The organism is Bacteroides sp. AR20, assembly GCF_964250605.1.
GTDB classification, from domain to species: domain Bacteria; phylum Bacteroidota; class Bacteroidia; order Bacteroidales; family Bacteroidaceae; genus Bacteroides; species Bacteroides uniformis.
Window position 1 is genome coordinate 1 of sequence record NZ_CAXUGK010000022.1, and the last position, 56,577, is coordinate 56,577.

A 56,577-nucleotide genomic window follows, 5' to 3' on the forward strand; every position below is an offset into this window, starting at 1 on the left:
GAAGCTTACCGCTCCGTTTTACTGTCAGAATGTCAAAACATCGCCGCCTTCGTTCCCGAAAGCGGATGCAAAAGTAGCGCTTTTACGGACATCTGCAAAATATATACAAGCTTTTTTTGAGGGTTTACGTGAACTTTTTCATAACTAGCTGATTGATAGATATGTTTTAAAGCATGTTTTTTAAAGGGAAAGAAAGGAAGGAAGGAAGGGGACACATTATATATATACGCGCGCGCATCGGAATATAATAAGTTCACCCCTTGACATAGACCACAGAACGGCCGGCACCACGCTTGCGAATCACGCCAGAATCGATAAATGTCTGCAAATCCCTCGAAGCCCGGCGGGCGGTGACATGGACAAGGCGGGAATATTCTGCACGAGTAATACAGACATTAGCCTCCAGAAAGTCCATCATGCTTTTTTCACGGGCAACCATGTCGCCCATTGCTTTCGGTTTATCCGGGAAAAAGCGTTTATCCGCACGTTCCAACTCCATCTTACCTGCCACATAACGTTTGAATTCGATGCCGGGACGGAATTTCACCGTGGACATCTTGACCGACTCCGCACGTACTTCTTTCTTATTCATCACCGGATGGGTACACTTCAGCGTGGTGCTGAAGAAGCCAAGTCCCTCTATCTCCACCGTATAGCCCTTTGCCAGCCAGTCTCCAAGCGTAGTGGTGATGGCTTGCACAATACCCACAACCATGGCGTGGGGCATATGTTCTTCACGAAAAACCCGTTCCATGAACTCTTTACCAGAAATGGTTCCCTTGGAACAGACACGGGCATGCAGCGACTTCGGTTCCTCGCCTTCGGGGACGGGCGTTTCATAAAGGTCATAATAAGCACTCATAAAATAATTTAAATTAATGGTTTATAGAGAATTGAGGGAAACTTGCAGCAAACTTGGGGAAGAAATGTTCTCGAAATCGGCAGAAGCTGGCAGTAAAGGTACTAATTATTTTTCTTGCCACAAGGATTTTACTTTCTTTCCACTGCCGTATTCTTTTCTTTCCACAGCTGTGGAAAGAAAAGAATACGGCAGTGGAAAGATTAGCATTTAGGATAGAAAAGGATAACTCCCAATGAGTCTGTCCTTAGTTCTTGGCAGGCAAAGAAACAGAAGCCTCCAATATCGGGGAGACAGACTCCCAAACCTGAGCATCGATACTCTGCATTCCTTGCACAGAAGGATGCCCCCATTGTTTATCAATGTCGTGCAAACGAATATTCTCGATGCCATAGTGCCGGCAAATTTCATCCATGGAATCAGTTACCTCTTCGGATAGTTCTGAATTGGTAATATTATAAATCCTGGCCGCAGGATAGAGCTGCTTGAGAGATGCAAGCAGATAGCAAAAGGCAGGACGGAAGCTATACAAATCGGCTTTCGTCCAGCCATCATATTGGTATACGCCAATGGGAGCACCTGCCCAACTGTCATTGGTACCGCCAAAAACAAGGATTATGTCGGGGGTGCCGAGGTTGTGAATACGGGTGATAAAAGAACGGTCGGAGTAATCGGCTTTCTCGTAACCGGTATGACAGACGGTGGAGCCGGAATAGGAATTGTTGCGTTCCAACTGAAAGCCGTGCTCATGGATGAAACGGTACCACCAGGTTTCCTCCACCTTTGTCACATCATTCTCTTTCTTTTCGCCGGGAACTCCATACCAGCAGAGATTGGCGGCAGGAGAGACATGACCGTAAAAAGTGGAATAGGAATCGCCAAGAATAGAAACTTTCTTTTGAGCAAACACCCCTGATATAAGGGTCAGGGAAAAAACAACCAGAAAAAACAAGGATTTGCAGTTCATAATAGATAGATTTTTATGTCGTATACCGCAAAGTTATAAAGTTTGTCCCGGTTTGACGGCAAGAAACCGTAGTTTTTTTGCCATAGCCCGCTTATATGAAAGCCCCTCTACCATCGGATTCCCACAAAAAAAGGAAATGCCGGATTGATAGAGGGGCGAGAGAATGAAGATGAGAAAGAGTATATTTTACTCCCGCCCTCCACCGAGGGCTTGATAGAGGTTGATGATACCTTGTATTTCATCAAAGCGGTCGGCTACCTGTGTCAGTTGGGCAGAGAGTAGCCCCTGCTGGGCAGTGAGCACTTCCAAATAGGTGGAGGTGCCGTGTTGCATCAGTAACCGGGTGCTGCGGACGGTAGTTTCCAGTGAAGTTATCTGCCTTGCGCGGAGCTCCGTCTTTCCACGGGCTACCTGCACTTGGGTCAGAGCATTGTTCACTTCGCTACCGGCATTGAGCAAAGCTTGCTGAAAAGCGAGCCTGGCTTCTTCCTGCTGTGCTTTGGCTATCTTGAGCTGTGCCACGTTCAGCCCTTTGTTGAACAAGGGTTGTGTCAGCGAGCCGATGGCGGAGAAGAGTAGTTTTCCTGGATTGACAATCATGCTTCCTGCCGAGTTGGTCCAGCCAGCTGTACCGCTCAGGGTGATGGAGGGGTAGAAAGCAGAACGGGCGGCATTGATGCTGTAGAAAGCGGATGCCAGCGAGAGTTCGGCACTTTTCACATCGGGACGGCGGGAAAGCAATTGCAGAGGTACGCCCACCGCAAGTTCCTGCGGGAACTCCTGCCCCGCCAACCGGCCACGCTCAATGGTGCCCGGAACATCGCCCAACAGAATGGAGAGACTGTTCTCCACTTCCTTTACCTGCTGCCGGAGGTCGAGCAGCGAAGCTTCCACCTGACGACAGTTGGCTTCGGATTGCGAGACACTCGCCTCGTTCGTCATACCTGCAGCCATCATGGCTCGCATGGTGCGTACACTTTCGCGCCAACTGGCGGCTGTTTCTTCGGAAATGCGGTATTGCTCGTCGAGCATCAGCAAGGTGTAGTACAGATTGGCCACATTAGCTATCAGCGAAGTGCTGACGGCTTGTTCGTACTCCAAGCTTTGAAGGTAGAGCGCTTTGGAACGGCGTTTGGCATTGGTCAACTTACCAAAAATATCGACTTCCCAACTTGCCGAGGCAATGCCGGAATAGGTCCACGAGCCTTTGGAATTGTCGAAACTGCTGACGCCACCCTGCGGAGTGAGCATAAACGAAGGCAGGTACGAAAGTTTGGCCGACATCAGCGTGGCTTCCGCCTCCTTGATACGTTGCCGGGCGGAAAGCAGGTCGGTGTTGCCTTGCAAGGCTTGCTCGATGAGCGACTGTAATTGTGGGTCCGTAAAAAGCTCGCGCCAGGAAAGGGAAGCGATGGAGGCAGTGTCTGATGCCACAAACAGACTCAGGCTATCCAGACTTTGCCCGTCCAAATCGTGTCCATAAAGTCCATCGGTCGTGATGTCCTCCGGGCGCTGGTATTTGGTATAGATGCCGCAACTGGTCAGTACCAAGCCGGCGACAGCTAATAATATGAATTGTTTCTTCATTATTTTTTTATGTTAGTTACGCGATAATGTACTAATGTGATTCTTCTATCTCCTTCCGGCTTACTTTCATCTCTTCCTCAATCTGCCAGTCGCTCGTCGGGACGGATTGGGCAGGACGAAGCCGCTCCTGCAACCACTGGAAACTGATGAACAAGACAGGAACAATGAACAGCAGCGCCAATGTGCCGATGAACATACCACCGACAACACCCGTACCCAATGAACGGTTACCGTTGGCTCCGACACCCGTGGCAACCACCAAGGGGAAAAGGCCGAAAATCATCGTCAGTACCGTCATCAGGATGGGACGGAAACGCGCCTTTGCCGCACTGACGGCAGAAGCAATCAGCCCCATTCCCGCTTTACGGCGCTCGGCGGCATACTCCGTCAACAGAATAGCGGTCTTTGCCAACAGACCTATCAGCATGATAAGTCCCGTCTGCAAATAGATATTATTCTCCAACCCGGCTATCCTGGCAAAAAGGAACGACCCCATCAGGCCCGCAGGAACGGCCAGGATAACGGCAAACGGAATCAGAAAACTCTCGTAAAGCGCACTCAGAATCAAGTAAATCATCAAGATACAGATACCGAAGATGATGACTGTAGTACCACTCTGCTGGCTTTCCTCGCGGGTGATGCCACCAAAGTCATAGCCATATCCCTTCGGCAAGGCTATCTCCGCCGTTTCTTGTACGGCACGGATGGCGTCACCGGTACTGTATCCCTCGGCAGGCATAGCATTCACGGCAATGGAGTTGAACATGTTGAAGCGGCTCAAGGACTCGGCACCGTAGGAACGGGTCAGCGTAACGAACTGGCTCAACGGAGCCATCTCACCGTTGGACATGCGTACAAAGGCATTGTTCAGTGAAGCCTCATCCAAACGGAACTTCGGGTCGGCCTGAATCATTACCTTGTAAACTTTGGAGAAACGGTTGAAATTGGAGACATATTGCCCGCCATAATAGCCCGACAGTGTGGACAACACCTGGTCGGGAGCAATCCCGGCACGTTTGCACTTGGAAGCATCCACCTCGACGGTCCACTGCGGATAGCGTACATCGAACGTGGAGTATGCCATCGAAATTTCCGGACGCTGGTTCAGTGCCGCCAGATACTGCTGGGTGGTCTGGAAGAAGGTGTTCATATCCCCTCCCTGCTTGTCCTGCACATTCAAGTCCAGCGCATTACCCATACCATAGCCCGGAATCATACCCGGAGCAATGGCAAAGACTGTAGCATCCTTAATATCCGCCGTGCGAGCGTATATCTGGTTGACGACTGCCTGCACCTGGTCTTCCTTTGCCGTACGCTCGTCCCAAGGTTTCAGCTTCACGATAATCATACCGAAAGAATTTCCCTGCCCGGACAGCAGACCATAACCGGCAACTTTCTGCAAGTGCAATTTCTGAGGAAGGTCTTCCAGACGCTTCTCCACGCGGTCTATAATGTCATTTGTCGTCTTGAGCGAGCTACCCGGAGCGGTGCTAACGTTGACAAACAACGTTCCTTGGTCCTCGTCGGGCACCAGTCCGGTCTTGGTGGTATTCATCAGGAATACCAGCAGCACCACCGAAAGTGCCAGCAACGACCATCCCAGCCAGCGGCGCTTGATGAACAGCAACACTATCTTCTTATACTTCTCGACCACCGCCTCGAAAGCCGTGTTGAATGCCTTGCGGAAGCGCGAAGCAAAATTATTCTTCTCCGTTCCGTCCTCATTGATATAAGGCTTCAGCAGCAAGGCACAAAGTGCGGGACTGAGTGTCAGCGCATTAATCGCCGAAATACCAACGGCCACCGCCATCGTCAACCCAAACTGGGTATAGAACGTACCGGAAGTCCCTCCCATGAACGATACCGGAATAAACACCGCCATAAACACCAGTGAAGAAGTGATAACCGCGTTGCTGATGCCCTTCATCGCATCGATACTTGCCATATAGGAGGACTTATAGCCCACATCAAACCGTGCCTGCACCGCCTCCACCACGACAATGGCGTCATCCACCACCGTACCAATCACCAATACCAGCGCAAACAGCGTAATCAGGTTGATACTGAATCCGGCAACGGACATGAAAGCAAACGTACCAATCAGTGAAACAACGATACCTACCAGCGGAATCAGCGTAGAGCGGATGTCTTGCAAAAAGACATAAACCACCAGGATAACCAGGATAATAGCCTCAATCAGCGTTTTCACCACTTCGTGGATAGAGGCGAAGAGGAAATCGTTGCTGGACATCATCTGGGTAAGCTCCACGCCTTTCGGCAAGTCCTTGCGTGCTTCTTCAAGGAGCCGGTCAATCTGCCGGTTCACTTCCGTGGCATTGGAGCCCGCGGTCTGGAACACCATGCAGGAGATACCGGGATGTCCATCCATGGTACCTTTGTAGGCATAACTGTCCTTACCCAGCTCTATATCGGCGATGTCCTTCAGTTTCAGCACCTCGCCGTCTTCGGTAGAACGGATGACGATGTCGCCGAACTCCTCAGGAGTAATGAGGCGTCCCGTATATTTCATGGTATATTGATACGTCTCATCCGAGTTCTCACCAAACGACCCGGTGGCCGATTCGATATTCTGCTCTGCCAGCACAGCCGTCACATCCGAAGGTATCAGCTTGTACTGCGCCATGACATCCGGTTTCATCCAGATACACATGCTGTAGTCACCACCCATAATCATCATATCGCCCACACCGGAGATACGGAGAATCTGCGGCTTCAGGTTGATACTGATATAGTTGGCAAGAAAGTTCTCGTCATAGCTGTCATCAGGGCTATATAAAGAGAACATTTGTAAGATACTGGTCTGCCGCTTGCTGGTGGTGACACCCACCTGGGTTACTTCGGCAGGAAGCTGCCCCGTAGCTTTGGACACACGGTTCTGCACATTGACCGCCGCCATGTCCGGGTCTGTACCCTGCTTGAAGTAAACAGTAATGGAAACCGACCCTGCATTGCTGGCGGTAGAAGTCATGTAAGTCATGTCCTCCACACCGTTGATGGCCTCTTCCAACGGAGCGATAACACTTTTCTGAAGGGTTTCCGCACTGGCTCCATAGTAAGTGGTGCTCACCATGATGGTGGGCGGCGCAATGTCGGGATATTGCTCAACGGGCAAGGTGAACAATCCGATGATGCCCAGAATGACAATCGTAATGGAGATGACTGCCGAAAAAACGGGGCGTTCTATAAAAGTTCTGAGGTTCATATTCTATCGGTTAAAAATTATCATTCATTCGTTTTGGGTTGGACGGAGGTACCTTCACGCAGCAAACCCACGCCTTCGGCCACAATTGTGTCCCCCACTTTCAAGCCACTCTCTACGATATATTCCTGACCTCCATTCACACGGGTCACTTGCACGGGAACTGATTGCGCCTTGCCGTCAACTACCTTATATACATAGACCTTGTCCTGCACTTCGTAAGTGGCACTCTGGGGAACAACGATGCAGTTCTCTTTCCGTACCGGGATGATGACGTTTCCCGAACCGCCACTGGTCAGCAACCCCTCTTTGTTGGGGAACACGGCACGCAGACTGACTGTACCCGTAGAGGTATCAATTACACCACTGATAGTTTCTATCTTACCTTCTTGCGGATAGACAGAACGGTCATTGAGCTGTAATTCGATAGAGTCCATCTCTGCCAGCGCCTTATCCTTGGAGCCGTAGCGGCGGGTGAGGTCAAGCAACTGATTCTCTGTCATGGAGAAATAGACATACATATTAGAATTATCGGATACGGTCGTCAGTGGTTTGGGCAAACTGGCGCTGACCAACGTCCCCACCCTATAAGGGAGCGTACCTACCATTCCATCTGCCGGACTCTTCACTTCTGTATAAGAGAGGTTATTGGCGGCATTCACCTGCTGCGCCTCGGCTTGGGCCAACTGGGCTTTCGCTGTCAGCAGGCTGTTGTAGGAAGTCTTTAAGTCAAACTCGGAAATCACCTTCTGGGCATAAAGCTCCTTCTTGCTGTCATATGTCAGTTGCGAAGTGGCCACGCCGGCACGGGCAGCTTCCACATTGGCTTCTGCTGTGCGCAAGGCTGCCAGATAGGGCACCTGGTCGATAATAAACAAGACTTGCCCCCGACGCACGGTCTGTCCTTCCTCCACACAAAGTTTGGTGAGTGTACCGGACACCTGCGGATAGATGTCGATGTCCTGCCGTCCGCGGATGGCTGCGGAATAGATTGTCTGCAGTTCTCTGTCGGTAGTCGAAATAGTCATCACCTGATATTCCGACTGGGGTTGCACGGCAGGCGCGCTGCCGCAGGCTGCCAGTGTTGCACTACAGATGACGGTCATCATCTGTTTCATCATACTCTTTTTTGTTTTCATACTCTTTATCTTAAAAAAAATAATACGCCGGCTTTATCTTTTATTTTTTAAGCCGGCAGCAAAGGTATGCCGTTTTTGAACAACCTTTTGTTTCATTGGAGGTACACGACTGTTCATTTTCGGAACATGCCATTTAACAATCCAAAAAGAACTCGTACCTTTGTGACCGCAAATCATAAACAATCTAAAATATGAACCCATTACTGACTACCAAACAAGAAACGTTCAGAGCCGGAACAGACAACCTGGAATTCTTCCGGGAACGTCTTCTGAAAATGAACAATGGAGCACTGATGTTCTGCACCCGTGGAGAAGCAATTATCACAATAGATTTAAGAAAATATCATATTGTACCCAATACGCACATTACGCTGCTTCCAAGTTCCATTATTTCACTGACAAGTGCGAGTAAAGATTTCCTGGTGGACTTCTTTGCCTATTCCGAGACAATGTTCAAGACGGCATGCTTCCGTTTAGAGCCGCCCTTCATACATTTTATAAAGGAGAATGCATGCTATACGCATACCGAAGACGAACCGGTTCGTGCTATCACGGGACTCATCACGGCAAGCAATGCCATCTACCGCGATTCTGAAAATCTGTATCGCGAAGCCATTGCACAAAACCTGCTGCAAATTTTCTTTCTCGACACCTACGACAAGGTTCAACGTTACTTTACGGAGGAACAAATCAATGGCAGTAACCGGAAAGAAGAATTGTTCAAAAAGTTTATAAATCTGGTACATACGTACTGTACTACCCAGCGGGATGTCGTTTTTTATGCTGACCAACTCTGCATTTCGACCCGCTACCTATCTGCCATCACCAAACAAGTGGCGGAAAATTCTGCCAAAGAAATCATTGACGAAAACCTGATATTGGAACTGAAAATGGCGTTGCAATCCACCGGCATGTCACTGAAAGAGATTGCCGACAAATATCGTTTTCCCGACCAGTCTTTCTTCGGACGATATTTCAAGAAACACACGGGAATGTCACCCAAGGAGTATAGAGCAAAAAAGAACTGAGGTATGAGCATGCATTTATCCCCTTCTCCTCTGCCTCTTTAGTATTTTTTCTGTATATTTGTCAGACACTAATTTAATCAGTTCAATGCCATGAGAAAACTTACACACATGCTCCTTGCAGGCACTCTCATCCTGGCCTGCTCTTCATGCGGAGTAGAAACAACAGCCAACTATCAAGTCATTCCCTTGCCCCAGGAGGTTGCCTTGAGTCAGGAATCCCCCTTCAACTTGAATGACGGTACCATCATCGCCTACCCCGAAAACAATGAACTTTTGAAACGCAATGCCGAGTTTCTGGCCGAATACATCAGCCAGTCCACCGGCCGCACCCTCCAGACAGAAGCCCTTGCCCCGGGAAGCGAAGCGCCCAAAGGCGCCATCACATTGGGACTGGATCCGGCTATCGGCAACCAGGAAGGCTATGTGCTGACCGTCAAAGCCGACCGGGTGACCCTAAACGGACAGACCGAGAACGGAGTGTTCTACGGTATACAAACCCTGCGTAAATCAATCCCTGCCGAAACCAAAGCCACCTCTATCCTATTGCCTGCCGGCAGCATCCAGGATGAGCCCCGCTTCAGCTACCGAGGCATGCACCTCGATGTGGGCCGCCACTTCTTTCCCATTGAGTTCGTAAAGAAATACATAGACTTGCTGGCACTTCACAATATGAATACCTTCCACTAGCACCTCACCGAAGACCAAGGCTGGAGAATAGAAATAAAGAAGTATCCCAAGCTGACGGAAATCGGCGCCTGGCGCGACCGTACCGTTATCGGCCGGAACACCGAAGAGTATGACAACACCCGGTATGGCGGTTTCTATACGCAGGAGCAAGCCAAAGAAATCGTAAAATATGCCGGGGAGCGCTATATCACGGTCATCCCCGAAGTAGACCTGCCCGGACACATGCTTGCCGCACTGGCCGCCTATCCCGAAATGGGATGTACCGGTGGACCGTATGAAGTGTGCCCACGTTGGGGCGTATTCGAAGATGTGCTGTGCATCGGCAACGAAAAGTCCATGCAGTTCCTCGAAGATGTCATGGCCGAAATCATTGACATATTCCCTTCCAAATACATCCACATCGGCGGTGACGAAGCTCCCCGCACCCGTTGGGAAAAGTGTCCCAAATGCCAGGCACGTATCAGAACCGAAAAATTGAAAGCCGACAAGAACCATACTGCCGAAGACCGTCTGCAGAGCTATTGTATGACACGTATCGAAAAGCTCCTCAATAGTAAAGGACGCCAGATTATCGGCTGGGATGAGATTCTGGAAGGCGACGTCGCCCCCAACGCAACTGTTATGTCATGGCGTGGCTCGGCAGGAGGAATCAAGGCGGCCCAACTGGGACACGACGTGATAATGACACCCAATGACTATTGCTACTTTGATTATTACCAAAGTGAGGATACCCGGCACGAACCATTTGCCATCGGAGGCTTTGTCCCATTGGAGAAAGTATACAGTCTGAATCCTACCGCCTCACTGACCGAAGAACAAGCCAAGCACATACTCGGCACACAAGCCAACCTTTGGACAGAATACATCCCGACCAGCGAACAGGTAGAGTATATGGTTCTCCCCCGTATGGCCGCCCTTGCCGAAGTACAATGGACACAACTGGAAAAGAAAGATTATACAAACTTCACTACCCGACTGGCCGGACTCATCGGCCTCTACCGGAGAGACGGGCTCAACTACCGGGAACCCTTCCGACAGCAGGCAGACTCCACAGCGACCGAGAAGAAGTAATCAGAACTGGAAATAGATAAACGGCTGTATCTCCGAACTTTTCATCTGAATGACCAGATAGATTACAGCAAGCATCAGTACCGCCTTTCCCAACAAGGGGAGGCGGATTACTGTTTTTGTGCAAGCACGTTCCCAACTGTCGGGCACAAAATGCAGCAGATAGCCCAATGCCATCAGTGCAAACACTTCCCAATAACCCTCTACCAGCTGCGGGAAGAGTTGCGGACGGAAAGTAGTGAATATCTGCTTCAGCATATCCATTGATGTGGAGAACTCCGCATTACGGAAGAATATCCAGCAGAAACAAACAAAATGGAAAGTGACAAGCACTCCGAAGAAGCGGTGGATGCCATGGCTCTCCGTCCCCTTCTTACGCCCGGTAAGCGTCATCCAGAACTTATGGGCTGCAAGCGCAACGCCATGCATCATTCCCCAAAGTACAAAATTCCACGAAGCGCCATGCCACAAGCCGCCCAGAAACATGGTAATGATGAGATTGGCATATTGGCGAATTTTCCCCTTCCGGTTGCCTCCCAAAGAAATATAAAGGTAATCGCGCAACCAGCTGGAAAGCGAAATATGCCACCGCCTCCAAAATTCCGTAATGGAAGCGGACTTATAAGGGGAATCGAAATTGATATTGAAATGGAAGCCCAGCAACAAGGCAATGCCGATAGCCATATCACTGTAACCGGAGAAGTCGCAATAAATCTGCAAGGCATAGCCATAAACACCCATCAGATTCTCCACCCCCGAATAAAGAGTAGGATTATCAAAAATACGCTCTACAAAGTTAACGCTGATATAGTCCGATATAACCGCTTTCTTGAAGAGCCCACTCACGATGAGGAAGATTCCACGTCCGAACATCTCATTGGAGACAAACAGCGGGCGGCGGATTTGCGGAATGAAATCACGGGCACGTACAATAGGACCCGCCACCAACTGGGGAAAGAAAGAAACATAAAAAGCATAATCCAACAAACTGGTCAGAGGCGTTATCTGGCGACGGTACACATCTATCGTATAGCTCAACGACTGAAAAGTGAAAAAAGAGATGCCCACCGGAAGGAAAATATCCATTGTCGTGAACGTGCCTCCCATCAGCGAGGCAAAAGTTTCGCCCAGAAAATTGGTGTACTTGAAGTAACACAACAATCCCAAATTGATGAACAGACTCAACACAACCCATGCCTTACGTAGCCAGGGAATAGCCTCGCGTGCCATCAAGCGTGCAATGAAAAAGTCACAGACCGTCACCAGTCCAAGCAGGAAGAAATAAGTGCCACTACTTTTATAATAGAAGTAATAGGAAAACAAGGTGACAAACAGCAAACGCGCCGTCGTCCGGCGTTGCAACAACAGATAAACCAATATAAAAGCGACAAACAGCCAGAGGAAAATACCACTGCTGAATATCATCGGGGCTTGCGGGTCATAAGTGAAGACATCGCGCAAACGGTCCAAGTCTATATTCAATCCGGATAAAAATTCGTCAATATTCCACATAATCGTTATAAGCTTTTAACAAGGCCTGGTAGAACAGCTCGCCTTGCAGGCGGTAACCGTCCGGCAAATAGTGTACATGGTCCGGACGCATCAATCCGGCTTCCTGCCAGTTGAGGCAGGCACGGTGGGTACCGCCAAGTATTTCGTACATGTCCCATACCGCCAATCCGTTTTCATCGGCATAGCGGCGGATAGTCTGCACGGCAACGGCAGTACGCGGATTAATCTTATAGGTTCGACGACGGCGACGCTGCCGGAAACTCTCGTAAGAGCCCGGAGGGGTCGTCATCAACATCGGTACATTCGGCAGTTTCTCGCGAAGCATGCGTACAAGGTCGTCCATCTGGCGATAGTGCAGCATTGTATTGTAACGGCGGTTATGGCTTTCGTTCGTCCCGAAGGAAAGAATAAGCAGGTCGGGATGCAGAGCCGCAATATCAGCAATACGGTCCGGACGGGTGAAAGTAATGCAAAATGCACCGTTGATACCTACATCGGTATAAGAGACTGCTCCGAAAGTGTCCTGCATCAACGCACCAGTGGTACGGGGGAAGATATGGCCGCGTATATGGCTGTCGCCCACATGTACGATGCGAAGCGTATCAGCGGAAGCGCCCAGCCGGGACAGACGTAGCTTCTCCCAGAAAGGATTAAGAATACCCAGACTGTCGGTAAGTACATTCTCCTTCATTTGCCGGAATGTGGCGGGAAAAGTTATCAAAGGGACAGACACCGTATCCGTACGTTGGGAATAGAGGCAGAGAGTATCACAATCCGTTCCGCCGACATGACACGAAAGGCTGCCCGGCAATACATCTTGTGCATGGAGCGGCCCTATCGCCGCAATCAGCACCAGCACCGCGCAGCAAATCGTACATCGTAAATCGTACAATCGTGAATCCTCCTTATGGCTCCTCTTCATAGTAGGCCCTCCTTCTGTCATACTGTTCCTTACCATAAATCAAAGACTCATAAAGCAATCCCGCAAGATACTTTCCACCACGGAAGTTGATGTGCGTATAATCATAATTGGCCAGTGACGGCTTGGCATGCACCATCTCTGCCATACTGCCTTCCCCACCCATAGCCTCGAACATGTTCCAGAAAGCGACAGCCTCATCCGCCGCCAAATTCTGTTGATAACGAACCAGATTCTTGATACCGGGCATGGTACGCAGCTCCCCTTCTTCGTTCTTATAGTCACGGTCGCCCACGCTGACCACAAGGATGGCAGCTTGCGGAAAGGCTTCCTTGAGATGTTCCACCGTTGTCTGCATACCTGCAATGTACCTATCGTAATTGCGTCCGCGCTCGGTGGCCACATTCAAGCCGTATTGCAGGATTATCAGGTCGTAGGGTCGCTGCTCGTTGAACTCGCGCATCATCCACACGGGAACAGAACGGAGGGAGAGGCCGGAGCTGCCACGCAGTGAGAAGTTATCCAGCACAATGCCGGAAGTACCGTCCATGGCAAGGCCATAAAACAAGGTGGAGTCCGCACTTTCCACCGTCCAACGGACAGAACCGATATTTCCCTCTACCGTCATCTCCTGCAAATCATCAATCGGCTCAAAAGTCTCGGTAGTTGCTTCGCCACGATTGACGCGGACAGAAAGGGTGGTTGTGCCACGGTTATAGAAAAAAATACTGGCACGCTGGCAAGTATCCAGACGGGAGGCATAGTTCTTCTGCCCCCGCAGTTCCACATAAGCACCGGTATTCGGAATAAAGTAATGTCCGGAGACTCCCAGCTTGCTACGGTCAAAGAACACGGAGTCCATGACAGAATGACTCTGCCATCCGCTGAAGGAATGACGCACTGTAGGACGGAAGCCACTGGTCATGGACGTAATGGTGACAAAACCTACTCCGCAACCGCCATATTTCTGCTGAAGCATCTCGCGTAAATCAGCCGTCAGAATATCCGCTTCGATAAAGGAGTCGCCGAAGTAGGCGATACGAACCGGACGGGGTGCTTTGGCAAGCTCGTCGAGCGCCTGATAGAACCGCGTCATGCCACGCATGGTAGAATCGCTGTAATCTTCAATGCACGTCATGCCCGCACGGCAGGTGTCCACAAAGGCGGGCTTCACCTTCGGGGGCGGAGGCAGCAGGCTGTCCGGCTCACTCACCGGCTTGGAAGGACGACGCACGTCCCCCAAGATATCCACACGCCTCAGCACACGGCCACCCATCGTAATACTTGGCAACAGATGCATCAGCAACAATGCACCCCATACGATAAACGCCAACAGACCCGTATATTTCAATGAATTCTTTTCCATACCTAATGTGGCCGCAAAGATATAGATATAGGTTGAAAAAATCTCTCCGGACAAAAAAGAATTATCCCCAAAGAAACAAGATTTTTTCTCCGGGGATAACGGTTATAGACAGAGCAGACCCGATTAAATGGTCTGTTCGATATTCCAAACAAAAGCACGGAGTCCGAGTTGCTCGGTCTCCTTGTCCATCCGGTGGAGCGCTTCGAGCAACGGAGCCACCTTAGCCTCATCTATGATAGTGATGATGGCGGAACACATACTGGGCCAGGCATGGCTGCCATAGTGCGGTTCCCCCGTCTTACTGCCACGCCCCTGTACTTGCTGCCAATAGCTGAAGCCGCGGCAGTTGTGGCGGTCAAGCAATGCCATGATACGTTCAAAGAACGCTTGGTCGAATGTTATAAATACTGATTTCACGCTATATAATGTTTAGTGATTAATGTTTAATGATTAACGGATAATGATTAATCATTGTTTACGTGGTTTCGTCATCTTCTCCTTATGCAACTGGTAATAATCATTCAGCTCACGGTCTTTCTTAATCTTCTTACGCGTGCGGCGGATACCAACACCTGCAAACGAGCAATAGAGTACGGGGACAAGAATCAATGTCAGAATGGTAGATACCGTCAGACCGCCAATTACGGCAACACCCAACGGACGCCACATCTCGGCACCTTCACCCTGCCCTACAGCCATCGGCACCATACCGAGGATAGTGGTCAGCGTAGTCATCAATACCGGACGCAAACGGCTGCGGCCTGCCGTGACTACAGAGTGAAGCACCGCTTGACCACGTTCGCGGCAAAGCGTGATGTAGTCGATGAGTACGATACCGTTCTTCACCACAATACCAATCAACATGATTCCACCCAAAAGCGACATCACATTCAAATTGGTTCCCGTAAAGAATAATGCCATCAACACACCGCTGAATGCAAATGGAATGGAAAACATGATGATGAACGGATAGCTCAAAGACTCAAACTGAGCTGCCATCACAATGAATACGAGAATAACAATCAATACAGCCAGCGTTCCCAAGTCGGAGAATGAATCCTGTTGGTCCTCATACGAACCCGAAATCTGGATAGAAGCACCACTTGGTAAGTCCATCTTATCAATTATAGCATTACCATCGGCCACCACATCGCCCAAAGGTGCTCCCGAAATAACCGCAGATACAGTAACAATACGCTCACGGTCTTTACGTTCGATGGTAGGAGGAGCAGAACGCTCGACTACTTTGCCGAGGTCTTTCACGCGAATACCCTCACCGGAAGGCGTATAAATAAGGATGTTCTCCAAATCTTCAATCTTTGTACGGAATTCGGGAGCGTAACGCACACGGATGTCGTACTCGTCACCATCTTCGCGATAATAAGATGCCAAAGCACCATTTACACGATTACGCAGATAGTTGGAGGCAGTAGAAAGATTCAAGCCATGCAATGCCAGCTTCTCACGGTCAAAGTCCACCTGATATTCGGGCTGATAATCCTGACGGCTGATGTTCACTTCACTCACACCTTTCACCTGCAACAATTTCTCTTTCAGTTCGGCTGACACTTTGTCCGTAGCGGTGAAGTCGTAACCATAAACCTCAAAGTCGGCACTTGCCTGGGCGCTCATGCCGCCTGTGCTACCGCCCAGAATAACCTGCGCCTTGTCCAATTCGGGATACCCCTTCAAGTCCTCACGCATTTCGTCGCAAACGGTTTCCAGTGTCACGTCACGGTCTCCCGGACTCACCAGACTGATATTGAAACTAATGATATGACTACCGTTGTCCTGCATGGAAGCAAACGTATTGTCAGAGTCCGCCTGCCCCACAGTGTAGTTGCAAACTTTCATCATATCTCCGTAGCGCGTCATCCACTTGTTTGTCAGTTCCGAAGCCAATGCTTCCGCACGCTCCACACGGGCCCCGATGGGCAACTGAAGGTTGATACCGATGCGGCTATTGTCTGCTGCCGGGAAGAACTCGGTACCGATGTACTTGGCACAGAACAGACTTGCCACAAAGAATGCGGCACAGCCTGCCATAACCGTCAGACGATGGCGCACAGCCCAGTTCAACCGGTTCTGATACCACACGTCAAGACCGTCCAGCGCACGCTGAATCGGCGTATAGAGCGTAAGGAACATCTTACTCTGCTTTTTCTGCAAACGCAGAAGCTGCGCACACATCATCGGGGTGAATGACAAGGCTGAAACTGTGGAAACCGTCATAATCACACACATCATCCATCCCAACTGACGGAATAACACACCGGACATACCACTTACCATCGTCAATGGGAAGAATACCGCAATCATAGTCAGCGTAGATGCAATTACGGAGATGGCCACCTCGTTCGTGGCATGTATCGCTGCCTGCTTCGGTTCGGAACCCCGTTCAATATGGGTCGTTACATTCTCGAGTACCACAATGGCGTCGTCCACCACGTTACCAATAGCAATAGAGAGACAAGAGAGCGAGATGATATTCAGTGAACCGCCGTCGATGATACCCAGATAGATGAACGAGGCAACCAGTGACATCGGTATGGTGATACAGATGATGACCGTGGCACGCCAACGCCCCAAAAAAACGAACACCACCAAGATAACGAACAGCATAGCGTACATAATGGTTTCCTCCAAGCTGTCTATCGTATTCAAGATGTTATCGGAAGTATTGACAATGATCCCCAGCTTCACATCGCTCGGCAGTGACTTTTGCAACTGTGGCAACATATCAATTACCTTCTGCGAAATAGCTACAGAATTGGCACCCGATTGTTTCTGCACCACAATCATGGCGCCCTGCACACCGTTACTATACGTCTTCTGTGCACGTTCCTCCACAGAGTCCACAACTTTTGCCACATCGCGCAGATAGACGGAAGCACCGTTGTGCGTACCTACCACGATGTTCTCCATCTCTTTGGGATCCTTGAACTCACCTTCCACACGCAGCGAATAGGTATTGCTACCCACATCAAACGTACCGCCCGGCGTATTCCGGTTTTCGGCACTGATAATAGAGCTGATAGTTTCTACAGAAAGGTTGTAGGCATCCAGTTTATTGGGGTCGCAATATACATTGACCTCACGCTTGGGGGCACCCGAAATGGACACCGTACCCACACCGGGCACACGCGCCAAGGGATTCGCCACGTTGTCATCCAATATTTTGTAAAGAGCCGGCTGGCTCTCCTCCGCCTGCACGGAGAGCAGCAGGATAGGAATCATGTCCGTACTGAACTTGAAGATGATGGGAGTTTCAACCTCATCGGGCAGCATGGAGCTCACCATGTCCAGTTTATCACGCACGTCGTTCGTCAGCACGTCTATGTCATACCCATACTCAAACTCCAGCGTAATCACGGAAATATTCTCCGACGAACGGGAAGTGATATGCTTCAAGTTGCTGACCGAATTCAGCACATTTTCCAATGGACGGGTCACGTTATTCTCGATGTCCGAGGCACTGGCACCCTGATAGGTCGTCATCACCATAATGGTGTTGGTCTCGATGTCCGGATAAAGGTCTACCGGCAATTTCGACAGAGAGAACAGACCAAATATAGCCACTGCCAGGAAGCAGAGCGAGGTCATAATCGGTTTCTTAACCGCTCCTTCGTATAAACTCATGATAATAATGTATAATGATTAATGGTTAATGATTAATGTGGGGGATTATTAAACATTAAACATTAATCATTGTATCTCTACTTCTACACCGTCGGCAAGCTTGGATTGTCCGGCTATGACGACTTGAGAGTTGTTATCTACACCGGAAATCAACTCATACTCCGTATCCATACGACGGCCAAGCTCTACCTTATTATAAGACACCTTGCCGTCCTTGTAGACATAGACATAGCGGTCGCCTGAACCGGCACGCTTCACAATGGCCAGGTCGGGAACAACCACGTGGTCCTGTGTTCCGAAGTTCAGCGTGGCGCGGGCAAACATTCCCGGACGTACGCGCTGATCACGGTTGACAAGCTGTATCTCTACCGGGAAAGTACGGGTAGCCGGGTCGATGGTAGGATAAACAAGGCTGATTTTGCCTTCGAACTCCTCGTCACCATAGACATCTACTTTCACGGATACGGGAGCGCCCTTCTTCACTTTGGTAAAGTAGCCTTCGGATACGTTGATGTATAGTTTTACCGGAGTGATTTGCTCCACTACCAGTACCGGTTCTCCACCGCTATACATATCTCCGTTATCGTAATTGCGTGCCGTCACCACCCCGTTAATGGGACTGAGCAACGAGGTGTTCTCCAAGAGATTCTTATAGGAAGTCTCACGGATGTCGAGATTCATCTTGGCGGTATCCCACTCCGACTTGGAGGCACCGCCTACCTTATACAACTCGTCAATACGCTTGAACTCTATCTGCTGGTTGTCCAACTGATATTTTATCTGCTTCAGATTGGCAGCATCCATGCTGACCAGCTTCTGGCCTTTCGACACGCGGTCGCCCACCTCCACAAAAATGCGGTCTATACGCACCGGAGAAGAGGGAGCAATATTGTTTTTTACTTCGGCTTCCACCGTAGCGGTGTATTCCTGAATCTGTTCCACGGGACGGAACGACACCTCGGCCAGTTTCACCCTCGGCTTTTCGTCCACCTTCTCAGCAGCAGCTTTATCACTACCTCCGCTACATGCCCCCAGCATGGCAACAACCAGCAGGGCCATCCATTGAAAACCTTTTTTCATATCGTTGTTCTTATTTCTATTCTTCATTCTTAGTTCTTCATTCTTAGTTCTCTGCAATATAATCCTTTCCCAGCACTTGGTCAAGGTCAGCCTTCGCAACCAGATAATCATAGATGGACTGATTATAAGTCAGTTCGGCCTCCGTAAGCTGCACTTGCGAAGTGTTCAGCTCCAACACCGTACCTTTACCTACCTCATAGCGTTTACCGGCAATCTGCACAGCTTTCTGTGCCTGCATCACATTCTCGCGGTTGCTGACAACCTGCTCGGAACTGGCAGCCATGTTGTTCTGGTAGCTGGTAATCTGCATGTTCAGCTTTCGCTCTGTGTCCAGACGGTTCTGCTCCAACTGACGTATCTGAATACGGTTGGACTTGAGCTTGGTGAAATTGCTTGCCTTATACAAAGGAATACTCAGCGTAAACATCAGTGCGGAACTTCCGCTCCAATTATAATCGAGGATGTTCCAATCCTCGTTGTAGAGTGACTGGTACTGGTAAGAATAGTTCATACCCAAAGTAGGCATGAAGTTGGCACGGAGTGACTTGATGTTCTGATTGAGCATCTTCCGGTTCAAGTCCAACTGCTTCATCGTCGTATTATTGTTCAGATTGGCAGCGGGCTGATTCAGTTCATTGGCAAACAGCTCCGTCTCATAGTTGCCGAGATTGTCGGCAATCTCTATATCCACATCGGCCGTTACCCCCATCAGTACCTTCAACTGCAACTTGGACAACGTCACGGCATTACCCGCCGAAATCACATTCGGCTTAATGCTGCGCATCTGCACCTCGGCACTGATTTTATCGAACTCACTGACGGCACCCTGCTGATACTTGGCATTGACAATGTTGTAGTTGTCTTCCGCCAGCTTATAGCTCTTCTGCAACACATCGTAGGAGTCTTGCGTCAGCATCAGCTGATAGTAACCCTTAGTTACCTGGTTCACCAAGTCCAGCTTAGAAGCCCGTGACTTTTCCACAGCCAGTTCAATGTCTGTCTTCGTCATCGACATGGCCTTATATACGCTAGGGGCGAATATGGGCAAACTGATATTCAGCACCCCGCTTACCGTATTCGAATTGTCCATACCCATCTTGAACGACTGTCCGCCAAGATTCATCTGTGCCGCACTGATGGTATGATTCCACGTACCGTCAATGCTTGCCTGCGGAAGCAAGTTCTGCCAGGTCTCCTTGTGAGTCACTTTCTTCAAAGCAATTTCTTCCTCCGCCACCTTTATGGTAGGATTGTCGCTTAAAGCAATCTCCAAGGCACGGTCAAGGGTCAGGGTCAGGGTATCCTTTGCCTCTTGTGCGCGCACATAGCCGCCGGCATACAGCACAGCAGCTGCCAACAGTAGTGCTCTTCCTACCCAAAATCTCTGCATCTTCATAAATCAAAAATAGATTATTTATTAAAACTACTCCTTCGTTTCATCCGGCTTTACCTGATTCTTGCGATATTCGCAGATAAAGTCCTCCAGGACACGGGCACCCTTCTCCGTAGAGATACCGCGCAAGAAAGTGAACATGATAGATTCGTACACTTCAAGGAAAGAATACTCATTGCAAATGTCCGAATTCATCAGCAAATCGAGCTGGTCGCGCACGAGCAGATTGATAATGGCGAAATTCACATCATCACGAAAAATGCCTTGCTTCACGCCCTCTTTGAAGAAGTTCACTGTATCTTCCGAGCTCCGGTTCCGATTGTTCTTCATCAACTGATAAGCCTTGGGATATTTCTTGATATCCTCAAAAAACTTCTTGTTCGTGGCATGAAAACGCTCTATGCTCCACTGATAACATCTCAACAAAACTTCCAATACGTTACTGGAAGTCTCTATTACTCCTTTCACAAAAATATCACCATCCTTCTGGGACTTCAGGATACATTCTTCCAACAAGGTTTCCTTGTCCGGAAAAACTTCGTAGAGAGTGCGCTTAGAGATACCCAAAGATGCGGCAATCTCATCCATCGTGATACTTTTTATTCCATTTGTTGTAAATAATTCTACGGCGGCCAGAATGATACGTTCCCTCAGTTCCACCCGTGATGTTGAATGCTTCGTGTGTTCGCCCATTTTTCTTCCCTTTCTAAACTAAAACTATTTTTATTCATTATCGGAATAAAACGGGACAAATATAGAAAGAAAACTCAATTCGCCAATTAAGTTTCCTTTCTTATTGTTAACAGATTAATAATTATTATGTTTCTGGCAGATTTATTGGGAAGTTCCTAATAATCAAACTTTGTCCGGTTGAGGAAAGCGACTGTCTTATGGATTTCCTTATACATCACGATGTCTTCCTTCACAAAAGGGACTTCCTTGCGATATTCATGCAGGAAACGCTCCAGAACGGGAGAAGTCTTTGCCGGACGGCGGAAGTCGATGCCTTGAGCGGCATTCATCAGTTCGATGGCAAGGATATGCTCCAGATTGTCCATAATGCGATAAAGCTTAGTAGCTGCATTGGCACCCATGCTGACATGGTCTTCCTGCCCGTTGGAGGAAACGATGGAGTCGCTGCTGGCGGCATAGCAGTACATCTTATTCTGGCTTACCATAGACGCGGCAGCATATTGCGGAATCATGAAACCGGAGTTCAGACCGGGATTGGCCACAAGGAATTCCGGAAGTCCACGCAGCCCCATGATAAGCTGGGCGATGCGCCGCTCGGATATATTGCCCAACTCTGCCAGGGCAATGCCGAGAAAGTCGTAGGAAATGGCAAGCGGCTGGCCGTGGAAGTTACCGCCCGAGATGATACGGTCCTCATCGGGGAAGATGGTGGGATTGTCCGTCACAGAATTGATTTCCGTCAGCAGGACGGAAGCCACGTAACGGATGGCGTCTTTCGTGGCCCCATGCACCTGAGGGATGCAACGGAACGAATAAGGGTCTTGTACATGCTGCTTGGGACGGGCTATCAGTTCGCTGCCTTCCAATAGTTTGCGGAAGTTGGCACCCGTTTCTATCTGGCCCTTGTGTGGACGGATCTGCTGGATACAGTTCATAAACGGGTCTATACGCCCGTCGAAAGCTTCCAGAGAAAGGGCGGCAATCAAGTCGGCTTTCTTGGAGAGACGGAAGGCTTTGAGAAGGGCAAAGACACCGTTGGCACTCATAAACTGGGTACCGTTGAGTAATGCCAATCCCTCTTTACTCATCAGCTTCACCGGTTCCCAACCGAACTCATCGAGCACACTGATAGCCTCGCGCTTCTTTCCTTTATAATAGACATCGCCCACACCGATAAGCGGCAAGAAGAGGTTGGCCAGAGGAGCCAGGTCGCCGGAGGCGCCCAGTGAGCCACGGTCATAAACGATAGGCATCACGTCGTTATTGAAGAAATCTAGGATGCGCTGCACGGTGATGACCTGCACACCGCTATGCCCCAAAGAGAGGGCATGCGCCTTGAGCAACATCATCAGTTTGATGATGACCGGGCGTATCTCCTCGCCCACACTGCAAGCATGGCTCTTGATGAGATTTTCCTGCAAGGTGCCCAGCTCGTCCGACGAAATGCTCTTACTGCACAACGAACCGAAACCGGTAGTAATGCCATACAAGGGTTCTTCCGACTCCGCAATCTTCTTGTCCAGATAATCGCGGCACTTCTGTATCCGCAGCTTGGCTTCCGGAGCCAGCTCCAGTTTCAGGTTTTCATTGATGATACGTTCGATGAGGTCGAAGGTCAACTCACCGGAACCTACATAATAGACATTGTTCATACTTTCAGCTCTTGATTGATTTCGTCCAACAATTCCTTTTCTTTCGCACAAGCCAGGCGTTCCAATTCGTCGGCTTCACTTTGGAGCTTGGACACAAACTCCTTGTCCTTCAGCGAACCCAGGTTGATGCGTACATTCATCAGTGCGCCCAGCACAGCCGAACGGGCAGACATCATGGCCACACAAGCATCCGTAACGGCATTGCGGTTGCCCAGGCGGGCTACATCCATGATGACCGTCATCAGCTCATACGCATTGCGTGCCACCTGCATGGGAACAAGGGCGGCAAACTTGGTAGCCTCCTGGATGGCAGCGCTGCGCGCCGCCTTTTCCTCATCCGTAGCTTTCGGCATCTTGAAGCAGGCAAACACCTTGTCGTAGGCTTCAGAGTCGCGGTCTATATCTGCTACAAAAGCCTCCTTTTGCTGCAAGGCAACTCCGGAGATATGGCGCATCAGCTCTTCGTGAAGTTCATAACCTTTCTTACCGATGGTGAGGTTAGCAACCATAGCGGCAAGAGCAGAAGCAATAGCACCGTTCAAAGCGGCAATACTACCGCCACCGGGGACGGGATCGCTACCCGCCACTTTATTCAAAAATTCCTTTACTGTCAAATCAACTAACATGATATTAAATATTAAAGATTAAGGATTAAGAGGGGATATCAGCACTTCTTAAAGTACAGGATAAAGCACTCCCCCCTTTATGGTGGTATTGACACAATTCATACCTACATAATAAGGTAGAAAGTGATAATTATCCGTATTGAGCACTACGAAGTCTCCTTTCTTGCCCACCTCGATGCTGCCGATGCTATCCGCGCGGTTCAAGGCGGCGGCACCGTTCAAGGTCAGGGCAGTGATGGCCTCTTCAATACTCATTTTCATATAAATGCACGCCAAGGCAAATGTCAGGGGGATGGAGCCGGAGAAACAACTGCCCGGATTGAGGTCGGTGGCAAGGGCCACGGCACAACCGGCATCAATCATTTCGCGTCCACGAGCATAGGGTTCTTTCAAAGTAAAGGCTGTCAGCGGAAGAAGGGTCGCCACAACTCCCTTGTCGGCCATGGCGTGGATGTCCGCATCCGAAGCATGCAGCAGATGGTCGGCAGAGACGGCAGAAAGTTCAGCAGCCAGTCCGGCACCCCCTAATGGTACAATCTCGTCGGCATGGAGTTTCAAGGCAAGTCCCATTTCCTTGGCTGCCAGCAAAAGGCGACGGGACTGCTCGATGGAGAAAACGCCCTGCTCACAGAAGACATCGCAGAACTCTGCCAAATTATTATGAACCACTACGGGCATCACTTCGCGGATAATGTAGTCCACGTACTCGTCCGTCTGTCCGTTGTATTCTGCAGGCACAGCATGTGCACCGAGAAAAGTGGAGACAACGTCTACACGCTTGTGCTCGTCATTATTAAGGCTACGCATCACCCGAAGCTGCAGGAGCTCGGTTTCCTTGTCCAGACCGTAGCCGCTCTTTCCCTCTACGGTAGTCACTCCCATAGCACTCATCTGCTTCAGAAAGCCCTCCGCCTTGCTGCGCAGCTGGATGAAATTGCATGCACGGGTAGCTTTCACCGTACTCACGATGCCTCCTCCACGTTCCATGATGGACATGTAACTCTCTCCCTTCAAACGCCAGGAGAACTCCTCGGCACGCTCGCCACCAAACACAAAATGTGTGTGTGAGTCCACAAAGCCGGGTAGCAGACACTTGCCGCGGGCATTGTAATGCCAGTAGTGCTGATAATAGCCGTCACGCTCCTCTCCACGGTTAGGTCCGACGTAGGTGATGATGCCATCGGTCACTTCCACCGTAGCATTGTCGATGATGCTCAGTTGCTCCATCTCCTTGCCGCAACGGGCAGAAAAGCCGAGGGGGGTCACTACACGGGTATTGAATATAATAAGGTTTTCTGTCATAAAGCCTCTCTCCTAACCCCTCCCCCGTAGGGAGGGGAATTAAGTTAGTACTATTTAATTCGGTTACATTCGTGCTTCTAAGACTTGCTCCATGGAGAAGTTCTCCAATCCCAGATAGTAGGACGCTGTATCTATCAAGGCCTCCATCGGCACCAGACCGATAATCTCACTGCCCACAATACTGACGCCGTAGCGGCGGGCTTCCACACGCACCAGTTCGAAAGCACGGTAGAGGGCGGTGCGGGTATAGTCCGTCATGTTGATGGATACCTGCGTGATGCCGCGGTCCTTCAACTCCACTCCCATTGCCTTGCAATAACGCAGTCCTCCGCCGATGAAACGGATTTTCTTAGCGATGTCATGGGCTATCTCCAGACTGGGGGTATTGAGGTTGATGTTATAGGCCACCAAAGGCATGCGGGCACCGATAGCCACTGTGCCTGCGGTGGGATGACGTTCGGCCAGTCCGAAGTCGGGATGCCATTCCGGTTGCTTTATCTTCTCGGCCATACCTTCGAACTCCCCTTTACGGACAGCAGCCAAATTCTCCCGATGAGGGGCAGAAGCAGACTTTTCATATAAGAAGACGGGAAGATTGTAACGTTTTGCAACCTCCTTGCCCACTTCTTTCGAGAGGGCAACGGCTTCTTCCATCGTCACATTCCGGATGGGGATAAAAGGTACTACATCTACAGCACCCATACGAGGATGCTGTCCCTGATGGTGATTGAGGTCTATCAGCTCTACCGCCACGCCGATAGCTTCGAGCACAGCATCACGAAGCGGTTCCGGCTCGCCCACTACGGTCACCACAAGGCGGTTGTGGTCTTCATCGTTACTGTAATCCAACAGTTTCACACCTTGTTTGCCCCGAAAAGGAGCTACTATCTTATCTATCTTCTGCAAATCGCGCCCTTCGCTGAAATTGGGGACGCATTCCATAATCTTATTCATAATGCTCTTTAAAAAAAAATATATATACTCTGATTTTTCAGACGCAGATGACGCGAATTCTTTTTATCGGAATACAGAGACGTCGGGATTCTTTTGAAAGAAAAAATCCGCGTTATCCGCGTCTAAAAAATGAAATCATCACTTTACTTACTCCTTCACCACTTTCTGCACCAACTTCTCATCAGCCACATACGGCATCGTGATATGATAGCCGTCTGCATGCGTACGGTTAAACTCCTCGCTCGTCTCCATGGCATGCGGATTGCGTGCCCACGAACGGCGGGCCACACCACCCATCACATCCCACAACATAGCGGAACGCAGGATTTCGTCTACCCGCTCACTGCCGTCGCACACCATGCCGAAACCGCCGTTGATGGCTTTTCCGATACCTACGCCACCTCCATTGTGCAAGGCCACCAAGCTCATGCCACGCGCACAGTTTCCGGCAAAACACTGCACCGCCATATCTGCCATGACATTACTGCCGTCCTTGATATTGGATGTTTCACGGAATGGAGAGTCTGTACCGCTGACATCGTGATGGTCGCGTCCCAACATAATGGGGCCGACCTCTCCCTTACGCACCATTTCATTGAAGCGCAAAGCTATATTCATACGTCCCACGGCATCCTGATAAAGAATACGAGCCTGCGTGCCTACCACCAAGTTGTTTTTCTCCGCATCACGAATCCAATTATAGTTATCCAAATCTTGCCCGCGACGTGTAGGGTCGATACATTCCATCGCCGCACGGTCGGTCTTCACCAAGTCTTCATGTCTTCCACTGAGGCACACCCAGCGGAACGGACCATAACCATAATCAAACAGTTCCGGTCCCATTATGTCTTCCACATAGCTGGGAAAGATGAAGCCGTTCTTATCATCTCCGTCACGAGCAATTTCGCTCACGCCGGCATCGTAGACGGCTTTCATGAAGGAGTTCCCATAATCGAAGAAGTACGTGCCGTGTTCCACCAGCCTTTTTATAGCCTTGAAATGACGCTCCAAGGAAGCATCCACCAGACACCGGAATTTCGACGGATTCTCGTGCAGCATATGGGTACGCTGCTCAAACGTCAGTCCGGCAGGACAGTAACCGCCCTCATAGGTGGCATGGCAGGAAGTCTGGTCGGAAAGTAAATCTATGTGCAACTGCTTCTGCACCGCATATTCCAGCAAATCGACGACATTGCCGTGATAGGCCACAGAAACCGGGCGACACTCGTCCATAGCTTGTCGAGCCAGCGAGAAGGCTTCTTCCAGAGAATCTGTAACGTGTCCCACCCAGCCCTGGGTATGGCGGGTTTCGATGCGGGAAGCATCCACCTCGGCTATGATTGCCGCCGCCCCTGCCATCTCGGCAGCTTTGGGCTGCGCACCGCTCATGCCTCCCAGACCGGAAGAAACAAACAAGCGTCCGCGCAAATCGCCGTCCTGCGGAATGCCCAGTTTCAGACGGCCTGCATTCAGCAACGTGTTGAACGTGCCGTGCACGATGCCCTGCGGACCGATGTACATCCAGCCGCCGGCAGTCATCTGGCCGTAGTTGGCAACACCCATCTGCATAGCGGTGTGCCAGTCCTTCTGATTATCATAGAGCCCCACCATCAGCGCATTGGTAATGATGACACGGGGCGCCTCGGGCTTGGATTTGAACAGTCCCAACGGATGCCCGCTTTCGATAACCAGTGTCTGCTCGCGCGTCAACACTTCGAGGTACTGCTTGATGAGCCGGTATTGCATCCAGTTCTGACAGACCTGTCCCGTCTCACCATAGGTAACTAATTCATACGGATAAAGGGCGATGTCGAAACAAAGATTATTGTCAATCATCACCTGGAAGGCCTTGCCTTCAATACAGTTCCCTTTGTACTCGTCGATGGGTTTCGCTTTGAGGTCGCCCTGCGGGCGGTAGCGGTAGCCATAGATACGTCCACGTGTACGCAGTTCTTCCATGAACTCCGGAGCGAGGGTTTCGTGCAGCTCTTTGGGGATGTAGCGCAAAGCGTTCTTCAATGCCGTAGCCGTCTGCGCAGGGGTAAGGGTGTAGCCACGGTCGGGTGCCCGCCGGATACCCTCGACAAAGGAAGGATAGGAAGGCAATGTTTTACTTAAGGTTATCTCCATGTCCTATAAAGATTAAGGATTTACAAAGTGTCAGCCCACAAAGGTTATATTTGCCGCAATATAGAAATAAATCCCGACATTCGCAATGGAACGCCGGGATTATTTATCTTTTAGTCAGAAACCAACAAAGAAGAATTTTACTTTAAAGCCATTTTATTGATTTTCATTATCTGATAGACACCTTCATAATCGGCGGCAAATCCGTCATCGGCTTTGCCCATATCGATTACTTCCAACTCTACGTATACCGGTTTTCCGTTTTTAACTCCTTTCGTCATATCATCATATTTTTGCATGAGTTCTCCGGTCTCATCCACAATCCAATAATCGGCAGAATCTCCTTCGGCTTTGAAGGAACGCACCTCATGGCCGACGACCAGCTCGCCTCTTACCGACAGAAGTTTCTTGGCAGGGGTAAGCACCGCAGCAGGTATTGTTTTTTGATTCAGAACTTCATTGTTCCTGGCATATTTCAAGAGCAACTCTCCTCTTTTGATAATCAAGCTGTCCTGCGTCAGTTTTTCTATTGTCAGCGTATCCGTGAAAGAAATATTCTGGTGATTGCCGATGCTGGTACCTGAAAGCAACAACCGGTTTCCTACTTTTTTCCATGCCTCATATTTCAAGGTGGCCATGTTAATGGAAGAAGCGCTTCCGTCCCCATCAAGAACGAAACCTTGCTGCATGCCGGGCATTCCCGGAACCGGCTCCACCCAGGAGCCTTCAATGGAGGCGTTGTTGCAAGCAGTTAAAGCAACCATGCCAAGAACAGCAGTTAAATCTCTCAATCTTTTCATATCTCTTCTCTTTTTAAAACTATATTTCTAAACAAAGGAGCTCTTGTATTTCCTCTATTCTCTTGCAAAAATAATGTTTTTACGGGGGGGGCCACGCACTGAAGAGTCTTTTTTTCGCAAAACAATTTATGAATATTTATTTGGAAATTATTCAAACTAGCATTACCTTTGCACCGAAATTCAAAAACGATATGAACCAGTACTTAACTACAACATACAATACGCGCAATGCTACATGGGGCAACAAGACCTTATGCGGCCATTTCATAGTGCACGTACATTGGTTCAGCGGATTCATTTAACTACCCTGCAATTTACATCTTACTATTTTGCACTTCCCTTACCGAGAAAAGGAAGGGGAAATGCCGCGTATGGAGTTTCCGTTCGAAGAAACCGGACTAACCTATGTATTCACCCAAAAAAGAAGAAAACTTATGTTTACAATTATATCCATCATGTTTATAGGAATCGGTATCGGATACCTGATGCGTAACGTACAAATGTTGCAAAAAGTGGAGAAAAGCGCCTCGCTCACCATCTTACTGCTACTCTTTGTACTCGGTGTATCCATCGGTTCCAACCGTCTGATTGTTGACAACCTGGGAAGATTCGGGTGGCAGGCCGCCGTACTGGCCTCACTGAGCATTACGGGCAGCATGCTGGCCTCACTGATGGTGTTTCACCTATTTTTCAAGAAAGGAGAGAAGAGATGAAGGGAAGTTTGACGGTTGTTGCATTTTTCTGTGCCGGCTGCCTGATGGGAGTAGCCAATGATTTTCAGTTCGACCTGCACGACTTATCCATGTATGTGCTCTATGCATTGATGTTCCAGGTGGGCATCGGCATCGGGAGCAACAAGAAACTGAAGGAGCTGGTCAAGAGCCTGCGGCCCAAAATGCTTTTGGTGCCGATGGCCACCATTGTGGGAACGCTGTTGTTCTCCGCCTTCGCCAGTCTGCTGTTGAGCCAATGGAGTGTGTTCGACTGCATGGCGGTGGGTAGCGGATTTGCTTATTATTCGCTTTCCTCCATTCTGATTACGCAATTCAAGGAACCTTCCATAGGCCTGCAACTCGCCACGGAGCTGGGCACCATCGCCCTGCTTGCCAATATCTTCCGTGAAATGATGGCTTTGCTGGGTGCACCGCTCATCCGGAAATATTTCGGCAAACTGGCACCTATATCGGCGGCAGGGGTCAATTCGATGGATGTACTTCTACCCTCCATCACCCAATATTCCGGAAAGGACGTGATTCCTATCGCTATATTCCACGGAATATTAATTGATATGAGTGTACCGGTATTCGTATCCTTCTTCTGCAATCTGTAAACAGCAGGCCGAAAAGAGGGAGATAAGGCCTCATTGTATTCATACTGTAACAACGTGAACAACAGCGACTTCTCACTGCAAAGTGAGTGCATGCATTTTGCAGTGCCACTGCATACCGTTTGCAGCATCACTGCATACCTATTTGCAGTGATACTGCAACTGCTTTGCAGCGCGACTGCAACGGGTTTGCAGTGACGCTGCAAAAGGTGTGCAGTGACTTTGCAGCCGGTCACCAAGCTACCGCATACTCGTAGTGGTCGAACTTAGGCTTGGTGCCTATGCCTACCGCATTGAATACCCGGGCTATCCGCTGCTGTTCTTCGGGAGAGATAGGGCGCTCGCCCTTGCGGCAATGATAGTAATAGCGTTCGCAAGAGAAGCATCCCATCACGCGATGGCGCACGGTGAAAAGCAGCTTGGTGGGTACTTCGTCGAAAAGGCGTGTCATACCGCGGGCATAATGCAGCTGCTCGCTGGAGCGGTAACGGGCACAAGTGGAGGACCCGGACAAGCTGCTGACATAAAAAGGATTCACCGCACGAACGGACTGTGGTTGGGGGGCTTCACTCTCGGACAACAGTTGTGCCGCTATCGCCCGCAGGCAGGAAGAGGCTTTGGGGCACTTTCCGTTACCCGCAAAGCAGTATTCGTACCCATCGGGCACGTCTTGCAATAATATCATCTTATTAATGATTAATGATTAGTGATTAATGGACGGAGTGCACGCAGATACTTGCCGATGACCTCTGCCGACTCGCTTGTTTCTTTCTCGAATTCGGCGTGCAGTGTCGGGTATCCGGCAAGCAATTGCATCATTCGCTCACGTCCCACGAACTCGGACTTTCCGGTTTCGGGATTCAGTTCGTAATAGACGCGGGCATGCACCAGTCCCGAAGCATTGATGGCGTCTCCCACTTCACCGCCCAATCGTGTGGCATCATCGGGAGTCATGGTACTGGTGGCTGCTTGTCCCACAGGCTGTGCACAGAAGTAAACCTTTCCACCGAGCCACATGGCAGGTGCATACCACTGCCCGAAGCGATAACGCTTATAGCGCATCTTACGGCAATTGACATAAAGCGAGGTATCTACCCGTACAGCATAACAACGGGACTTCAAATAACGGCAAAGACCGGGATTGTCGTCTACCGTAATACGATAATCGGCACCGCCCATGAGGTAAATCTGGTTCTTTGTACGCTTCTCAATCTTCAGTGTGGTAACCGTATCGCCACGGTTCTCCACCAACTCTTTCAGATTGGAATACATCACCTGTTGCGCCGCCACCGGCAAAACCGCCAGCAACATCAGAACGCCTAACAACCAACTCTTCTTCATATCCCAACCTCCTCTTTTCTGAAACTTTGTTTTAGTGAGCGAAAGGTACATTTTTTATCGGAAGTAGACAAAAAATCGCGGAAAAAACAATTGGAAATGTATATCTTTGCCTTAAACTTAACATGTATGGAGCAAATAAATACGATAGATAAAATCAGCGCCGTCTACCGCAACACGGCAGAAGAGGCAAGACAAGAACTGAATAAAGTACAACAGAAGATTTACCGCATCGGCAGCCTGCGCCTGCTGCTGTTTGTGGCAGGAGTAGTAGGAATTATCTATTTCTGGAGCGAGAGCTGGGGTATACTGGCCTGCATTGCCCTCATCACCCTACTGCCGTTCCTATTTTTAATGAAATACCACAACCGGCTGTTCCATCGCAAGGACTATCTGGAAAAGAAGATGGAAATCAACGAGCAGGAACTCGCCGCTCTGGATTACGATACGTCTTCTTTCGATGACGGCGAAGCATACATCGACCCCACCCATCTCTACACCTATGATTTGGATGTTTTCGGTCCGCATTCCCTTTTCCAGTACATCAACCGTACCTGCACACAGCCCGGGAAACACCGCCTCGCCCACTGGCTGGGGAAGCATCTCGAGAGAAAGGAAGAAATCATCCGCCGACAAGAAGCCGTCAGTGAACTGGCTCCGGAACTGAAATTCCGTCAGCGCTTCCGTATCCTCGGCCTGCTGTACAAAGGAAAAGCCGCCGATGAAACAGAACTGTGCCAATGGGCGGAAAGTCCGAGCATCTTCCGGAGCCGGAAATTACTGCGCCTCCTGCCGGTACTGGTGACGGGAGCCAACCTCATCTGCCTCGCACTCGTCATGGCAGGAATTCTGTCCGCAAGTATCTACGGCATCATCTGGACCTGCTTCGTCATCGCCGGCTTCGGCTTCACTGGCAAAGTCACCAAGATGCAGGCCATCTATGGCAAAAAACTGCAAATTCTCTCCACCTACGCCGCCCTGCTCCACCTCATGGAAAAGCAGCCTGCACAAGCCACCCTGCTCAAAGAGATAAGACAACAGATTGACGGAGAAAAACGGAAAGCCTCCCACTCCATCAGCAGGCTGAACAAGCTCATGGATGAACTCGACCAACGCAACAATGTCTTTATGTACGTCATTCTGAACGGCCTCTTCTTCTGGGAACTGCGTCAAATCATGCGCATTGAAGCCTGGAAAGAGCAATATGCCGCTGAACTGCCCGGGTGGCTCGATGCCATCGGACAAATGGATGCGCTCAACTCACTGGCAACATTTGCCTATAATCATCCGGACTATATTTACCCAAAGATAGTTCAAGCGGAAAGAAAGGGAAAAGGAAACCTAAATAAAGAAGAAGAAAGCAATTCTGAAACGGAAGCACCCATCAATGCCCCTTCCTCCTTCCGTCTCCGTGCCGAAGCCCTGGGCCATCCGCTGATGAACCGTGACCGCTGTGTCCGCAATGACATCGACATGGTGAAACGACCGTTTTTCATCATCGTCACCGGCGCCAACATGGCAGGGAAAAGCACCTATCTGCGTACGGTGGGCATCAATTACCTCCTTGCCTGCATCGGCGCCCCCGTCTGTGCCCGCCAAATGGAAATATGCCCGGCCCGGCTCATCACTAGCCTGCGTACCTCGGATTCACTGAACGACAACGAGTCCTACTTCTTTGCCGAACTCAAACGTCTGAAACTCATCATAGACAAGCTGCAGGCTGGTGAGGAGCTTTTCATCATCCTCGACGAAATTCTGAAAGGTACCAACTCCATGGACAAGCAGAAAGGCTCCTTTTCCCTTATCAAGCAATTCATGACTTTGCAGGCCAATGGCATCATTGCCACCCACGACCTGCTGCTGGGAACACTCATCGACCTCTTCCCCGATGACATCCGCAACTATCGCTTCGAAGCAGACATTACAGACAATGAACTGACCTTCTCCTACCGCTTGCGCCCAGGCATCGCCCAGAATATGAACGCCTGCTTCCTGATGAAAAAAATGGGGATTGCCGTTGCCGACTAATCCCCACCACAGTTAAAGTCAAGTCTAACTCTTTGACTGATTATGCTGTTTTACATTTCTCCAGGAAAGTAGATACTGCAACCGCATCGCTACCCGTATAGTAGCGTACGGAAGTTACCGGAGTATACGTGTAAGGCACAAACTGATACAACTGTACAGCCGCAAATTTATTGTCCTGCGAAATCATGACATCCATGCGCACATTTCCACTGCCGCTACTTTTTATTTCAGTCTCGCCATTCAGCTGTTCATTCTCAATCATATCTGTAAGTTTGCCCAAATATTTCAAATCGAAGAAAACACTGCGTTCCTTGGTCACACTGCCCGTCGGCAAATAGACCACTTCCTTCGATTTCCAAAACAGACGGAACACGCCAAGCAAGACGAATGCCGTACCCAGCACCATCAAAGCCATGCTGAGAGTGGAAGATTTATCACTCATCTCAAAAATGGATGCAAAAATAAAAACACCGACCAGCAGCATAGCTACTGAAAAGATAAGTCCTGAAACACTGGTACGCTTTACAATATCGGGATGTGAAGACGCAAAAAGAGTTGCGTCAATAGTTTGAGTTGCCATAATTATAATATGTTTTAATGAATTTATTAGAAATAGAAAATACAGTATTTCCCTGCAAAAACACATAGTCTGACCATACACAAGGGAAAAAGGAAAATTCAATAAAACACTAAATGAGAATACGCCTTAGTGTGAAAATGTAATATTCGCACACCGGCTGGCAACGATAATAGGCAGTGGCATCATAGAGTTTCTCACGATGCAGAGACAAAACAGCCGCTCGCTGGGCCAGTTTGTCAATCCAGTCCTTTAAAGAAAATATATATTCCGTGGTAGAAATACGCTGTATACGGGAGTACGTCAGCGAATGTAATTGTCCACCCATGCCCGCCAGCTCTGCATCCGGCAGATAAGGCAATTGAGGCATCGCAATATAGGCATCAGTCTGCTCATGTACGGCAATAGTATTCTCACTCACAACATTCCCACCACTCACCGCTTTATTGGCAAATGTATCGCTTGCAGTCTGCCATAAAGCCAATGCAAGTACCATGAATCCTATGAATCTTAAGAATTTAGCCATATCTATGTGCAAATATAACAGTTTCTTTCAGGAATTTGTTTAATGCACACATCTTTTAATGTTTCTTGGATGATTTATAGGAAATAAAAAGCCGCTCCAAACAAATTGGAACGGCTTCTATATATAAAAAGAATAGTTGAATTATTCAGCTTTAGCTTCCTCAGCAGCAGGAGCTTCTGCAACTGGTGCAGCAGTTTCTGCAGCAGGAGTAGCTTCAGTAGCAGCAGCTTTCTTTGAACGGCGGGTACGAGTAGCCTTCTTGGCAACCTTTTCCTTAGCCATGTTTTCGTTGTAGTCAACGAGTTCAATGAAGCACATTTCAGCGTTGTCACCCAAACGGTTACCAGTCTTGATAATACGAGTGTAACCACCCGGACGATCAGCAATCTTCACAGAGATTTCTTTAAACAATTCAGTTACAGCATACTTGTCTTGCAAATTGCTAAATACAACACGACGGGAATTAGTCGTATCGTCTTTAGCCTTTGTAATCAAAGGCTCAACAAACTTCTTCAAAGCTTTAGCCTTTGCAACGGTCGTAGTGATTCTTTTGTGCTTAATCAAAGAACACGCCATATTAGCCAACATAGCGTTTCTATGAGAGGCAGTACGACCCAAATGGTTGAATTTCTTATTATGTCTCATTTTTTATTCTTTATCTAATTTATATTTAGAAATATCAGTTCCAAACGACAGATTCAGACTTTCCAGCAAATCATCAAGCTCGGTAAGCGATTTCTTTCCGAAGTTTCTGAATTTCAGCAAATCCGTCTTGTTGAATTGTACCAAGTCACCAAGAGTCTCTACATCTGCAGCCTTCAGACAGTTGAGGGCACGTACAGAGAGATCCATATCAACGAGCTTGGTCTTCAGCAACTGACGCATGTGCAATACTTCTTCATCAAACTCTTCATTGCCGTCAACATCATTTGTTTCCAGCGTGATCTTCTCGTCAGAGAAAAGCATGAAGTGATAAATCAGAATCTTTGCAGCTTCTTTCAGGGCTTCTTTCGGATGAATGGAACCGTCGGTAGTAATCTCAAGTACCAGTTTCTCGTAGTCGGTCTTCTGCTCTACACGGAAGTTCTCTACCTGATACTTCACATTACGTATCGGAGTATAAATAGAATCGATAGGAATTACGTTCACATCGGTGCAATATTCGCGGTTTTCGTCAGCAGGAACATAACCACGACCTTTGTTGATCGTAATATCTATCTGCATAGTCGACTTTGAATCTAAATGACAAATAACTAATTCAGGATTTAACACTTCAAATCCAGTCAAATACTTACCTATGTCACCTGCTTTAAATTCACTTGAATTCTCGACTGTAATACTTACTTTCTCACTCTCGAATTCTTCAACTACTTGCTTGAATCTCACTTGTTTCAGATTCAAGATAATGTTAGTAACATCCTCTTTTGCCCCCGGAACACTGGAAAATTCATGCTCAACACCGTCTATCTTGATAGTAGTGATAGCAAAACCTTCCAATGAAGAAAGCAGGATGCGGCGCAGTGCATTACCCACGGTAATACCGAAACCGGGCTCCAACGGACGAAATTCGAATTTTCCGAATCTAGAGTCCGCTTCCAACATTAATACTTTATCAGGTTTTTGAAATGCTAATATCGCCATGAAATTAATTATTATTTAGAATACAATTCTACGATCAAATGCTCTTTAATGTTTTCAGGAATGTCTGCTCTTTCAGGTACATGCAGCAATTTGCCTACCTTAGAGTTATCATCCCATTCCAACCAAGGATATTTGCTATGGTTAAAGCCAGCCAGTGAATTAGCGATAACTTCCAATGATTTGGATCTTTCACGAACACCGATCACCTGACCCGGTTTCACTGCATAAGAAGGAATATTCACAACCTCACCGTCTACAGTAATGTGCTTGTGGCTCACCAACTGACGAGCAGCTGCGCGAGTAGGAGCAATACCCAAACGGAATACGATATTGTCAAGGCGACCTTCCAACAATTGGAGAAGGATTTCACCAGTAATACCTTTAGCAGTCTCAGCCTTCTCAAACAAGTTGCGGAATTGTTTTTCCAAAACGCCATAAGTATATTTGGCTTTCTGTTTCTCACGAAGTTGAACACCGTATTCAGAAGTCTTTCTCTTTCTGGAATTACCGTGCTGTCCGGGAGGATAGTTCTTCTTTGACAATACTTTATCTGCTCCAAAGATACCTTCACCGAATTTACGAGCTATTCTTGATTTTGGTCCAGTATATCTAGCCATTTCTTTTAAATATTTAATTGTTTATTCATGAACTTGGGTTTGTTGCAGCCGCGATTGCAGAGAGAAAGTTTACAATCCAATAACAAAATCAAGTCTCACTTCTATTAAAGGTAAATTTTAAACTCTACGTCTTTTCGGAGGACGACAACCGTTGTGCGGAAGCGGAGTTACGTCAATGATTTCAGTAACCTCGATACCTGCACCGTGGATAGTTCTAATAGCAGACTCACGTCCGTTACCCGGGCCCTTCACATATGCTTTTACCTTTCTCAAGCCAAGATCGTATGCTATCTTAGCACAATCTTGAGCAGCCATCTGTGCTGCGTAGGGAGTGTTCTTCTTTGAACCTCTAAAACCCATCTTTCCGGCAGAAGACCAAGAAATGATCTGACCTTCGCTGTTTGCCAGAGAAACAATAATGTTGTTAAAAGATGAATGAACATGCAACTGTCCATTAGCATCAACCTTCACATTTCTCTTTTTTGCTGCAACTGTTTTTTTTGCCATATCAACAATTATTATTTAGTAGCTTTTTTCTTATTAGCAACGGTTTTCTTTCTACCCTTACGAGTACGGGCATTGTTCTTTGTGCTCTGACCTCTTACTGGAAGACCAATACGATGACGAACACCACGATAGCAACCGATATCCATTAAACGCTTAATGTTCAATTGAACTTCAGAACGAAGATCACCTTCAACCTTATACTCTGCACCAATGATCTCACGAATCTTGGCAGCCTGATCATCCGTCCAGTCTTTTACTTTCAGGTCTCTGTCAACACCTGCTTTATCCAAAATTTTTGCTGAACTACTACGACCTATACCATATACATAGGTCAACGCAACTTCACCTCTCTTGTTTTGAGGCAAATCGACACCAACTATTCTTATAGCCATATACTAAATTATTTTTTTTGCAAAAATAATAATATTATCCTTGACGTTGTTTATACTTAGGATTTTTCTTGTTAATAACATACAAACGGCCATTACGTCTAACGATCTTACACTCTGGCGTACGTTTCTTTAAGGATGCTCTTACTTTCATATCTTAATTTTATTTATATCTAAATACAATTCTTCCTTTCGATAAATCGTAAGGAGACATTTCGACTCTTACTTTATCCCCTGGCAGGATTTTGATGTAATGCATCCGCATCTTACCGGAAATATGTGCAGTAATCTCATGTCCGTTTTCTAATTCAACACGAAACATTGCATTAGACAATGCTTCAACTATAACTCCATCTTGTTCTATTGCAGATTGCTTTGCCATATTAATTTCTTAAATTGCTTTATCTCCTAATACTTCTTCAATGAACTCGAATGATGACAATATATCAGCTTCACCAGTGCCGACTGCTATCGTATGTTCAAAATGAGCTGCACACTTGCGGTCTTTTGTCCTCACCGTCCAGCCATCACGCTCCATGAGTATTTGTCGGTTACCTAAAGTTATCATCGGTTCAATGGCAATGCACAAGCCTTTCTTCAGCATTGTCCCATAACCACGCTTTCCGTAATTGGGAACCTGAGGATCTTCATGCATTTCCTTGCCTATTCCGTGACCCACAAACTCACGCACCACACCATAAGAATTAGATTCGCAGTGCTGCTGTATCGCATAACCGATATCACCCAACCGCCTGCCGTGAACGGCATTCTGTATCCCTATGTACAATGCTTCTTTAGTAACCTTCAGTAATTTGCGGACTTCTTCGTCAACTTCACCTACACAAAACGTATAGGCTGAGTCGCCACAAAAGCCATTCATGTAAGTACCACAATCAACAGACACGATATCACCATCTTTCAGTACCACATCATCTCCCGGAATACCATGTACCACCTGGTCATTTACAGATGTGCAAATAGAAGCTGGAAACGGATCGCCATATTGATTAGGAAAACCTTTAAAGGTTGGAACAGCACCATTGTCTTTGATGAACTCTTCCGCCACCCTATCCAGCTCTTTTGTTGTCACTCCGGGCTTTATAACCTTAGCTATCTCAGCCAACGTCTTTCCAACAAGCAAATTACTCTTGCGGAGCAGCTCTATTTCATCTTCTGTTTTAAGAAATATCATTCTTCAAAAAAGATTAATATGCAGCCACATTACCACTGCGGCCTTTAATACGTCCGGATTTCAGCAAACCGTCATAGTGTCTCATCAACAAATGACTTTCTACCTGCTGGAGAGTATCAAGCACCACACCCACAAGGATTAACAAAGATGTACCGCCAAAGAATTGAGCAAACTCAGCTTTCACACCGAATATACCGGCAAACGCAGGCATAATGGCAACCAAGGCCAAGAAGAAAGAACCAGGCAAAGTAATACGCGACATAATCACGTCAATATACTCAGCAGTTTGCTTTCCTGGCTTGATACCCGGAATAAAACCATTGTTTCTCTTCATATCTTCAGCCATCTGAGTCGGGTTAATAGTAATTGCAGTATAGAAATACGTAAACAATATAATCAACACTGCAAAAATCAAATTATACCAAAAGCTTGTATGATCAGTCAATGCACGTACGAAACCACTTGCATCATTTACATTTGAGAACCCAACAAGAGTGATAGGAATAAACATGATAGCCTGAGCAAAAATGATAGGCATCACGTTAGCAGCATTCACCTTCAAAGGAATATACTGTCTAGCACCGCCATATTGCTTGTTACCCACGATCTTCTTCGCATATTGTACAGGAATCTTTCTAGTTCCCTGCACCAAAAGAATAGCGAATGCAATAACAACCAGCAGAACAACAAGCTCAATCAAGAACATTACCAGACCACCAGTCTTGTCCGTCATACGGGAAATCAATTCCTGGAATAAGGACTGTGGCAGACGGGCGATGATACCAATCATGATAATCAGCGAAATACCATTACCGATACCCTTATCCGTAATTCTCTCACCAAGCCACAAAATAAACATACTTCCAGCCGCTAAAATAATGGTAGAAGTAAACATAAACAGAGTCCAATCTAATGAAGCATTTAAAGAAGGACCAGCCTGCATCTTAAGATTGAGCAAATAAGAAGGAGCCTGAACCAAAAGAATAAGAATCGTCAGATAACGAGTATATTGATTCATTTTTCTTCTACCACTCTCACCTTCGCGCTGCAATTTCTGGAAATACGGAACCGCAATACCCAGCAACTGAATCACAATGGAGGCAGAGATGTACGGCATGATACCCAATGCAAAAATAGAGGCATTGGAAAATGCTCCTCCGGAAAACATATTTAACAAGGCTAAAAGACCTTCGCTTGTCTGTTGATGCAATTGTGTCAGCATTGACGGATTGATACCCGGCAAAACGACATACGAACCAAAACGGTAGATTGCCACAAACAATATGGTAATGAGGATCCGTTGTCTCAGATCCTCAATTTTCCATATATTCTTTAATGTTTCAATAGCTTTTCTCATTGAATTAGAGTTTTACTACTTGTCCACCAGCAGCTTCGATGGCAGCAACAGCAGTCTTAGAAAATGCATGTGCTTGTACATCCAACTTAGCAGTCAAAGTTCCGTTACCTAATACTTTTACCAACTGGCTTGCAGAAATGAAACCAGCAGCAATGAAGTCACTGATACCTACAGTCTGCAAGTTCTTTGCTTCAGCCAATTTCTGAATTGTATCCAAGTTGATAGCCTTATACTCTACACGATTGATATTTTTAAAGCCAAACTTAGGTACACGACGTTGAAGAGGCATCTGACCACCTTCAAAACCGATTTTCTTAGAGTATCCAGATCTTGATTTAGCTCCTTTATGACCTCTAGTAGAAGTACCTCCCAAGCCAGAACCCGGACCACGTCCAATTCTCTTTCTTGTTTTAGTAGATCCCTCTGCAGGTTTTAAATTACTTAAGTTCATATTGTAATTCGTTTTATATTCAACAAATAATTACTTAACAATGGTAACCAAGTGTTTAACCTTATCCACCATTCCAAGAATTGAAGGAGTGCATTCGTGTTCAACCACACGATTCAACTTATGAAGTCCCAGTGCATCGAGAGTTCTCTTCTGATCAGCAGGAGCACCAATTCTACTTTTAACTTGTTTAATCTTTATAGTCGACATATTCTTCCTCCTTATCCTCTAAATACTTTTTCCATACTAACTCCTCTGTTCTGGGCAACCATACGAGCATCGCGCATTTCACTCAATGCCAAGATAGTAGCCTTTACCAAGTTGTGCGGGTTGGAAGAACCTTTTGACTTAGCCAAAACGTCTGTTACACCAACACTTTCCAATACGGCACGCATTGCACCGCCAGCAACAACACCGGTACCGTGAGAAGCCGGTTTAATAAATACTTCAGCGCCACCGAACTTTGCAGACTGTTCGTGAGGAACTGTACCTTTCAGTACAGGCACTCTTGTCAGGTTTTTCTTTGCAGATTCAACACCTTTGGCAATAGCAGCGGTTACTTCACCAGCTTTACCAAGGCCCCAACCGATGATGCCTTCTTCGTTTCCTACTACCACAATAGCAGAGAAACTAAAAGTTCTACCACCTTTGGTTACTTTGGTTACACGATTAATAGCAACCAATCTGTCTTTCAGCTCTATATCGTTTGTAATCTTAACTCTATTATTAAGTCCTGCCATAATGATTAAAATTTAAGTCCACCGTTACGGGCAGCATCAGCCACCTCTTTTACTCTCCCATGATACAAGTAACCATTACGGTCGAAAACAACAGTAGTAATACCTGCTTCCTGAGCTTTTTTCGCAATCAGTTCACCTACTTTAGCAGCTTGTTCCTTCTTTGGCATTTTTTCAGTCATACCCAACGAAGAAGCGGCAGCCAATGTCTTACCGGACAAGTCATCGATAATCTGAACATAGATTTGCTTGTTACTTCTAAATACACTCATACGCGGGCATTCAGTAGTACCTGAAATTTTGTTGCGTACTCTATATTTGATCTTAATTCGTCTTTCTATTTTTGTTGTCATAATAATATCAATTTAAATGATTATTTAGCACCAGCTGATTTACCAGACTTTCTACGAATTTCTTCGCCAACAAACTTAATACCCTTACCCTTATACGGTTCAGGCTTACGGAAAGAACGTATTTTAGAGCAAACTTGACCAAGTAACTGCTTGTCGCAAGATTCCAATATAATCAAAGGATTCTTGTTTCTTTCAGACTTAGTCTCAACTTTAACTTCAGGAGGCAACTGTATAAAGATACTGTGAGTATAACCTAAAGCCAGTTCAATGATATTTCCCTGGTTAGAGGCACGGTAACCTACACCGACAAGTTCCAATTCTTTCTTATATCCTTCTGATACACCAACAACCATGTTGTGCACCAATGAACGGTATAATCCATGGAATGCATGCTTTTGCTTGGGGTTATCCAGCATTGCATTTTCATTCTCAGCCAAAACAACATGACCGTCTTCGATGGTAACATTGATAGCAGGATTTACATATTGGCTCATTTCGCCTTTGGGTCCCTTAACGGTAACCACGTCATCTTTCAGAGTAACTGTTACTCCAGCGGGAATACTAATGGGTAATTTTCCTATTCTTGACATTGCTAATTCCTCCTATTAATATACATAACACAAAACTTCACCACCAATCTTCAGTTCAGCGGCTTCTTTGTTGGTCATTACACCCTTGGAAGTAGATATTATAGCAATACCCAAACCATTAATAACACGCGGCATGTCTTTATAACCGGTATATTGACGCAAACCCGGAGAAGAGATTCTCTCCAGCTTCTTGATTGCGTTAACCTTGTTTACCGGATCATACTTCAAGGCAACTTTGATTGTACCTTGAGGACCATCTTCTACAAACTTATAATTAAGAATGTAGCCCTTTTCAAAAAGAATCTTAGTGATTTCTTTTTTCAAATTAGAAGCCGGAACTTCCACAACTCTGTGCTTCGCTTGAATAGCGTTCCGCAACCTCGTCAAATAATCTGCTATTGGATCAGTCATATAAAAAATAAATTAAATTAATCAGGCCTACCCTGACAATATTTAAAAACAATAATTACCAGCTTGCTTTCTTTACACCGGGAATAAGACCGTTAGAAGCCATCTCACGGAACTGGATTCTGGAGATGCCAAACTGACGGATATATCCTTTGGGACGACCTGTCAGCTTGCAACGGTTGTGCATGCGAATCGGGTTAGAATTTTTAGGCAAATCCTGCAATTTCTGTGCAGCTTCAAAAGCTTCAGCAGGATCACCGGTTCTAACGATTTGCTTCAACGCAGCTCTTTTCTCGGCATATCTGGCTACTAATTTAGCACGCTTTACTTCGCGTGCTTTCATTGATTCCTTTGCCATATTATCAATCTTTTTTAGCGTTTTTAAACGGTAAACCGAATTCTTTCAACAAGGCATACCCTTCTTCATCTGTTTGCGCAGAGGTTACAAAGGTAATATTCATTCCGAGAATTCTAGTAATACTATCGATATTAATTTCAGGGAAAATGATTTGTTCCTGAATACCAAGGGTATAGTTACCCTTACCATCGAACTTACTTTCAATACCCTTGAAGTCGCGGATACGAGGCAGAGCTACACGAACCAACTTTTCAAGGAATTCGTACATTCTCTCACGACGCAGAGTTACCATAACGCCAATCGGCATTTTCTTACGCAACTTAAAGTTTGCAATATCCTTACGAGAAATGGTTGCCACGGCTTTCTGGCCAGTGATAGTAGTCATTTCATTAATTGCCACTTCAATAATCTTCTTGTCGGCAACAGCCATACCCAGACCCTGATTGATAACAATCTTCTTAAGTACGGGTATCTGCATAGAAGAAGAATACTGGAACTGTGATTTCAATGCAGGCGCAATACGCTCTGCATATTCTTTCTTAAGGCTAGCAGTATTACTCATTACTTAATCTCCTCTCCTGATTTTTTAGAATAACGCACTAAAGTGCCTTCAGCACTTACTTTTCTACCAACACGCGTTGCTTTGCCAGTCTTTGGATCAACGGGGTTCAAGTTTGACAAGTGGATAGAAGCTTCTTGCTTCACAATACCACCTTGCGGGTTCTTAGCATTCGGTTTTGTGCTCTTAGACACCATGTTGATACCTTCAACGATTGCGCGGTTTTTATCAACAAGAACCTTCAATACACGACCAGTCTTACCCTTGTCTTCACCGGAGTTTACATAAACTGTATCGCCTTTTTTAATATGTAATTTACTCATTACTCAAATCTTTTACAATATTAAAGTACTTCAGGAGCGAGTGACACAACTTTCATGTTAGTAGCACGAAGTTCACGAGCTACCGGACCGAAAATACGACTACCTCTAATTTCACCTGCATTGTTCAACAACACGCAAGCATTATCATCAAAACGTATGTAAGAGCCATCAGCACGACGGATTTCTTTCTTAGTACGTACGATCAAAGCTTTAGACACTGCACCTTTTTTAATATCACTTGAAGGGATAACGCTCTTAACAGAAACGACAATCACGTCCCCTACTGAAGCATAGCGACGACCTGTACCACCCAAAACGCGGATACAGAGAGCCTCTTTTGCCCCACTATTATCACATACTGTAAGTCTGGATTCTACTTGTATCATAATTACTTAGCTCTTTCAATTATTTCTACCAATCTCCATCTCTTAGTCTTGCTCAAAGGACGAGTTTCCATGATGTGTACAGTATCGCCGATATTGCACTCATTCTTTTCATCATGAGCATGGTACTTCTTCGTCTTGCTAACGAACTTACCATATATGGGGTGTTTCTCCTTAAACTTAGCTGCTACTGTAATGGTCTTATCCATCTTGTTGCTCAGCACAACCCCAGTTCTTTCTTTTCTTAAATTTCTTGCTTCCATCAAGCTCATCATTTATTGTTAAGTTCTCTTTGGCGTAATTCAGTCTTCATACGCGCAATAGTCCTGCGTAATTGTTTGATCTGAGCAGGATTATCCAAAGGAGAAATAGAATGATTTAAAATCACTTGGTTGTAATTAGCTACTTCTGCTTCAACTCTTTCTACCAAGTCACTGGTAGGCATCTCTTTAATTTCTGCTGTTTTCATACTTCTTACGCATTTTGATTTTGAATATCATAATCACGTCTAACCACAAACTTAGTTGTGATAGGAAGCTTCTGTGCAGCCAAGCGCAAAGCTTCTTTAGCGATTTCATAAGATACTCCTTCGGCTTCGATAATAATTCTACCCGGTGTAACAGGCGCTACGAATCCTTCCGGCGCACCCTTACCCTTACCCATACGCACATCAGCAGGCTTTCTGGTGATAGGTTTGTCGGGGAAAATACGAATCCAAATCTGTCCTTGACGTTGCATATATCTTGTCACTGCAATACGCGCAGCTTCAATCTGACGGCCTGTAATCCATTTCGTTTCCAAGGCCTTAATACCAAAAGATCCGAAAGCCAACTGGTTTCCTCTTTGGGCATTACCCTTTTGACGGCCTTTTTGTTGTCTTCTGAATTTTGTTTTTTTCGGTTGTAACATAATTCCTAAAAATCAAATTCGTTAGCGATTATTTTTCTTTCTTTTGAAGTTCTTTCCGCCATTGTTTCCGCTATTGCTTCCACGACCACTTTCCTTGCTTTGCGTAAAGTTCGGAGCCAACTCCTTCTTACCATAAACTTCACCTCTACAAATCCAAACTTTAATGCCGAGAAGACCAACCTTAGTCAATGCTTCTGCATGACAATAGTCGATATCTGCTCTGAAAGTGTGCAACGGAGTTCTTCCTTCCTTATACATTTCAGAACGGGCCATTTCTGCACCATTCAAACGTCCTGAAATCTGAATCTTGATACCTTCCGCACCCATACGCATTGTATTGGCAATAGCCATCTTGATGGCACGACGGTAGGCTATTTTGCCTTCAACCTGACGGGCAATGTTGTTAGCCACGATAACAGCATCCAACTCTGGTCTCTTAACTTCGAAGATATTAATCTGAATATCCTTATCAGTAACCTTCTTCAACTCCTCTTTCAACTTGTCAACTTCTTGGCCACCTTTGCCGATAATGATACCCGGACGTGCAGTACAAACGGTAATAGTCACGAGTTTCAGTGTACGTTCAATTACAATTCTTGACACACTAGCCTTTGCCAGACGAGCGTTCAAATATTTACGAATCTTGCTATCTTCCAGCAGAGAATCGCCGTAATTCTTTCCACCATACCAATTGGAATCCCATCCTCTGATAATTCCTAAACGGTTGCTTATTGGATTAACTTTTTGTCCCATTTACCTTAATTTTGATCTTCGTTATTACTTTTAGAACCAACGAACAACGTTACGTGGTTTGAACGTTTACGAATTCTGTAACCTCTACCCTGCGGAGCCGGTCTCATTCTTTTGAGTGTAGCACCACCATCAACAAAAATCTTGGTTACGAACAGCTCGCCACTTTCAGCTTTACGTTCGTTTTTCTGCTCCCAGTTAGCAATTGCAGAGCGCAGCAACTTTTCCACTCTTGCGGCAGCCTCTTTTGAAGAGAACTTCAAAACGCCGAGTGCTCTGTTCACCTCCATCCCGCGAATCATGTCAGCCACGAGACGCATTTTACGGGGGGAAGTAGGAACATTTTGCAATTTCGCAAAATACATGGTCTTAAGGGCTTCTTTTCTTTTTTCAGCCGATATTTTTTTTCTTGCTCCCATTATATTATTACTTTATTATTTCAGATAAATCCTGTTTTATTTTTTCTTGTTACCAGCGTGTCCTCTGAAAGTACGAGTTGGAGCAAATTCGCCCAACTTGTGTCCTACCATATTTTCGGTAACATAAACAGGAATAAATTTATTTCCGTTGTGAACTGCAACAGTATGGCCTACGAAATCAGGCGAAATCATTGAAGCTCTGGCCCAGGTCTTAACTACCACTTTCTTGCCCGATTCATTCATGGCAAGCACTTTCTTCTCAAGCTTAACGTTAATATACGGACCTTTTTTTAATGAACGACTCATAATTTACTCAATTAATCAGATTACTTCTTTCTTCTCTCAATAATATACTTAGACGATTGTTTCTTCGGAGCTCTTGTCTTAAGACCCTTAGCGTACAATCCCTTACGAGATCTCGGGTGTCCTCCTGAAGCACGTCCTTCACCACCACCCATCGGGTGATCAACCGGGTTCATAACAACACCACGGTTACGCGGACGACGTCCTAACCAACGAGAACGTCCAGCTTTACCTGAACTTTCCAATCCATGATCTGAGTTACCTACACTACCAATAGTAGCCTTACAAGTACTGAGGATCTGACGAACCTCACCTGAAGGCAACTTGATAACGCAGTACTTACCTTCTCTAGAAGTCAACTGAGCGAAGTTACCAGCCGAGCGAACCAAGGCAGCGCCTTGTCCCGGACGTAATTCGATGTTGTGAATTACAGTACCGACCGGAATATTCTGAAGCGGAAGTGCGTTTCCGATTTCCGGAGCGGCAGTCTCACCTGACATCAAAGTCGTACCAACTTGCAATCCATTGGGAGCAATAATATATCTTTTTTCTCCATCTGCATAAAACAACAAAGCGATACGAGCCGAACGATTCGGATCGTATTCAATTGTTTTAACCACTGCAGGCACACCGTCTTTATTTCTCTTGAAATCTACGATACGAATAATCTTCTTACTACCGCCACCGATGTAGCGCATAGTCATCTTACCTTCGTTGTTACGACCACCTGAAGATTTCTTACCAAATACAAGAGACTTTTCTGGTACCCGTGCAGTAATCTCTTCGTAAGTACCAATAATTTTATGTCTTTGCCCCGGTGTTGTGGGCTTAAATTTACGTACTGCCATTTTTATTAAATATTGCTATAAAAATCAATAGTATCTCCTTCTTTCAACGTAACGATAGCCTTCTTGAACGCATTCGTACGTCCGTTGATGATACCGGCACGAGTATAGCGGCTCTTGTTTTTGCCAGCATACTTCATTGTATTCACATCAACTACTGTAACGTTGTAAAGGGCTTCAACTTCCTTCTTAATTTCCAGTTTATTAGCTTCAGGACGCACGATAAAGCCGAAACGATTATTCGTCTTATCAGTAATTGCAGTCATCTTCTCTGTCACTAACGGTTTAATAATAATTCCCATTATTTAAGCCTCCTTTTTACATTAAGATATTGTCGATAGCAGAAAGTGCACTTTCAGCAAACACAACGACCCCAGCGTCCAATACTCTGTAAGTATTTAACCCTGAGATAGTCTGCACATTAGCACCCTTCACATTACGAGCCGACAAATATACGTTTTTATTTGCTTCTGGTAAAATCACAAGCAGCTTTTTGTCAGAAACTTTAAGATTTTTTGTCATTGCAACAAAATCTTTAGTCTTCGGAGCTTCAAAAGAGAAGTCTTCTACTACTACAACAGCGTTGTTCTGAGCCTTGTATGACAAAGCTGACTTACGAGCCAGAGCCTTTACTTTTTTGTTTAATTTGAAGTAGTAATCTCTCGGTTTCGGACCGAATACGCGTCCACCACCAACAAGTACCGGTGAGTTCATGTCACCACGACGTGCACCACCACCACCTTTCTGGCGACCGATTTTACGAGTAGAACCACTGATTTCGCTTCTTTCCTTTGACTTGTGTGTACCCTGACGCTGGTTAGCCATAAACTGTTTAACATCCAAGTAGATAGCGTGGTCGTTGGGCTCAATTCCGAAGATAGACTCGTTTAACGTAATCTTTCTCCCAGTGTCTTCACCTTTAATGTTATATACGTTAACTTCCATTATTTCTCAATTATTACGATTGAACCTTTGCAACCAGGAACAGATCCCTTAATCAAAAGAAGATTGTGCTCCGCGATTACCTTTAATACCTGCAGGTTTTGAACAGTTACTCTGTCGCCACCAAGCTGTCCGCCCATGCGCATTCCTTTGAATACTTTTGCAGGGTAAGAACAAGCACCGATAGAACCCGGCTTACGAGCGCGGTTGTGCTGACCGTGAGTAGTCTGGCCTACACCACCAAAACCATGGCGTTTTACTACACCCTGGAAACCTTTACCCTTAGAAGTACCTACAACGTCAACAAAAGTTGCGTCATTGAACAGTTCTACGGTAACAGTGTCACCCAGATTCAACTCTGTTTCAAATTCTTTGAACTCAGCCAAGTGTTTCTTGGGAGTTACTCCAGCTTTCTTAAAGTGGCCCATCAAAGGCTTTGTAGTGTGCTTCTCCTTCTTGTCCTGGAAGCCCAGCTGAACAGCTTCATAACCGTCCTTTTCTACAGTTTTCACTTGAGTAACAACACAAGGACCTGCTTCGATAACAGTGCATGGTACATTCTTACCCTCGGCACTGAAAACGGATGTCATTCCGATTTTTTTTCCTAATAATCCTGGCATTTCACTTAATTTTTAATACTTACACTTTGATTTCTACTTCCACACCACTCGGCAACTCCAACTTCATCAGAGCATCTACTGTCTTAGCTGTTGAGCTATAGATGTCAATCAGTCTCTTGTAAGAAGAGAGTTCGAATTGTTCACGCGACTTCTTGTTAACGAAAGTCGAACGGTTCACGGTAAAGATACGCTTGTGCGTAGGAAGAGGAATCGGACCGCTAACGATGGCGCCCGTTGTCTTCACCGTTCTTACAATCTTCTCAGCTGACTTGTCAACCAAGTTGTGGTCGTAAGATTTCAGTTTGATTCTAATTTTTTGACTCATTACTGTCTTTAATTATTAAATAGTTATATAAGATGAAGTTCCGCAGGCTAAGAGTCATTCGCTAGCCTACGGGACTTCAAGTTTTTTTAGATTAAGTCAGCACGACCTTTTACTTCCTCCAATACTGCCTTGGCAATAGAGTTGGAAACCTGGGCGTGGTGAGAGTATACCATTGAAGAGGTTGCACGACCAGAAGTGATGGTACGCAATGCTGTTACGTAACCGAACATTTCTGCCAGCGGAACCATTGCCTTCACGATACGTGCACCGGAACGGCTGGATTCCATACCTTCCACCTGGCCACGACGCTTGTTCAAGTCACCGATAACGTCACCCATGTTCTCTTCCGGAGTAACAACTTCCAGCTTCATGATAGGCTCCATCAATACCGGGCCTGCCTTAGCACAAGCATTCTTATATGCCTGGATAGCACAGATTTCGAAAGACAACTGGTCAGAGTCAACCGGGTGGAAAGAACCGTCAATCAAGGTTACTTTCAGTGAATCCAACGGATAACCTGCCAACACACCATTCTTCATGGCAGTAGTGAAGCCCTTCTGTACAGACGGGATAAATTCCTTAGGAATGTTACCACCCTTCACTTCGTCGACGAATTGCAATCCGCCTTCCTTGAAGTCTTCATCAACCGGGCCGATGTTCACGATAATATCAGCGAACTTACCACGACCACCGGACTGCTTCTTGTAAACTTCACGCAAGTTGACTGTCTTAGTGATAGCTTCCTTATAGTTAACTTGAGGCTTACCTTGGTTACATTCAACCTTGAACTCACGTTTCAGACGGTCGATGATAATATCCAAGTGAAGCTCACCCATACCAGAGATAACTGTCTGACCAGTCTGTTCGTCAGTCTTAACTGTAAACGTCGGATCTTCTTCAGCCAGCTTAGCCAAGCCATTTGACAGTTTATCCATATCCTTCTGAGTCTTAGGCTCAACTGCGATACCAATTACCGGTTCCGGGAAGTCCATAGACTCCAATACAATCGGTGCAGTTTCGTCACACAATGTATCACCAGTATGTATATCCTTGAAACCTACGCCAGCACCAATATCACCAGCACCGATAACTTCTACCGGATTCTGCTTGTTTGAGTGCATCTGGAACAGACGGGATACACGCTCCTTCTTCCTTGAACGGGAATTATAAATATAAGAACCCGCTTCAATTTTTCCTGAATAAACACGGAAGAAAGTCAGACGACCGACATACGGGTCAGTAGCAATCTTAAATGCCAAAGCAGATGTTTTTTCATCATCATCCGGCTTACGATCTTCCTCCAAACCAGTATCAGGATTAGTTCCTATGATATTCGGAGTATCCAACGGAGAAGGCAAGAATGCACAAACATAGTCAAGCAAAGTCTGTACACCTTTGTTCTTGAATGAAGATCCACACAGCATCGGAACAACAGCCATCTGTACTGTTGCGTTACGAAGAGCTCTCAAAACCTCTTCTTCTGTAATAGTAGAAGGATCATCGAAATATTTCTCCATCAAGGCATCGTCAAACTCAGCTACTTTTTCGAGCATCTTATCTCTCCATTCATTGGCTTCGTCTACTAAATTGGCAGGAATTTCCTCCACCGTATAGTCAGCCCCCATTGTCTCATCATGCCAATAGATAGCTTTCATTTTAATAAGGTCAACCAACCCCTTGAAAGTTTCTTCAGCGCCAATAGGGATAACGATAGGACATGGATTAGCACCCAAAACGTCCTTCATTTGGCGAACTACTTCGAAGAAGTCTGCACCGGAACGGTCCATTTTATTAACATAACCGATACGTGGCACATTGTACTTGTCTGCTTGACGCCAAACTGTTTCAGATTGCGGTTCAACGCCACCAACTGCACAATAAGCAGCGACAGCACCGTCCAACACACGTAAAGAGCGTTCTACCTCAGCAGTAAAGTCCACGTGTCCCGGAGTATCAATCAAATTGATTTTATAAGTATTACCGGCATATTTCCAACGAGTGGTGGTAGCGGCAGAAGTGATAGTGATACCACGCTCCTGCTCTTGCTCCATCCAGTCCATTGTAGCGGCACCATCGTGTACCTCACCGATTTTATGGGTCAAACCCGTGTAAAACAAAATACGTTCAGAGGTCGTTGTCTTTCCGGCATCGATGTGGGCCATGATACCGATATTACGTGTCAAATGTAAATCATGCTTTGCCATTTTCTAATTCCCTTACTTTAAGTTTTTTAATCTTCTAATTGGTTAGTCTCTTATAGTATTAGAATCTGAAATGAGCAAACGCACGGTTAGCTTCTGCCATTCTGTGCATATCTTCTTTACGTTTGTAAGCGCCGCCCTGTTCATTGAAAGCATCCATGATTTCAGCAGCCAACTTATCAGCCATTGATTTACCGCCACGCTTACGTGCAAAGATAATCAAGTTCTTCATTGAAATTGACTCTTTACGGTCAGCACGGATTTCTGTAGGGACTTGGAAAGTAGCACCACCCACACGGCGAGATTTAACTTCCACCTGAGGAGTCACATTATCCAGAGCTTTTTTCCAAATTTCAAGAGCGGATTTCTCTTCGTTCTGCATTTTGTTCTTCACTGTTTCCAACGCAGCATAGAAGATTTCATAAGAAGTATTCTTCTTTCCATCGTACATCAAGTGATTCACGAACTTGGAAACTTTTACATCATTGAACACGGGATCCGGAAGGATAACGCGTTTTTTTGGTTTTGCTTTTCTCATTTGTCTGAAAGAATAATGTTTTTCGTTCTTGGTTGTTTACTTCTGTCTTCTTCAACTCTCCCTCCGGAGAATTTACTCAACCTTTAGCATTTCCAACAAACTAAAACGTAAGTTATTACTTTAAATTTTCCTATTTTGGGAATCAGGCCACCAGATTATTTCTTCTTAGCAGGAGCTGCTTGACCCGGTTTCGGACGTTTTGCGCCGTATTTGGAACGTCTTTGTGTACGACCTGCAACACCTGCAGTATCCAAAGTACCACGTACGATGTGATAACGCACACCCGGAAGGTCTTTTACACGACCACCACGTACCAACACGATAGAGTGTTCCTGCAAGTTGTGACCTTCTCCCGGAATATAAGAGTTCACCTCTTTACCATTGGTCAAACGTACACGAGCTACTTTACGCATAGCTGAATTCGGCTTCTTCGGAGTGGTTGTATACACTCTCACGCAAACGCCACGTCTTTGAGGACAAGAGTCCAAGGCTGGAGACTTTGATTTCTCCACCAGCACTTCGCGTCCTTTTCTTACTAATTGCTGAATTGTAGGCATTTTAATTGTTTTTAGTTATATATTATTGTTTATATTAATTCAAAACTATACACTTTTGGGCTGCAAAGATACTAATAAGTTTTGAATAATCAATGCACTACAAGTTTTTTTTTGATTTTACGCTTCACCCTTGATGTTGGGAAGAGGCGGAAATGTTTGTTCGTCCGGCATGCGAATCAGTCCGAAAGCGCGTTCATATTTCCCAATATTCTCTTCGAGTGCACGCAGCAAACGCTTGGCATGTTCGGGTGCCAAAACTATGCGCGATTGCACGCCAGCCTTTGGCATTCCAGGCATCACGCGGATAAAGTCGAGAATAAATTCCGAACTGGAATGAGTTATAATAGCCAAATTGGCATATGTACCTTGCGCCACTTCTTCCTTCAATTCTATCTGGAGTTGACCGTTGTTGTTTTCTTGATTTTCCATGTTGCACAATTGTTTTTAAAATGTTCTTAAAAGATAGACCAAAAGTACTCTTTTTTTTCGGATGATATACATTTAAGTTCAAAAAGACACATAATAATCCGTTCTGAAAAAGGAGCAAGCCACTGCAACCGTTTTGCAGTAGCACTGTAACAAACATACAGAAGCATTGCAGTACAGAAGGAAGAGGCAAAGACAAAACAGAGAGGGAATACTCCTTCTTATAGGATATTCCCTCTCTATTTAATAGAATTATATTGACGTTGTAAGGCTATCCCTCTACTTTCTCGTCTACAGCATAATCAAGTACCGTCTTCTTGTTGGCAAGCATACGGTCGTACTCTTCTTTGGAGCCAACGATAATCTTCTCGAACTCGCGTTGTCCGGTACCGGCAGGAATCAGGTGACCGCAAATTACGTTCTCCTTCATACCTTCCAGACGGTCCACCTTTCCGTTGATGGCAGCCTCGTTCAGTACCTTCGTCGTTTCCTGGAAGGAAGCAGCCGACATGAAGCTTGAAGTCTGCAATGCAGCACGGGTGATACCTTGAAGAATCTGAGTAGAAGTCGCAGGTACAGCGTCGCGCACTTCCACGGGTTTCAAGTCGCGGCGTTTCAACATGGAGTTCTCGTCACGCAGCTTGCGAGCCGTCACAATCTGGCCAGCCTGCAGACTCTGGGAATCTCCAGCATCCACTACCACCTTCTTTCCCCAGATACGGTCGTTCTCTTCCATGAATTCCATCTTGTCAACAACTTGCTGTTCCAGGAAGCGGGTATCACCTGGCTCGTCGATTTCCACCTTGCGCATCATCTGACGAACGATGATTTCAAAGTGCTTATCATTAATCTTCACACCCTGCAGACGGTAAACGTCCTGAACCTCGTTCACAATATATTCCTGCACGGCCGTAGGACCTTTGATAGCCAGGATGTCCGCAGGTGTGATAGCACCGTCAGACAACGGAGTACCGGCGCGTACATAGTCGTTCTCCTGAACCAGAATCTGCTTGGACAACGGTACGAGGTACTTCTTCACTTCACCGGTCTTGGAAGTAACGATGATTTCGCGATTACCGCGTTTCACCTTACCCATGGTAACCTCACCGTCGATTTCTGAAACCACAGCGGGATTAGACGGGTTACGTGCCTCGAACAACTCAGTGACACGGGGAAGACCACCCGTGATATCACCCGCTTTACCTACGGCACGCGGAATCTTCACGATAACTTCACCGGCCTTTACCTTCTGACCGTCTTCAACCACTACGTGGCCACCTACTGGCAAGTTGTATGTACGGATCAGTTCGCCGTCTTCTGTCATGATGTGTGCGGTAGGCACCTTCGTCTTATCCTTAGACTCAATGATGATGATTTCGCGCAAACCGGTAGATTCATCAGACTCTACCTTATAAGTCACGTTTTCAATAACGCCTTCAAATTCAATCTTACCGGTAGCTTCGGTAATGATAACCGCGTTGAACGGGTCCCAACGGGCAATCATCTTGCCTTTCTCTACCATTTCACCATCGGCTGCATAGAGCGTAGAACCGTAGGGTACATTATGAGTGGAAAGCACAATACCCGTGTTGACATCCACAAAACGCACTTCGGCCAAACGGCCTACCACTACCTTTGCCGGTTCGCCTGCTTCGTCGATAACGTCTACCGTACGGAGTTCTTCGAATTCCAGACGGGCAGGATTCTTGGCCACGATGCTTGCGTTGGCAGCAATATTGGCTGCCGTACCACCGGCATGGAATGTACGCAGTGTCAACTGTGTACCCGGCTCACCGATAGACTGTGCAGCGATTACGCCGACTGCCTCGCCCTTCTGAACCATACGGCTGGAAGCCAGGTTACGTCCGTAACACTTGGCACAAACACCTTTCTTGGATTCGCAGGTCAATACAGAACGGATTTCAACGCTCTCGATTGGAGAGTCTTCAATGCGTTGTGCAATGTCCTCGGTAATTTCCTCACCGCCGGCCACAATCAGTTCGCCAGTTGTAGGATGAACAATATCATGTACGGATACACGACCCAGGATACGTTCATACAGAGTGGCAATGGTTTCATCATTGTTCTTCAGTGCCGTACAAACCAATCCGCGGAGCGTGCCGCAGTCTTCTTCATTAATAATCACATCATGCGATACGTCAACCAGACGACGGGTCAGGTATCCGGCATCGGCCGTCTTCAAAGCGGTATCGGCAAGACCCTTACGGGCACCGTGGGTAGAGATAAAGTACTCCAACACGGACAGACCTTCCTTAAAGTTAGAAAGAATCGGGTTTTCGATAATCTGACCGCCTTCGGCACCTGCTTTCTGGGGCTTCGCCATCAAACCACGCATACCGGAGAGCTGACGAATCTGTTCCTTAGAACCACGGGCACCGGAATCCAGCATCATGTATACAGAGTTGAAACCCTGGTCGTCGCTTGAAATGGTTTTCATCAGGATGTTGGACAACTCAGAGTTCACGTGCGTCCAGATATCGATTACCTGGTTGTAACGCTCGTTGTTCGTGATGAAACCCATGTTATAGTTATTGATTACCTGCTCTACTTCATCATAACCTTTCTGTACTAATGCTTCCTTCTCTTCCGGGATAATGATATCGCCCAAGTTGAACGACAAACCACCCTTGAAGGCCATGTAATAACCGAGGTTCTTGATTCCGTCGAGGAAGTCGGCTGCCTTGGCAACACCACACACCTTGATTACGTGACTGATGATGTCTCGGAGTGACTTCTTGGAGATAATCGTATTGATATATCCTGCTTCTGCCGGAACAATTTCGTTGACAATGACACGGCCCACGGAGGTATCGTGCATCATCTTGTCCACAATGTTACCATTCTCGTCAACGTCTTTCACTATTACGCTTACCGGAGCATGGATGTCGCACTTACCTTCATTGTAGGCAATCAGCGCTTCCTCAGGACCGTAGAATGTCAGGCCTTCACCCTTGGCACCCTTGCGCAGCTTCGTAATATAGTACAGACCAAGTACCATATCCTGAGCAGGCACAGTGATAGGAGCACCGTTGGCAGGGTTCAATATATTGTGTGACTGGAGCATTAGCATCTGTGCTTCCAGAATCGCTTCGTTGCTCAACGGCAAGTGCACGGCCATCTGGTCACCGTCGAAGTCGGCATTGAACGCCGTACATGCCAACGGGTGCAGCTGGATTGCCTTACCTTCAATCATTTTAGGCTGGAATGCCTGGATACCCAGACGGTGAAGTGTCGGGGCACGGTTCAACAGCACCGGATGCCCCTTCATCACGTGTTCCAAAATGTCCCAGATAACGGGTTCCTTGCGGTCTACAATCTTCTTGGCGCTCTTTACCGTCTTCACGATACCACGCTCAATGAGCTTACGAATGATGAACGGCTTGTAAAGCTCGGCTGCCATCAGTTTAGGGATACCGCATTCGCCCATCTTCAGCTCCGGACCTAC

The 56,577-nt window shown here is 46.8% G+C and carries 63 protein-coding genes and 1 pseudogene (1 of these 64 only partly in view); 6 read left to right on the top strand and 58 right to left on the bottom strand.

Going from position 1 to position 56,577, the window contains the following annotated elements:
• Positions 1-253 precede the first annotated feature (253 nt).
• Positions 254-862, bottom strand: coding sequence for an HU family DNA-binding protein (locus ACESTD_RS12165; protein ID WP_005825608.1), 609 nt, complete (start codon positions 860-862; stop codon positions 254-256).
• 16 nt (positions 863-878) lie between these two features.
• On the opposite strand from ACESTD_RS12165, the gene ACESTD_RS12170 reads away from it, so the two are divergent.
• Positions 879-1,073 carry a hypothetical protein gene (locus tag ACESTD_RS12170; RefSeq protein WP_005825610.1) on the top strand — a complete coding sequence of 65 codons (195 nt, stop codon included), beginning with the start codon at positions 879-881 and terminating at the stop codon, positions 1,071-1,073.
• Between the two features lie 33 nt (positions 1,074-1,106).
• On the opposite strand, the gene ACESTD_RS12175 is transcribed toward ACESTD_RS12170, so the two are convergent.
• From ACESTD_RS12175 to ACESTD_RS12190, 4 genes are all read right to left on the bottom strand, one after another.
• Positions 1,107-1,826 (bottom strand): SGNH/GDSL hydrolase family protein, encoded by a 720-nt coding sequence (locus ACESTD_RS12175; RefSeq protein ID WP_008661817.1) that lies wholly within the window; start codon positions 1,824-1,826, stop codon positions 1,107-1,109.
• Between the two features lie 186 nt (positions 1,827-2,012).
• A complete protein-coding gene (locus tag ACESTD_RS12180; protein ID WP_151855109.1) occupies positions 2,013-3,413 on the bottom strand; it encodes a TolC family protein in 1,401 nt (466 codons plus the stop codon).
• 31 nt (positions 3,414-3,444) lie between these two features.
• The gene (locus ACESTD_RS12185) at positions 3,445-6,636 is read right to left on the bottom strand and encodes an efflux RND transporter permease subunit (protein WP_373158922.1); all 3,192 of its coding nucleotides are present in this window, start codon (positions 6,634-6,636) and stop codon (positions 3,445-3,447) included.
• 20 nt (positions 6,637-6,656) lie between these two features.
• Positions 6,657-7,772, bottom strand: a complete 1,116-nt coding sequence (locus tag ACESTD_RS12190; RefSeq protein WP_373158921.1) for an efflux RND transporter periplasmic adaptor subunit — start codon at positions 7,770-7,772, stop codon at positions 6,657-6,659.
• A 191-nt stretch (positions 7,773-7,963) separates the two neighbouring features.
• Between ACESTD_RS12190 and ACESTD_RS12195 the strand changes: the two genes are divergently transcribed.
• Together ACESTD_RS12195 and ACESTD_RS12200 are read left to right on the top strand one after the other, a co-directional pair.
• The gene (locus tag ACESTD_RS12195; RefSeq protein WP_057098262.1) at positions 7,964-8,800 is read left to right on the top strand and encodes an AraC family transcriptional regulator; all 837 of its coding nucleotides are present in this window, start codon (positions 7,964-7,966) and stop codon (positions 8,798-8,800) included.
• A gap of 90 nt (positions 8,801-8,890) precedes the next feature.
• Positions 8,891-10,558, top strand: a pseudogene (locus ACESTD_RS12200) (beta-N-acetylhexosaminidase).
• Here the strand turns inward: ACESTD_RS12200 and ACESTD_RS12205 are convergent.
• The 14 genes from ACESTD_RS12205 to ACESTD_RS12270 all read right to left on the bottom strand — a co-directional run bounded on the left by ACESTD_RS12205 (position 10,559) and on the right by ACESTD_RS12270 (position 28,618).
• Positions 10,559-12,067 (bottom strand): MBOAT family protein, encoded by a 1,509-nt coding sequence (locus tag ACESTD_RS12205; RefSeq protein WP_373158920.1) that lies wholly within the window; start codon positions 12,065-12,067, stop codon positions 10,559-10,561.
• A complete protein-coding gene (locus ACESTD_RS12210; protein ID WP_373170077.1) occupies positions 12,054-12,989 on the bottom strand; it encodes an SGNH/GDSL hydrolase family protein in 936 nt (311 codons plus the stop codon). The genes ACESTD_RS12205 and ACESTD_RS12210 overlap by 14 nt, the downstream gene beginning before the upstream one ends.
• Positions 12,973-14,352 (bottom strand): SGNH/GDSL hydrolase family protein, encoded by a 1,380-nt coding sequence (locus tag ACESTD_RS12215; protein ID WP_373158919.1) that lies wholly within the window; start codon positions 14,350-14,352, stop codon positions 12,973-12,975. Before ACESTD_RS12215 ends, ACESTD_RS12210 begins: the two co-directional genes overlap by 17 nt.
• Before the next feature lie 123 nt (positions 14,353-14,475).
• Positions 14,476-14,769, bottom strand: coding sequence for a PG0541 family transporter-associated protein (locus ACESTD_RS12220; RefSeq protein WP_005825638.1), 294 nt, complete (start codon positions 14,767-14,769; stop codon positions 14,476-14,478).
• Between the two features lie 51 nt (positions 14,770-14,820).
• On the bottom strand, positions 14,821-17,991 hold the full coding sequence (locus tag ACESTD_RS12225; protein WP_057256343.1) for an efflux RND transporter permease subunit: 3,171 nt from the start codon (positions 17,989-17,991) through the stop codon (positions 14,821-14,823).
• A gap of 66 nt (positions 17,992-18,057) precedes the next feature.
• Positions 18,058-19,071, bottom strand: coding sequence for an efflux RND transporter periplasmic adaptor subunit (locus ACESTD_RS12230; protein ID WP_373158918.1), 1,014 nt, complete (start codon positions 19,069-19,071; stop codon positions 18,058-18,060).
• 43 nt (positions 19,072-19,114) lie between these two features.
• On the bottom strand, positions 19,115-20,467 hold the full coding sequence (locus ACESTD_RS12235) for a TolC family protein (RefSeq protein ID WP_373158917.1): 1,353 nt from the start codon (positions 20,465-20,467) through the stop codon (positions 19,115-19,117).
• 27 nt (positions 20,468-20,494) lie between these two features.
• Positions 20,495-21,157 carry a TetR/AcrR family transcriptional regulator gene (locus tag ACESTD_RS12240; RefSeq protein ID WP_005825647.1) on the bottom strand — a complete coding sequence of 221 codons (663 nt, stop codon included), beginning with the start codon at positions 21,155-21,157 and terminating at the stop codon, positions 20,495-20,497.
• Positions 21,158-21,312: 155 nt separating this feature from the next.
• Positions 21,313-22,809: a histidine ammonia-lyase gene (hutH, locus tag ACESTD_RS12245; RefSeq protein WP_098032615.1), complete on the bottom strand. Its 1,497-nt coding sequence runs from the start codon at positions 22,807-22,809 to the stop codon at positions 21,313-21,315.
• Complete coding sequence (locus tag ACESTD_RS12250; RefSeq protein WP_098032616.1) at positions 22,806-23,435, bottom strand: cyclodeaminase/cyclohydrolase family protein; 630 nt, start codon at positions 23,433-23,435, stop codon at positions 22,806-22,808. Before ACESTD_RS12250 ends, hutH begins: the two co-directional genes overlap by 4 nt.
• 48 nt (positions 23,436-23,483) lie before the next feature.
• Entirely contained in the window at positions 23,484-24,737 is a 1,254-nt protein-coding gene (gene hutI / locus ACESTD_RS12255; protein ID WP_117991236.1) for an imidazolonepropionase, read from the bottom strand.
• Positions 24,738-24,800: 63 nt separating this feature from the next.
• The gene (ftcD, locus tag ACESTD_RS12260; RefSeq protein WP_005833514.1) at positions 24,801-25,691 is read right to left on the bottom strand and encodes a glutamate formimidoyltransferase; all 891 of its coding nucleotides are present in this window, start codon (positions 25,689-25,691) and stop codon (positions 24,801-24,803) included.
• A 147-nt stretch (positions 25,692-25,838) separates the two neighbouring features.
• A complete protein-coding gene (locus ACESTD_RS12265; RefSeq protein WP_373158916.1) occupies positions 25,839-27,821 on the bottom strand; it encodes a urocanate hydratase in 1,983 nt (660 codons plus the stop codon).
• Positions 27,822-27,958: 137 nt separating this feature from the next.
• Positions 27,959-28,618, bottom strand: coding sequence for a lipocalin family protein (locus ACESTD_RS12270; protein WP_195288768.1), 660 nt, complete (start codon positions 28,616-28,618; stop codon positions 27,959-27,961).
• A 434-nt stretch (positions 28,619-29,052) separates the two neighbouring features.
• Here ACESTD_RS12270 and ACESTD_RS12275 point away from each other — a divergent pair, with 434 nt between their 5' ends.
• Both ACESTD_RS12275 and ACESTD_RS12280 read left to right on the top strand, forming a co-directional pair.
• Positions 29,053-29,331 (top strand): LysO family transporter, encoded by a 279-nt coding sequence (locus ACESTD_RS12275; protein WP_005825664.1) that lies wholly within the window; start codon positions 29,053-29,055, stop codon positions 29,329-29,331.
• Positions 29,328-29,948 carry a lysine exporter LysO family protein gene (locus tag ACESTD_RS12280; protein WP_005825665.1) on the top strand — a complete coding sequence of 207 codons (621 nt, stop codon included), beginning with the start codon at positions 29,328-29,330 and terminating at the stop codon, positions 29,946-29,948. Before ACESTD_RS12275 ends, ACESTD_RS12280 begins: the two co-directional genes overlap by 4 nt.
• A gap of 229 nt (positions 29,949-30,177) precedes the next feature.
• Here the strand turns inward: ACESTD_RS12280 and ACESTD_RS12285 are convergent, their stop codons facing one another.
• The gene (locus tag ACESTD_RS12285; RefSeq protein WP_117704078.1) at positions 30,178-30,630 is read right to left on the bottom strand and encodes a DUF6078 family protein; all 453 of its coding nucleotides are present in this window, start codon (positions 30,628-30,630) and stop codon (positions 30,178-30,180) included.
• A gap of 11 nt (positions 30,631-30,641) precedes the next feature.
• Complete coding sequence (locus ACESTD_RS12290; protein WP_334312484.1) at positions 30,642-31,286, bottom strand: DUF6563 family protein; 645 nt, start codon at positions 31,284-31,286, stop codon at positions 30,642-30,644.
• Positions 31,287-31,412: 126 nt separating this feature from the next.
• Here ACESTD_RS12290 and ACESTD_RS12295 point away from each other — a divergent pair, with 126 nt between their 5' ends.
• Positions 31,413-33,311: a MutS family DNA mismatch repair protein gene (locus tag ACESTD_RS12295; protein WP_009037299.1), complete on the top strand. Its 1,899-nt coding sequence runs from the start codon at positions 31,413-31,415 to the stop codon at positions 33,309-33,311.
• A 40-nt stretch (positions 33,312-33,351) separates the two neighbouring features.
• On the opposite strand, the gene ACESTD_RS12300 is transcribed toward ACESTD_RS12295, so the two are convergent.
• The 37 genes from ACESTD_RS12300 to rpoC all read right to left on the bottom strand — a co-directional run.
• A complete protein-coding gene (locus ACESTD_RS12300) occupies positions 33,352-33,891 on the bottom strand; it encodes a hypothetical protein (protein WP_005833536.1) in 540 nt (179 codons plus the stop codon).
• Between the two features lie 109 nt (positions 33,892-34,000).
• A complete protein-coding gene (locus ACESTD_RS12305; protein WP_035450373.1) occupies positions 34,001-34,414 on the bottom strand; it encodes a hypothetical protein in 414 nt (137 codons plus the stop codon).
• Positions 34,415-34,555: 141 nt separating this feature from the next.
• On the bottom strand, positions 34,556-35,059 hold the full coding sequence (gene rplQ / locus ACESTD_RS12310; protein ID WP_005825680.1) for a 50S ribosomal protein L17: 504 nt from the start codon (positions 35,057-35,059) through the stop codon (positions 34,556-34,558).
• Positions 35,060-35,062: 3 nt separating this feature from the next.
• Entirely contained in the window at positions 35,063-36,055 is a 993-nt protein-coding gene (locus ACESTD_RS12315) for a DNA-directed RNA polymerase subunit alpha (protein WP_005825683.1), read from the bottom strand.
• A gap of 11 nt (positions 36,056-36,066) precedes the next feature.
• Positions 36,067-36,672 (bottom strand): 30S ribosomal protein S4, encoded by a 606-nt coding sequence (gene rpsD, locus ACESTD_RS12320; protein WP_005825685.1) that lies wholly within the window; start codon positions 36,670-36,672, stop codon positions 36,067-36,069.
• 117 nt (positions 36,673-36,789) lie between these two features.
• Positions 36,790-37,179 carry a 30S ribosomal protein S11 gene (gene rpsK, locus ACESTD_RS12325; protein ID WP_002558049.1) on the bottom strand — a complete coding sequence of 130 codons (390 nt, stop codon included), beginning with the start codon at positions 37,177-37,179 and terminating at the stop codon, positions 36,790-36,792.
• Positions 37,180-37,190: 11 nt separating this feature from the next.
• Complete coding sequence (gene rpsM, locus ACESTD_RS12330) at positions 37,191-37,571, bottom strand: 30S ribosomal protein S13 (protein ID WP_004291218.1); 381 nt, start codon at positions 37,569-37,571, stop codon at positions 37,191-37,193.
• A gap of 34 nt (positions 37,572-37,605) precedes the next feature.
• Complete coding sequence (gene ykgO / locus ACESTD_RS12335) at positions 37,606-37,722, bottom strand: type B 50S ribosomal protein L36 (RefSeq protein WP_002558051.1); 117 nt, start codon at positions 37,720-37,722, stop codon at positions 37,606-37,608.
• A 9-nt stretch (positions 37,723-37,731) separates the two neighbouring features.
• Positions 37,732-37,950: a translation initiation factor IF-1 gene (gene infA / locus ACESTD_RS12340; protein WP_002558052.1), complete on the bottom strand. Its 219-nt coding sequence runs from the start codon at positions 37,948-37,950 to the stop codon at positions 37,732-37,734.
• A 9-nt stretch (positions 37,951-37,959) separates the two neighbouring features.
• Positions 37,960-38,760, bottom strand: a complete 801-nt coding sequence (gene map, locus ACESTD_RS12345; RefSeq protein ID WP_195288770.1) for a type I methionyl aminopeptidase — start codon at positions 38,758-38,760, stop codon at positions 37,960-37,962.
• 13 nt (positions 38,761-38,773) lie between these two features.
• Positions 38,774-40,117, bottom strand: coding sequence for a preprotein translocase subunit SecY (gene secY, locus ACESTD_RS12350; protein ID WP_005825690.1), 1,344 nt, complete (start codon positions 40,115-40,117; stop codon positions 38,774-38,776).
• Positions 40,118-40,121: 4 nt separating this feature from the next.
• Entirely contained in the window at positions 40,122-40,568 is a 447-nt protein-coding gene (rplO, locus tag ACESTD_RS12355; protein WP_005825692.1) for a 50S ribosomal protein L15, read from the bottom strand.
• A gap of 30 nt (positions 40,569-40,598) precedes the next feature.
• Complete coding sequence (rpmD, locus tag ACESTD_RS12360; protein ID WP_004291222.1) at positions 40,599-40,775, bottom strand: 50S ribosomal protein L30; 177 nt, start codon at positions 40,773-40,775, stop codon at positions 40,599-40,601.
• A gap of 11 nt (positions 40,776-40,786) precedes the next feature.
• The gene (rpsE, locus tag ACESTD_RS12365; protein ID WP_005825693.1) at positions 40,787-41,305 is read right to left on the bottom strand and encodes a 30S ribosomal protein S5; all 519 of its coding nucleotides are present in this window, start codon (positions 41,303-41,305) and stop codon (positions 40,787-40,789) included.
• A gap of 5 nt (positions 41,306-41,310) precedes the next feature.
• A complete protein-coding gene (gene rplR, locus ACESTD_RS12370) occupies positions 41,311-41,655 on the bottom strand; it encodes a 50S ribosomal protein L18 (RefSeq protein WP_005656518.1) in 345 nt (114 codons plus the stop codon).
• Between the two features lie 20 nt (positions 41,656-41,675).
• Positions 41,676-42,245, bottom strand: coding sequence for a 50S ribosomal protein L6 (gene rplF / locus ACESTD_RS12375; RefSeq protein WP_005825696.1), 570 nt, complete (start codon positions 42,243-42,245; stop codon positions 41,676-41,678).
• Positions 42,246-42,260: 15 nt separating this feature from the next.
• Positions 42,261-42,656: a 30S ribosomal protein S8 gene (rpsH, locus tag ACESTD_RS12380; protein ID WP_004291226.1), complete on the bottom strand. Its 396-nt coding sequence runs from the start codon at positions 42,654-42,656 to the stop codon at positions 42,261-42,263.
• A gap of 55 nt (positions 42,657-42,711) precedes the next feature.
• A complete protein-coding gene (gene rpsN, locus ACESTD_RS12385) occupies positions 42,712-43,011 on the bottom strand; it encodes a 30S ribosomal protein S14 (RefSeq protein WP_005825697.1) in 300 nt (99 codons plus the stop codon).
• Between the two features lie 4 nt (positions 43,012-43,015).
• Complete coding sequence (rplE, locus tag ACESTD_RS12390; protein WP_005825698.1) at positions 43,016-43,573, bottom strand: 50S ribosomal protein L5; 558 nt, start codon at positions 43,571-43,573, stop codon at positions 43,016-43,018.
• The gene (gene rplX, locus ACESTD_RS12395) at positions 43,573-43,893 is read right to left on the bottom strand and encodes a 50S ribosomal protein L24 (protein ID WP_005825699.1); all 321 of its coding nucleotides are present in this window, start codon (positions 43,891-43,893) and stop codon (positions 43,573-43,575) included. Before rplX ends, rplE begins: the two co-directional genes overlap by 1 nt.
• 20 nt (positions 43,894-43,913) lie before the next feature.
• A complete protein-coding gene (gene rplN / locus ACESTD_RS12400; protein ID WP_005825700.1) occupies positions 43,914-44,279 on the bottom strand; it encodes a 50S ribosomal protein L14 in 366 nt (121 codons plus the stop codon).
• Between the two features lie 2 nt (positions 44,280-44,281).
• A complete protein-coding gene (gene rpsQ, locus ACESTD_RS12405; protein ID WP_005825701.1) occupies positions 44,282-44,551 on the bottom strand; it encodes a 30S ribosomal protein S17 in 270 nt (89 codons plus the stop codon).
• Positions 44,548-44,745 (bottom strand): 50S ribosomal protein L29, encoded by a 198-nt coding sequence (rpmC, locus tag ACESTD_RS12410; RefSeq protein WP_005825702.1) that lies wholly within the window; start codon positions 44,743-44,745, stop codon positions 44,548-44,550. Before rpmC ends, rpsQ begins: the two co-directional genes overlap by 4 nt.
• A gap of 5 nt (positions 44,746-44,750) precedes the next feature.
• Complete coding sequence (gene rplP, locus ACESTD_RS12415; RefSeq protein WP_004291234.1) at positions 44,751-45,185, bottom strand: 50S ribosomal protein L16; 435 nt, start codon at positions 45,183-45,185, stop codon at positions 44,751-44,753.
• Positions 45,186-45,206: 21 nt separating this feature from the next.
• The gene (rpsC, locus tag ACESTD_RS12420; protein WP_004291235.1) at positions 45,207-45,938 is read right to left on the bottom strand and encodes a 30S ribosomal protein S3; all 732 of its coding nucleotides are present in this window, start codon (positions 45,936-45,938) and stop codon (positions 45,207-45,209) included.
• A gap of 5 nt (positions 45,939-45,943) precedes the next feature.
• Positions 45,944-46,354 carry a 50S ribosomal protein L22 gene (rplV, locus tag ACESTD_RS12425; protein WP_004291236.1) on the bottom strand — a complete coding sequence of 137 codons (411 nt, stop codon included), beginning with the start codon at positions 46,352-46,354 and terminating at the stop codon, positions 45,944-45,946.
• A 36-nt stretch (positions 46,355-46,390) separates the two neighbouring features.
• A complete protein-coding gene (gene rpsS, locus ACESTD_RS12430) occupies positions 46,391-46,660 on the bottom strand; it encodes a 30S ribosomal protein S19 (RefSeq protein WP_002558070.1) in 270 nt (89 codons plus the stop codon).
• A gap of 20 nt (positions 46,661-46,680) precedes the next feature.
• Positions 46,681-47,505, bottom strand: coding sequence for a 50S ribosomal protein L2 (gene rplB, locus ACESTD_RS12435; RefSeq protein ID WP_005825705.1), 825 nt, complete (start codon positions 47,503-47,505; stop codon positions 46,681-46,683).
• Positions 47,506-47,510: 5 nt separating this feature from the next.
• A complete protein-coding gene (gene rplW / locus ACESTD_RS12440; protein WP_005825706.1) occupies positions 47,511-47,804 on the bottom strand; it encodes a 50S ribosomal protein L23 in 294 nt (97 codons plus the stop codon).
• A 16-nt stretch (positions 47,805-47,820) separates the two neighbouring features.
• Entirely contained in the window at positions 47,821-48,447 is a 627-nt protein-coding gene (gene rplD / locus ACESTD_RS12445; RefSeq protein ID WP_005825707.1) for a 50S ribosomal protein L4, read from the bottom strand.
• Positions 48,447-49,064: a 50S ribosomal protein L3 gene (gene rplC, locus ACESTD_RS12450; protein ID WP_005825708.1), complete on the bottom strand. Its 618-nt coding sequence runs from the start codon at positions 49,062-49,064 to the stop codon at positions 48,447-48,449. Before rplC ends, rplD begins: the two co-directional genes overlap by 1 nt.
• Positions 49,065-49,083: 19 nt before the next feature.
• Positions 49,084-49,389, bottom strand: a complete 306-nt coding sequence (gene rpsJ, locus ACESTD_RS12455) for a 30S ribosomal protein S10 (protein WP_004291244.1) — start codon at positions 49,387-49,389, stop codon at positions 49,084-49,086.
• Positions 49,390-49,475: 86 nt separating this feature from the next.
• Positions 49,476-51,593, bottom strand: a complete 2,118-nt coding sequence (fusA, locus tag ACESTD_RS12460; RefSeq protein ID WP_005833549.1) for an elongation factor G — start codon at positions 51,591-51,593, stop codon at positions 49,476-49,478.
• 58 nt (positions 51,594-51,651) lie between these two features.
• The gene (gene rpsG, locus ACESTD_RS12465) at positions 51,652-52,128 is read right to left on the bottom strand and encodes a 30S ribosomal protein S7 (RefSeq protein WP_005825710.1); all 477 of its coding nucleotides are present in this window, start codon (positions 52,126-52,128) and stop codon (positions 51,652-51,654) included.
• A 155-nt stretch (positions 52,129-52,283) separates the two neighbouring features.
• Positions 52,284-52,685 carry a 30S ribosomal protein S12 gene (gene rpsL / locus ACESTD_RS12470; RefSeq protein ID WP_005825712.1) on the bottom strand — a complete coding sequence of 134 codons (402 nt, stop codon included), beginning with the start codon at positions 52,683-52,685 and terminating at the stop codon, positions 52,284-52,286.
• 117 nt (positions 52,686-52,802) lie between these two features.
• The gene (locus ACESTD_RS12475; RefSeq protein WP_005825714.1) at positions 52,803-53,114 is read right to left on the bottom strand and encodes a DUF3467 domain-containing protein; all 312 of its coding nucleotides are present in this window, start codon (positions 53,112-53,114) and stop codon (positions 52,803-52,805) included.
• A 268-nt stretch (positions 53,115-53,382) separates the two neighbouring features.
• Positions 53,383-56,577, bottom strand: the 3' portion of a protein-coding gene (gene rpoC / locus ACESTD_RS12480; protein WP_008661873.1) for a DNA-directed RNA polymerase subunit beta'. The gene runs 1,101 nt beyond the window's last position; the window shows 3,195 of its 4,296 coding nt (coding positions 1,102-4,296); its start codon lies beyond the right edge, outside the window; its stop codon occupies positions 53,383-53,385.

Excerpts from the sequence above, each read along its gene's own strand:
- ACESTD_RS12165 (WP_005825608.1), bottom strand. The coding sequence starts at position 862 with ATGAGTGCTTATTATGACCTTTATGAAACGCCCGTCCCCGAAGGCGAG.
- ACESTD_RS12170 (WP_005825610.1), top strand. The coding sequence starts at position 879 with ATGGTTTATAGAGAATTGAGGGAAACTTGCAGCAAACTTGGGGAAGAA.
- ACESTD_RS12175 (WP_008661817.1), bottom strand. The coding sequence starts at position 1,826 with ATGAACTGCAAATCCTTGTTTTTTCTGGTTGTTTTTTCCCTGACCCTT.
- ACESTD_RS12180 (WP_151855109.1), bottom strand. The coding sequence starts at position 3,413 with ATGAAGAAACAATTCATATTATTAGCTGTCGCCGGCTTGGTACTGACC.
- ACESTD_RS12185 (WP_373158922.1), bottom strand. The coding sequence starts at position 6,636 with ATGAACCTCAGAACTTTTATAGAACGCCCCGTTTTTTCGGCAGTCATC.
- ACESTD_RS12190 (WP_373158921.1), bottom strand. The coding sequence starts at position 7,772 with ATGAAAACAAAAAAGAGTATGATGAAACAGATGATGACCGTCATCTGT.
- ACESTD_RS12195 (WP_057098262.1), top strand. The coding sequence starts at position 7,964 with ATGAACCCATTACTGACTACCAAACAAGAAACGTTCAGAGCCGGAACA.
- ACESTD_RS12205 (WP_373158920.1), bottom strand. The coding sequence starts at position 12,067 with ATGTGGAATATTGACGAATTTTTATCCGGATTGAATATAGACTTGGAC.
- ACESTD_RS12210 (WP_373170077.1), bottom strand. The coding sequence starts at position 12,989 with ATGAAGAGGAGCCATAAGGAGGATTCACGATTGTACGATTTACGATGT.
- ACESTD_RS12215 (WP_373158919.1), bottom strand. The coding sequence starts at position 14,352 with ATGGAAAAGAATTCATTGAAATATACGGGTCTGTTGGCGTTTATCGTA.
- ACESTD_RS12225 (WP_057256343.1), bottom strand. The coding sequence starts at position 17,991 with ATGAGTTTATACGAAGGAGCGGTTAAGAAACCGATTATGACCTCGCTC.
- ACESTD_RS12230 (WP_373158918.1), bottom strand. The coding sequence starts at position 19,071 with ATGAAAAAAGGTTTTCAATGGATGGCCCTGCTGGTTGTTGCCATGCTG.
- ACESTD_RS12235 (WP_373158917.1), bottom strand. The coding sequence starts at position 20,467 with ATGAAGATGCAGAGATTTTGGGTAGGAAGAGCACTACTGTTGGCAGCT.
- ACESTD_RS12240 (WP_005825647.1), bottom strand. The coding sequence starts at position 21,157 with ATGGGCGAACACACGAAGCATTCAACATCACGGGTGGAACTGAGGGAA.
- hutH (WP_098032615.1), bottom strand. The coding sequence starts at position 22,809 with ATGAACAATGTCTATTATGTAGGTTCCGGTGAGTTGACCTTCGACCTC.
- ACESTD_RS12250 (WP_098032616.1), bottom strand. The coding sequence starts at position 23,435 with ATGTTAGTTGATTTGACAGTAAAGGAATTTTTGAATAAAGTGGCGGGT.
- hutI (WP_117991236.1), bottom strand. The coding sequence starts at position 24,737 with ATGACAGAAAACCTTATTATATTCAATACCCGTGTAGTGACCCCCCTC.
- ftcD (WP_005833514.1), bottom strand. The coding sequence starts at position 25,691 with ATGAATAAGATTATGGAATGCGTCCCCAATTTCAGCGAAGGGCGCGAT.
- ACESTD_RS12265 (WP_373158916.1), bottom strand. The coding sequence starts at position 27,821 with ATGGAGATAACCTTAAGTAAAACATTGCCTTCCTATCCTTCCTTTGTC.
- ACESTD_RS12270 (WP_195288768.1), bottom strand. The coding sequence starts at position 28,618 with ATGAAAAGATTGAGAGATTTAACTGCTGTTCTTGGCATGGTTGCTTTA.
- ACESTD_RS12275 (WP_005825664.1), top strand. The coding sequence starts at position 29,053 with ATGTTTACAATTATATCCATCATGTTTATAGGAATCGGTATCGGATAC.
- ACESTD_RS12280 (WP_005825665.1), top strand. The coding sequence starts at position 29,328 with ATGAAGGGAAGTTTGACGGTTGTTGCATTTTTCTGTGCCGGCTGCCTG.
- ACESTD_RS12285 (WP_117704078.1), bottom strand. The coding sequence starts at position 30,630 with ATGATATTATTGCAAGACGTGCCCGATGGGTACGAATACTGCTTTGCG.
- ACESTD_RS12290 (WP_334312484.1), bottom strand. The coding sequence starts at position 31,286 with ATGAAGAAGAGTTGGTTGTTAGGCGTTCTGATGTTGCTGGCGGTTTTG.
- ACESTD_RS12295 (WP_009037299.1), top strand. The coding sequence starts at position 31,413 with ATGGAGCAAATAAATACGATAGATAAAATCAGCGCCGTCTACCGCAAC.
- ACESTD_RS12300 (WP_005833536.1), bottom strand. The coding sequence starts at position 33,891 with ATGGCAACTCAAACTATTGACGCAACTCTTTTTGCGTCTTCACATCCC.
- ACESTD_RS12305 (WP_035450373.1), bottom strand. The coding sequence starts at position 34,414 with ATGGCTAAATTCTTAAGATTCATAGGATTCATGGTACTTGCATTGGCT.
- rplQ (WP_005825680.1), bottom strand. The coding sequence starts at position 35,059 with ATGAGACATAATAAGAAATTCAACCATTTGGGTCGTACTGCCTCTCAT.
- ACESTD_RS12315 (WP_005825683.1), bottom strand. The coding sequence starts at position 36,055 with ATGGCGATATTAGCATTTCAAAAACCTGATAAAGTATTAATGTTGGAA.
- rpsD (WP_005825685.1), bottom strand. The coding sequence starts at position 36,672 with ATGGCTAGATATACTGGACCAAAATCAAGAATAGCTCGTAAATTCGGT.
- rpsK (WP_002558049.1), bottom strand. The coding sequence starts at position 37,179 with ATGGCAAAAAAAACAGTTGCAGCAAAAAAGAGAAATGTGAAGGTTGAT.
- rpsM (WP_004291218.1), bottom strand. The coding sequence starts at position 37,571 with ATGGCTATAAGAATAGTTGGTGTCGATTTGCCTCAAAACAAGAGAGGT.
- ykgO (WP_002558051.1), bottom strand. The coding sequence starts at position 37,722 with ATGAAAGTAAGAGCATCCTTAAAGAAACGTACGCCAGAGTGTAAGATC.
- infA (WP_002558052.1), bottom strand. The coding sequence starts at position 37,950 with ATGGCAAAGCAATCTGCAATAGAACAAGATGGAGTTATAGTTGAAGCA.
- map (WP_195288770.1), bottom strand. The coding sequence starts at position 38,760 with ATGATATTTCTTAAAACAGAAGATGAAATAGAGCTGCTCCGCAAGAGT.
- secY (WP_005825690.1), bottom strand. The coding sequence starts at position 40,117 with ATGAGAAAAGCTATTGAAACATTAAAGAATATATGGAAAATTGAGGAT.
- rplO (WP_005825692.1), bottom strand. The coding sequence starts at position 40,568 with ATGAACTTAAGTAATTTAAAACCTGCAGAGGGATCTACTAAAACAAGA.
- rpmD (WP_004291222.1), bottom strand. The coding sequence starts at position 40,775 with ATGTCGACTATAAAGATTAAACAAGTTAAAAGTAGAATTGGTGCTCCT.
- rpsE (WP_005825693.1), bottom strand. The coding sequence starts at position 41,305 with ATGGCAGGACTTAATAATAGAGTTAAGATTACAAACGATATAGAGCTG.
- rplR (WP_005656518.1), bottom strand. The coding sequence starts at position 41,655 with ATGACAACAAAAATAGAAAGACGAATTAAGATCAAATATAGAGTACGC.
- rplF (WP_005825696.1), bottom strand. The coding sequence starts at position 42,245 with ATGTCAAGAATAGGAAAATTACCCATTAGTATTCCCGCTGGAGTAACA.
- rpsH (WP_004291226.1), bottom strand. The coding sequence starts at position 42,656 with ATGACTGATCCAATAGCAGATTATTTGACGAGGTTGCGGAACGCTATT.
- rpsN (WP_005825697.1), bottom strand. The coding sequence starts at position 43,011 with ATGGCAAAGGAATCAATGAAAGCACGCGAAGTAAAGCGTGCTAAATTA.
- rplE (WP_005825698.1), bottom strand. The coding sequence starts at position 43,573 with ATGAGTAATACTGCTAGCCTTAAGAAAGAATATGCAGAGCGTATTGCG.
- rplX (WP_005825699.1), bottom strand. The coding sequence starts at position 43,893 with ATGAGTAAATTACATATTAAAAAAGGCGATACAGTTTATGTAAACTCC.
- rplN (WP_005825700.1), bottom strand. The coding sequence starts at position 44,279 with ATGATACAAGTAGAATCCAGACTTACAGTATGTGATAATAGTGGGGCA.
- rpsQ (WP_005825701.1), bottom strand. The coding sequence starts at position 44,551 with ATGATGAGCTTGATGGAAGCAAGAAATTTAAGAAAAGAAAGAACTGGG.
- rpmC (WP_005825702.1), bottom strand. The coding sequence starts at position 44,745 with ATGAAAACAGCAGAAATTAAAGAGATGCCTACCAGTGACTTGGTAGAA.
- rplP (WP_004291234.1), bottom strand. The coding sequence starts at position 45,185 with ATGTTACAACCGAAAAAAACAAAATTCAGAAGACAACAAAAAGGCCGT.
- rpsC (WP_004291235.1), bottom strand. The coding sequence starts at position 45,938 with ATGGGACAAAAAGTTAATCCAATAAGCAACCGTTTAGGAATTATCAGA.
- rplV (WP_004291236.1), bottom strand. The coding sequence starts at position 46,354 with ATGGGAGCAAGAAAAAAAATATCGGCTGAAAAAAGAAAAGAAGCCCTT.
- rpsS (WP_002558070.1), bottom strand. The coding sequence starts at position 46,660 with ATGAGTCGTTCATTAAAAAAAGGTCCGTATATTAACGTTAAGCTTGAG.
- rplB (WP_005825705.1), bottom strand. The coding sequence starts at position 47,505 with ATGGCAGTACGTAAATTTAAGCCCACAACACCGGGGCAAAGACATAAA.
- rplW (WP_005825706.1), bottom strand. The coding sequence starts at position 47,804 with ATGGGAATTATTATTAAACCGTTAGTGACAGAGAAGATGACTGCAATT.
- rplD (WP_005825707.1), bottom strand. The coding sequence starts at position 48,447 with ATGGAAGTTAACGTATATAACATTAAAGGTGAAGACACTGGGAGAAAG.
- rplC (WP_005825708.1), bottom strand. The coding sequence starts at position 49,064 with ATGCCAGGATTATTAGGAAAAAAAATCGGAATGACATCCGTTTTCAGT.
- rpsJ (WP_004291244.1), bottom strand. The coding sequence starts at position 49,389 with ATGAGTCAAAAAATTAGAATCAAACTGAAATCTTACGACCACAACTTG.
- fusA (WP_005833549.1), bottom strand. The coding sequence starts at position 51,593 with ATGGCAAAGCATGATTTACATTTGACACGTAATATCGGTATCATGGCC.
- rpsG (WP_005825710.1), bottom strand. The coding sequence starts at position 52,128 with ATGAGAAAAGCAAAACCAAAAAAACGCGTTATCCTTCCGGATCCCGTG.
- rpsL (WP_005825712.1), bottom strand. The coding sequence starts at position 52,685 with ATGCCTACAATTCAGCAATTAGTAAGAAAAGGACGCGAAGTGCTGGTG.
- ACESTD_RS12475 (WP_005825714.1), bottom strand. The coding sequence starts at position 53,114 with ATGGAAAATCAAGAAAACAACAACGGTCAACTCCAGATAGAATTGAAG.